Source organism: Bradyrhizobium sp. WSM4873 (assembly GCF_055811355.1).
Window position 1 is genome coordinate 57672 of the sequence record NZ_JBVVPS010000015.1, and the last position, 56062, is coordinate 113733.

A 56062-nucleotide genomic window follows, 5' to 3' on the forward strand; every position below is an offset into this window, starting at 1 on the left:
TCAGACGATCTTGATCGACATGTCCGGCAAGCCGTCGAGCTTGCACAAGAGCACGTCGCCCTTCACGACCGGGCCGACATTCTACGGCGTGCCGGAATAAATGATGTCGCCGGCCTTCAGCTCGAACGCTTCCGACAATTTTGCGATCTGCTCGGCCACGCTCCAGATCATCTTGCTGAGATCCGAGCTCTGCTTCACCGTCCCGTTGATCGCCAGCGAAATGGCGCCCTTGTCGAAATGACCGGTCTTGCTGGCCGGGTGGATCGGCCCGATTACCGCGGCGTGGTCAAAGCTCTTGCCGATCTCCCAGGGCTTCTTCTCCGCGGCCATCCCGTTCTGGAGATCGCGCCGGGTCATGTCGAGGCCAAGGGCGTAACCATAAACGTGGTCGAGCGCCTTCTCGGCCGGGATGTTGCTGCCGCCGGATTTCAGCGCGGCGACCAGCTCGACCTCGTGATGATAGTTCTTGGTCAGCGACGGATAGGGATGATCGGCGACTTCGCCCACAGCGACGTTCTGGATAGCGTCGGTCGGCTTCTGGAAGAAGAACGGCGGCTCGCGGTTCGGGTCCGAGCCGCGCTCGATCGCATGCGCCGCGTAATTGCGCCCGATGCAGTAGATGCGGCGGACCTGGAACACCTGGGTTTCACCGACGATCGGGATCGTGACCATCGGCACCGGAAAGATCGGCTTCGGCCCGGCTTGCGCCGCGGCCGGCGCAACTTGCGCGATCGAGGCAGCGCTTGCCGCCGCGGCAATTGCGAGCAGCTCTCGTCGGGTTGCTGATGTCTCTTTCACGTTTTGTGCTCCCTTTTATGTTCGTTGGGCGCATCATGCGCGCCGACCCGCCTGATAATCAATATTCAGTATGCCAGCAACGCTACATCGGCACGTCTACTAATCGATGAGAACATGCCGCCTGCAGAGCCTTCCAAGCCGGCTCCCTTTCGCCATTAGCATGGAACTTGCATAAATTCTGGGCGACATGGACGCCGCATGAACCTCATCAGCCTCGACATCCGCATGCTCCGGTCCCTGATCTCCGTGGTCGAGACCGGCAGCATCACCGAGACCGCGCGACGGCTGGGCCGCACCCAGCCCGCGATCACCCTGCAATTGCAGCGGCTGGAGGAGCTCACCGGCAAGCAATTGTTCGAGCATGCCGGCCGCCGGCTGACGCTGAGCGAGGACGGCACCACGGTTCTCACCTACGCCAAATCCATCCTGCGGTTGCATGACGAATTGATTTCGCAACTGGCGTCACAGGAGATCGAGGGTCAGGTCGTACTCGGCACGCCTGACCTCTATGCCGCCTTCATGCTGCCGCAGATCCTCAGCGTGTTCCGAAAATCCTTCCCGCGCGTCCAGGTCGAGCTCAATTGCGCGCTCTCGACGCCGTTGGTGGGCCTGGTCAAGCGCGGCGATGTCGACATCGCGCTCGTCACCCGCATGAACGATTTTACGGGCGGCCAGGTGGTGCGACGCGAGCAACTGGTCTGGATGACCGGCGAGCAGTCCGCCGCGCACCAGGAGCGGCCCATTCCGCTGGCGCTGCTGCCGCCGGGCAACATCTATCGCGACTACGCGATCGACACACTGGAACGTGCGAATTTGCGCTGGCGCATCGCCTGCGTCAGCGAAAGCGTCGGCGGCCTTCAGGCGGCGGCCTTCGCCGGCATGGCCGTGACCGTACTCGGCCGCAGCGCGCTGGTGCCGGCGATGCGCGAGATCGGCCCGAACGAGGGCTTGCCGCCGCTGCCGAAGATCGAGCTGCTGCTCTACAAGTCGAGCGGCGCGACCTCGAAGGCGGCGACCGCCTTGCACGACTATCTCGCGCACTATCTGCGCCTCGACGAAGAGCTCAGCGGCCGCGGCGAGCCGATCGAGCTGGGATAAAGCCATCCGGATGTTCGCGCAGCGGTCGTCCCAAACTGTATCCCCGGGGTCAACGATCGCAGACGATGAACGACCGGCTTGCTACGGTGATATCCTCTGTGATCGGCCTAGCGAACGAGGCGGTTGCTTCCTGCATTGGCGTTGCGCGGTTCGACCGCGGGAGCCACTCGGACGACGACCGTGAGCGGTGTGCCGTTGCGCAGCAGAGCGAGCTTCACCTCGTCGCCGACCCGGGCAAGACCGATCGTATTGCGCAGCTGGGCGGCGGTGCGGATCGGGCGGCCCTCAGCCGTGGTGACAACATCGCCCTTGCGCAGCCCAGCCTTCTCGGCCGGCGAATCCGCGGCAACTTCGGCGATGAGCGCGCCTTCGTTGCGCCCCTTGTTGACGGACGGGTGGAGATCCTTCAGCGAAATGCCGATGCGGCCGCGCTCGACCCTGCCGGTGGCGATGATCTGCTCCATCACCTTTCGCGCCATGTTGACGGGAATGGCAAAGCCGATACCGACATTACCGCCAGCGGGCGAAATGATGGCTGAATTGATGCCGACCAGTTCACCCTGCAGGCTGACCAGCGCGCCGCCGGAATTGCCGGGATTGATAGCGGCGTCGGTCTGGATGAAGTCTTCATAACCCTGCTTGCCGAGGCCGGTTCGGCCGAGGGCACTGACGAGGCCCGACGTCACCGTCTGGCCGAGGCCGAAGGGATTGCCGATCGCGAGCACGAAATCCCCGACTTCCAGTGCATCGCTGTCACCGAGGGGAAGCGCTTTGAGCCCGGTCGGATTCTGGATCTGAAGCACAGCGACGTCCGTCGGCGAATCCCGGCCGACGACCTTTGCGGAAAACTGCCGGCCGTCCTTGGTCGTGATCTGGACGACGGAGGAGCCTTCGACCACGTGGTTGTTGGTCAGCACGTAGCCGCTCCGGGCATCGACGATCACGCCGGAGCCGGTCGCGCTGACTTCCTTCTCGATCTGCCTCGGAACGTCGAAGAATTCGCGGAACAGCGGGTCGCGGTAGAGCGGATTGTCTTCGCGCACGCGGCCGTGCACCGAGATATTGACCACCGCCGGCGTCACCTGCCGAACCAGAGGCGCCAGGGTCGGCACCGAGCCGCCCAGCTTCAGATCGGGGATCTGGCCTGCGGCCGGCTGTGACGCCGTGAGCGTCAGTACCAGCAACGCCAGCGAGAGCAAACGCACAGCATACATGTTCGTCACCTGCCGCTTCGTCCGGATTCGAGATTCAAGAGCGTCTTAAGGCGCTGTCGCCCGGCACGTCGATCCCGCCTTGCATGATTAAAAATGGAATGGTCCAGGCCGCGGAGACCTGGCCGACCAGCACCAGAGCAAGAACGGCCTGCGTGAGCATCACGCGCCTCACCGTTCTGCGGCGGCCCACGGCCGCCGCAAGCGCATTGGAACGCCGCCGCCGCGCGGCGGGTCGTCGTCGTCATTGTCGCCGTCGAGCCGGCGCAGGGCCGCGAGAATATCGGCGAGGCGGACCGTATGGCTCATGCCGGGAATTTCACGCAAAGCGGGACAGGATTCGACGGCGTACATATCGGACGCCCATGACGACAGAATGATCCGCTTCTCCGGCGTGGAGAGCTCCTTTGCATTCAGGACATCCGCAGGCGAACCGTAGTGAACCGCGGGATAAAACAGCGGGTTGAGATTTCCGAAATTCGTATTCACGTTTGTCATCGGTTGGGCTCCCCTGACGCTCGTTTCGAAGGGATAGATGTGTTGATGATCGAATAGCCGTTCTCTCTTTCATGCATGTGGGAGCGCGGCGCGCATGTCTGAGCGCCGCGTTCCACATTCCCCTCGATCGAGCGCTTAGGCTGCTTTCTTCTGCTCGATCTGAGTTGCAGGAGAGGCCGCGCCCGCGATCTGGATCCGGCGCGGCTTCATCGCCTCCGGAACCTCACGGACGAGGTCGATGATCAAGAGGCCGTCCTGGAAGGACGCCTGCTTCACCTGGACATAGTCGGCCAGATTGAACACGCGCCGGAACGGCCGTGCGGCGATACCTTGGTACAGATATTCGCCCGTCGCGCCTTCGGGCTTCTTGCCCTCGACGGTGAGCGCATTCTGTTCGGCCGTCACCGTGATATCGTTGACGCCAAAGCCCGCCACGGCGAGGCTGATCCGGTAGTGGTCTTCGCCGGAGCGTTCGATGTTATAGGGGGGATAGTTGTCATCGCTCGCCTGGCGCAGCGCGCTGTCGACGAGACCGGCCAGATGATCGAAGCCGACGGTGGAGCGCCACAGGGGCGCGAAGTCAAACGTGGTCCTCATAACCAAGTCCTCCAAAGAGCAAGATGGATACGAAGGAGCGCAGGACGGGGCTTTAGACGGGGTCCAAAGACACCGGCCCGGCGCCCGTTCCGGGCCCCTCGCGGGCACCCGGCACACCGCTCTCGCGGCGAACATGACTTAGAAGAACGCAAGTCGACTTCAAGAGGACTAGTCGAAAATTTCTTCAGGCGCAGAGGCCGACCGCCAAGACAGCGGCCGGCCGGCTCCAGACCGAATTTGGGCTCACGCCTTCGCGCGGGCACTGTCCGCTTCGCGCAACGCCAGCTGCGGCCAGAACGCCGCCCACGGCTGGGCCGCTTCGAACGCAGCGGCGATGCGGAAGATCGTGGGCTCGTCGAGCCAGGGAGCGACGATCTGCAAGCCGATCGGCATTCCCTCGCGATCGAAGCCGCAGGGCAGCGTCGCCGCAGGAAGGCCGGCGAGATTCATCGGCCAGGTGAAGGGCGACCAGCCGAGATGCGGATCGACCTTGCCGCCGTCAATCGTTTCGACGCCGAGGCGGCCGGCCTCGAACGCGGTCACCGCGACGGTCGGCGTCACCAGCGCATCGACACGCTCGAAAAGCTTCAGGAAGCCGCCGCGAGCCTGGCCGCGGCGATACCCTGCTTCGATATAGTCCGTGCCGCTGTAGCGCCGGCCGGCACTGATGACGTCAAGATAATCTGCTTCGGAGCTGGCGAGATCGGCCGTGGTCTTGCTCGCGACCGCGGCCGCCTGTTCGGTAAAGGCGATCGGTTTCAGCGTATGCTCGAGGATGCCGGGATCGAGGCCAGGACCGTCCATGGTGACCTGCGCGCCGCAGGCATCGAGAATGGCGAGCGCCTTGCTGAACGCCGCGCGCACGTCGGGGCTGACGGCGGCGTAGCCGAGATCGACGCTCGCGCCGATACGAATACCGTTCAACGGCTCGGCTTTCGTATCGAACCGCCGCGCCGCCACCGGCAGGCTCGCGGGATCGCGCAAATCGTAGCCGGCGATGATCTCCAGCGTCAGCACGGCATCCGCGACCGTGCGCGTGATTGGTCCGGTATGCGCGAGCGAGCCCCAGGATGGTGGCGAGAAGCCGGGCGAGCGCGGCACCAGGCCAAAGGTCGGCTTCAGGCCGAACACACCGCAGAAGGACGAGGGCACGCGGATCGAGCCGACGCCATCGGTCCCGATCGCGATCGGACCGCAGCCGGCGGCAACGCCGGCTGCCGCGCCGCCGCTCGACCCACCACTGGTGCGACCGCGGTTCCAGGGATTGCGCGTGGTGCCGGTGACCGGGCTATCCGCCGTCAACTTGTATCCGGACTCGCAGGTCGTGGTCTTGCAGGTGACGATTGCACCTGCCGCCTTCAGCGCCGAGACAACAGCCGCATCGACATCGGGCACGAATGCCTTGTTCATCGGCGAGCCACCATAGGCCGGCACGCCTGCGACAAAGACCAGGTCCTTGATCGTGACGGGTACACCGGCGAGCGGCCCCTTGGCCTCGCCGGCGCGCATCTCCCTGGTGAGACGATCGGCCTCCGCCCTCGCCTGCTCGTACATCGGCGTCACCACCGCGTTGCAGGCCTCGTTCGTCGCCTCCAGCGCGGCAATGGTGTCGTCGACGACATCGCGCGGAGTGAACGCCTTGCGCCGGTAGCCGGCCAGGATCTCGGTTGCGGAAAGCGAGCCAAGGCCAGTCGGCGCCGGCGGGAAGGCCGTTCGGCCGGAACCATCAGTCATCATGAACCCTGAAGAGCTAGCTGAGCGCCGCGTCGACGGCGCGCTTGGCCATGACCGTGACGAGATGCGCACGGTAGTCGGCTTCGGCATGGATGTCGGAAGTGAGGCCCTCGGTGTCGATTCTGATCGCAGCGATCGCGGACGGATCGAAATTTCGCGCCAGCGCTTCCTCCATCGGGGGAACGCGGAACACGCCGGAGCCTGCTCCGGTCACGGCCACGCGAACGCCATCGGCGAATTTCGCCACGAACACGCCGACCAGCGCATAGCGCGACGCCGGCGCCTTGAACTTGGCGTAGCCCGCCTTGAGCGGCACCGGAAAGCGGATCACCGTGATGATCTCACCAGGTTCGAGCGCGGTCTCGAACAGGCCGCGGAAGAACCCGTCGGCCGCGATCTCGCGCGTGCTGGTGACGACGGTCGCGCCCAATCCGAGCACACCTGCGGGATAATCGGCCGCCGGATCGTTATTCGCGACGGAGCCACCGATGGTGCCGCGGCTGCGGACGGCGGGATCGCCGATCATCGAGGCCAGCGCGGCGAGACCGGGGATCTTCGCCTGCACCAGCTTCGAGGCTGCCACCATCGCATGTGGCGTCATCGCACCGATGGTGATGGTGGCGCCATCGTCGGTGATGCCCTTCAGATGTCCGAGCTTCGACAGGTCGACCAGGGCAGGCGGACTGGCGAGCCGCTGCTTCAGCGTCGGGATCAGCGTCATGCCGCCGGCGACGAGCTTGCTTTCCTCGATCGAGGTCAGCAGTTTGGCAGCGTCGGGAATCCGGTCCGGTTGGTGATAGGCAAACGGCTTCATTGTCATCCTCCCTATTCCGCGGCGACCGGCAGCGATGCATTTTGCAGCAGGCGCCAGATCCGGTTCGGCGTCGCCGGCATGTCGACATGGGTGACGCCGAGATGCGACAGCGCATCGACCACCGCGTTGATGACCGCGGCCGGCGAACCGATGGTGCCGACCTCGCCGCAGCCCTTCACGCCCATCGGCGTGTGCGTACACAGCGTCGAATGGGTCGCGATGTTCATCATCGGCATGTGATCGGCGCGCGGCATGCAGTAGTCCATCAGCGAGCCCGACAGCAGCTGGCCCGAGCCCTCGTCGTAGACCGCGTTCTCGTACAGCGCCTGGCCGACGCCCTGCACGATTCCGCCGTGCAACTGGCCCTCCACGATCATCGGGTTGATGACCGTGCCGACGTCGTCCACCGCGGTGTAGTTGACCAGCGTCACCGTGCCGGTTTCCGGGTCGATCTCGACCTCGGCAATGTGGCAGCCGCCGGGATAGGTGAAGTTGACGGGATCGTAATAAGCCTGCTCCTCGAGCCCCGGCTCCAGCACCTCGAGCGGATAGTCGTGCGGCACGTAGGCGGCGCCCGCGATCTCCTCGAACGTCTTCATGCGGTCGGTGCCTGCGACCGAGAATTTTCCGGCCTCGAACTGGATATCCACTTCGGCCGCTTCGAGCAGATGCGCCGCGATCTTCTTGCCCTTCGCGACCACCTTGTCCGTCGCCTTCGACAGCGCCGCGCCGCCGACCACCAGCGAACGCGAGCCATAGGTGCCCATGCCGAACTGCACGCGATCGGTATCGCCGAACACGATGTCGACATTGTCAAACGCGACGCCGAGCTTTTCCGAGACGATCTGGGCGAACGTCGTCTCGTGGCCCTGGCCGTGATTATGCGTGCCGATCATGACCGTGACCTGGCCGGTCGGATGCACCCGCACCGTGGCGCTCTCATAGAGCCCGCCGCGCGCTCCCAATCGTCCCGCGAAGCGCGACGGTGCGAGGCCGCAGGCCTCGACATAGGTCGAGTAGCCGAGCCCGCGGAATTTGCCTCTACGCGCCGACTCCGCCTTGCGGATACCGAAGTTCTTGACGTCGGCCGCGACAAGAGCGCCGTCGAGACACCCCATCGGATCGCCGGAATCGTACTGCACCAGCACCGGCGTCTGATACGGATAGGCCTCCTTCGGGATCATGTTGCGGCGGCGGATCTCGACGCGGTCGATGCCCATCTCGCTGGCTGCAACGTCGACGATGCGCTCCAGCACGAAGGTCGCTTCTGGACGGCCAGCGCCGCGATAGGCGTCAACAGGAACGGTGTTGGTGAACACCACCTTCACGTTGCAGTAGATTGCCGGCGTGGTGTAGACGCCGCCGAGCAGCGGTCCGTAGAGATTGGTCGGGATGTTGGGCCCGAAGGTCGAGAGATAGCCGCCCATATTGGCAAGCGTGTTGACACGGAAGGCCAGAAACTTACCGGTCTCGTCCAGTGCGAGTTCGGCCTCGGTGACGTGATCGCGGCCATGGCGATCGGAGACATAACCCTCCGACCGGCTCGCCACCCATTTGATCGGCCGCATCACGCGCTTGGCGGCCCAGGTGATCACGGCCTCCTCGCCGTAGTGAAACTGCTTGACGCCAAAGCCGCCGCCGACATCGGGCGCGACCACGCGCAGCTTGTGCTGCGGGATGTTCAGCACCAGCGCGCCCATCAGGAAGCGCACGACGTGCGGGAACTGGCTGGTGGTCCACAGCGTGAAGCGATCGGTACCGGGCTCATATTCGGCGATCGCCGCGCGCGGCTCCATCGGGTTGCCGATCAGCCGGTTGTTGACGAGGCTGAGCTTTGCGACATGCGCCGCTTTCCGGAACGCGGTCTCGACCGCGGCCTTGTCGCCGAGCTCCCAATCGCAACAGATGTTGTTCGGCACGTCGTCGAACAGTTGCGGCGCGCCGGGTCGCACGGCTTCGAGCACGCCGACCACCGAGGGCAGCACCTCGTAATCGACCGTCAGCAGCTCGGCTGCAGCGCTGGCCTGCGCCGGCGTCTCCGCAACGACGAAGGCCACCATGTCGCCGACGAAGCGCACCTTGCCCTGTGCCAGCATCGGGAACGGCGGCTCCTTCATCGGCACGCCCTTGGCGTCCGTGATACCCCAGCCGCAGGGCAGCGATCCCAGCTTGTCCGCGGCGGCATCGTCGCCGGTCAGGACCGCGATGACGCCGGGCGATGCGAGCGCCGCACTCTTGTCGATGCCGCGCAGGATCGCGTGTCCGTGCGGCGAGCGCACGAACACACCCGCCGTCATGCCGGGACGCTTGATGTCGGAGACGTAATTGCCGCGGCCGGTGAGGAAGCGCTGGTCCTCTTTCCGTTTGGGTGAAGCGCCGATCCCGATCACGTTGCCCATGGTCACTCTCCCTTGGCGGCGTTCATGGCGGCAGCGCCAGCCATGACCGAGACGACGATGTTCTGATAGCCGGTGCAACGGCAGATGTTGCCTTCAAGGCCGTGGCGGACGTCGGCTTCCGTCAGCTCCGGCTTCTCGGTCGCGAGCGCCACCGCTGTCATCAGCATGCCGGGTGTGCAAAAGCCGCATTGCAGACCGTGATGCTCGCGAAACGCTTCCTGCATCGGATGCATTTGGTTCGAACCGGGGGCTCCGTGAAGCCCCTCGATGGTGAGCAGCGTCGCACCGTCGAGCGCAGGCGCCAGCAGCGTGCAGCTCTTCACCGGCAGGCCGTCGAGATGCACCACGCAGGCGCCGCACTGGCTGGTGTCGCAGCCGATATGGGTGCCGGTGAGGTTGAGCTGCTCGCGCAGCAGCTCTGCGGCCAGCGTCGCCGGCTCGACATCGACAGTGGTTGGCCGTCCGTTGAGTGTGAAGGATATCTGCACGATCATACTCCTGTGCGCGACGGGTCTTTAGGCGAGTGGAAGCGCGCTGCCGGTGGCCCATGTGGCCATCACGACGTCGCCGACGGTGAACGGATCCGCGAAGAAGGTCTTTTCCGGCACGTAGGCGACGAACGCGTCGTCCGGCACGGTGTCCAGCATGACCTTGACGAAATAGCCCTGGTATTCGATCGCGAGCACGCGACTCGGCAGCGACGTCGAGCAGCCCGGCGGCAGCTCCCTGCCCGGTCGGACTAGCGCGACATCGTCGCGGCGCACGGCGATATCGATCTTGTCACCGACGCTGACCGTGGACCGCGCCTGAAGCGAGACCTCGATGCCATCAGGCGCGGCCTGCGCGAGCGTAAAGGTCGAACCGTTGACCTTCTCTACCCGCCCCGACAACACGTTCTGCCCGCCCATGAACTCGGCGACGTAACGATCGTGCGGATGGGCATAGACGTCGCGCGCCGCGCCCGCCTGCTTGATCTTGCCCTGCTCCATCACCACGACCAGATCGGCGAGCGCGATCGCCTCGAGCTGGGTGTGGGTGACGTGGATGAAGGTGATGCCGAGCTCCTGCTGCATCCGCCTGAGTTCCTGGCGCATCTGCACGCGGAGCTGCTCATCGAGAGCAGAGAGCGGCTCATCGAGCAAAAGTACCCTCGGCTCGGTGATCGCCGCGCGCGCCAGCGCCACGCGCTGCTGCTGGCCGCCGGAGAGCTGCGCCGGCAGGCGGTCGGCGAATTGCGTCAAACGCACCTTCTCGATCATGGCGTCGGCTGCGCGCAGACGATCAGCCTTCGATATGCCGCGTACGCGCAAGGCGAAGGCGATGTTCTCGCGCACGGTGAGATGCGGGAACAACGCGTAGGACTGAAACATCATCGCGGTGCGCCGCTGCACCGGCGCAAGACCGACGACGTTCTGCCCGCCGATCACGATCTCGCCGGCGGTCGGATCCTCGTGGCCGGCGATCATGCGCAAAATCGTGGTCTTGCCGCAGCCGGACGGGCCAATGAAGCAGCAATAGGCGCCGTCGGCAATCTTGAGGTTGACGCCGTCGACCACATTGCTGACGCCGTCAAAGCTCTTGCAGAGGCCCGCCAGTTCGATATCGCCGCGATCGCTCTTCATTTCCGAGCTCAACCCTTTGTGCTGCTGCCGCGACCCTTCTGGATCAGCACGATGCTGCCCAGGCTCGCGCCGATGACGATGAAGGAGACGATGGTGGTCACGGTGCCGAGCGCATAGAGCGAGGGCGAAGTGACGTTCAGGGTCATGCTCCAGATCTCCAGCGGCAGCGTGTTGAGCGAGCCCGCGGTCTGGAGGCTGCGGGCGAACTCGTCGTAGGAGAGCGTGAAGCCGAACAGCGCGACCGCGACGAGGCCGGGCGCCAGCACCGGGATCATCACCAGCCGGATCGATTGCCAGCGGCTAGCGCCGAGGTCGTAGGCCGCCTCCTCCCAGACATGGTTGAAGCGCGACATCACCGCGAACATCACGAGCACGCCGAACGGCAGCGTCCAGGACAGTTGCGCGCCGAGCGCCGACGTGTACCAGCTCGCATTGAGCCCAAGGGCCTGGAACAACAGGCCGGTGCCGAGGCCGAGCACAAGACCCGGCGCGACCAGGCTGCCGATCATCATGTAGAACACGACGGTGTCGCCGCGAAAGCGCTTGCGAAAACCGAGCCCGGCGAGGAACGACACCACCACCGTGATGACCGTGACGACGACGGCGAGCTTGATCGAACGGTCGAACGAGCCTTTGACGTCGCCGGTCCGCACCTGGGTGAAGAGATCGACGAACCAGTGTAGCGACTGTCCCTTCATCGGGAAGACGAGGCCGCCGCGGATGTCCTGGAACGACAGGACGTAGATGCAGAACATCGGGCCGTACAGCGCGATCACATAGAACCCGAATAGCGTCGCCAGAAGATAGAACGTCCACGGCCGGCCGCCCTTGCTCGGTGCGATCGCCTTGGTTGTCGCCGGCGCGACCGCCTTTGACATGTCAGTCTTGGACATTTCGGTTTTGGACATGTCGGCGAGAACCGCGCTCATCGCGTGATCTCCTGCCTGATGTCGACGGTGCGCAGGATCAGCGAGACGATCGCGACCAGCACCAGCGTCAGCAATACTGCGCTCGCTGCCGCGGTCGGATATTGCAGCACGCCGACGTCCTCGTAGAAGGCGCTCACCACCGAGGCCGAGCCGCCGCCGGACATCACCTTGACCACGAAGAAATCGCCCATCACGATTGAGACGACGAAGATGGTGCCGAGGGCGATGCCGCTCTTGGACATCGGCACCACGATCAGGTGCATGATGTCGAAACGGCTGGCGCCGGCATCGATCGCGGCCTCGATCAGCTTCTTGTCGATCCGTGCCATGGAATTGAAGATCGGCACGATCATGAAAATGGTGAGCTGATGGACATAGGCGATGACGACCGCCAGGTCCGAGAACAGCAGCACTTCCAGCGGCTGGCGGATCACGCCGAGCCCCAGCAGCGCCTGGTTGATCAGGCCTTCCTTGCCGAGCAGCGGAATCCAGGAAATCATCCGAATGATGTTCGAGGTCCAGAACGGCACCGTGCAGAGCAGGAACAGACCGATCGCCAGCAGTTGGTTGCGGACGTGGAAAACCAGGAAGTAGGCGACGAAGAAGCCGATGATCAGCGTGAAGATCCAGGTCAGCACCGTGAACTTGATCGTGGCCAGATACAGCTTCAGCGTCAGTGCCGAATGCAGCACCTCGACATAGCTTGCGAGCGTGAATCCCGGGGTCAGCCCGCCAAAGCCGTCGGTAGCGAAGAAGCTCGCGGCCAGCACGACCAGGATCGGCGCCACGAAGAACGGCACGAGCACCAGCACGAGCGGCGACACGTAGAGCCAGCCGGCGAGATTTGCGCGTCGTGGGGTTTGAGCTGGACTAAGAGCTGGACTAAGGTTTGGCTGCATGTCGGCAAACGCCTCGAACTCGATCATTTGGCACCGGCGCATTGCCGCGCCGGCGCTTCGTTCACGTCAGGGAAAGCAGGTTTCAGGCCACCTTGAAGTCGTTCCAGCGCTTGTTCATGTACGCGGCTTCGTCCATCAGCGTGTTCCAGCACGAGATGTTCTTGACGCGGTCGAGGAACGAGCCGCCATCACGCTTGGTGCCGGTCTTCTCCATCGGCACGCCATAGGGGTCGTTGACCACCTCGGGCGCGGGCTGGCCCTCGTACCAGAACGCCCATTCGGCCGGCGTGAGGAATTTCTTGGCGGTCGAAGGGACCGGGCTGTAATAGCCGTAGCGCGCGACGAAGCCGCCCTGCCATCCCGAGAGATACCAGTTGAGATATTCATAGGCTGCGTCCAGCTTCTTGCCGGAGAGATGCTTCATCAGGCCCATGCCGTTGCACCAGCCGCGATAGCCTTCCTTGCCGTTCTTGATGTTGACCGGCGCGTAGACGCAGGGGATTTCTTTCACGCGCACCGCGGCAACCGCCGGCGACCACATCGACTGGATCACCACTTCGCCCGCCGCCATCAGCTGCACCGACTGATCGAAGGTGGTCCAGGTCGCGCGGAACTGGCCCTGCTTCTTGAGCTCGATCAGCTTGTTGCAGGTGAAGTCGATCTCCTCCTTGGTCATGTTGCCCTTGTTGCCGTACTTGATCAGCCCGGCGCTTTCGAAGCAGAGCGCGGCGTCCATGATGCCGATCGCGGGCACGTCGAGGATCGCGGCCTTGCCTTTGAATTTCGGATCGATCAGATCCTTCCATTCCGTGACTTCATGGCCGACGAGGTCGGGGCGGTAGCCGATGGAGTCGGCGTTGTAGACCTGCGGCAGGAAGGTCGCCCATTCGGTCACGCCGTCGTTCAGATCGGTCGAATCGGGCTTGGCGATATACATGGCCTCGTAGGGCGAGATGCCCTGGCGCGGGATCTTGTGACCGTCGATCTCGCCCTTGGTGAAGATCGGCAGGATGTTGTCGAACTCCTTGACCTTCTTGACCTCGATGCCCTGGATGACGCCGCGCTTGGCAGCGAGCTTGGCCTGCCAGCCCTCGAGATCGGCGATGTCGACCGTATTAGGCTGGCTTATGAAGCGGTTGATGGCGGCAGAGGTGTCGAGGTTCTGCATCGTCACCTTGAAGCCGAGATCCTTGGCCGCCTGGTCGCCGATCGCCTTCACCACCGAATAGGACACGCCGACATGGCGCAGCTCGATGTCCTTGATCTCCTGCGCCCAGATGGTCGGGAATCCGCGGATCGCGTCCGATCCTGCGGCCGCGCCGGCCACCGCCGCAGCGCCCTTCAACAGCGTGCGCCTGCTCAGCTTTTTCGCAGACTTGTCGCTCGTCCCCGCCGGATTGGCAGTGGATGTCCCCTTGTCCCTGTCAAGCATGGCAACCCTCGTTGGCTACGATGAACGCTGCGCACCGGTCGCCATTGACCGGCTACGGATGTGATCAATTGCGAGGGAGGCTATGGGCGGTATGTTGTGAAGTAAAATTGGAAGTAAAAATTCGCCGCATAAACGCGGCTAATGGTTCGCCCCGCTGCATCGGCTTTTGGCAGCGCGCATAAGAAGGCGTCAGGACGTGCATACAAAAACGATAGCTTCGAACGTGCGAGCCCGTTCGCGCGGCAGACGTGATGAAGGCGGTCCTCAGGACCTGAGCTGGTCCCGCGCCGTCTCTGGCGCCATGAGTGTCGCGATGATGGTGACGATCGACAGGGCGATGATGTAGACCGAGACGGCCCAATAAGAGCCGGCCCATGCCAGCAATGCCGTCGCGATCAGCGGCGAGAATCCGCCGCTCAGCGCGGCGGCGACGTTGGCTCCCAGCGATGCGCCGCTGTAGCGCACCTGGGTGCGGAACAGCTCCGGCATGAAGGCCGCCTTCGGCCCGAACAGCAGCGCATGCGTCAGTGTCATCGTCACGACGAGCGCGAGCGTGATCAGCGCCGGCTCCCTGGTGTCGAGGAACCAGAACAACGGAAACGCCAGCGCCACCGAGAACACGCCGCCGGCGAGATACAGCGCCTTACGGCCGAAGATGTCGGACAGCCAGCCGGCGAGAGGCAGCGTCGCGAGCTCGACGAGCGCGGCATAGACCACCGCATTGAGGATCACCTGCCGCGGCAAGCCGAGCTGCGTCGTGGCATAGACCACGGTGAAAACCGTGAGGAGATAAGCGAGCCCGACTTCGGACACCGTGATGCCGATCGCCAGCAGGAAGCTGCGCCAGTCGCGGCGCAGGACTTCCCATACCGGCTGCGCCAGCACCTCCTTGCGCTCGAGCACCTCCTTGAAGTGCGGCGTCTCCGCAAGTTTCAGCCTTACGATGAAGCCGACGCCGACGAGCAGGATGCTGATCAGAAACGGCACGCGCCAGCCCCAGCTCAGGAAGTCCGCTTCGGGCAGCTGCGTCATCAGACCGAAAATGCCGGTGGACGCGGCGACGCCGACGGGGAAACCGATCTGCACCAGGCTGCCGTAGAAGCCGCGGCGGTTGCCGGCGTGCTCGGCCACCATGACCACCGCCCCGCTCCACTCGCCACCGAGCCCGATGCCCTGGACGAAGCGCAAAATGACGAGGAAGATCGGCGCCCAGACGCCGATCTGACTGTAGGTCGGCAAGCAGCCGATCAGGAACGTGCCCAGTCCCATCGCGATCATGGTAGCGACCAGCATCTTCTTGCGGCCGAGCCGGTCGCCATAATGCCCGATGATCGCGCCGCCGATCGGCCGCGCGACAAAGCCGACCGCATAGGTCGAGAACGCCGCCAGTGTGCCGACGAAGGGATCGAAGCTCGGGAAGAACAGCTTGTTCAGCACCAGCGCCGCCGCCGTGCCGTAGATCAGGAAATCGTACCACTCGATCGCGGTGCCGAGCGCGCTCGCCCACACCACATGCGCCGTCGTCGATTTCTCCGCCGCAGTGGAGACCCCCGATGCTGCCGTCATTGCCATTCGCCCCAAAATTCCAGAGGGCATCTTGGCCAATCGCGATGCCGGTTGCAACCTACGGGCGTGGGCTTCCCAGGATTCGGACGCGTGATTTACGCGTCGCTGCTTCAACACCCGTGATTGCGAGGAGCACTTGCGACGAAGCAATCCAGAGTGCCCCCGCGGAAGGATTCTGGATTGCTTCGCTCCGCTCGCAATGACGGATGTACGAGCCGTTGTGCGCTGGCGGCAGCGCCGTCCGCGGGGAAGCGGAACCGAGCCACGCCCGTTATTCGCCATTGACAAACTCATTAACCATTATCTAATTACAGCCAGAACAACCAGCCGCGCCAAGCGGCCCAGAAAGAGAGGGAACGAGATGAGAGGGCTTTTGGCCTGCGCGATGCTCGCGGCCATGACTTCGGCTGCCATGACCACCGTTGCGAACGCGCAAATCTCCGACGACGCCGTGCGGATCGGCGTGCTGACGGATCTGTCGAGCTGGGGCCGCGACAATAGCGGGCCGGGCTCCGTGGAGGCCGCGAAAATGGCGGTGGAGGAATTCGGGCCCACCGTGCTCGGCAAGCCGATCGAGATCATCAGCGCCGATCACCAGATGAAGACCGACGTCGGCGTGCAGATCGTGCGCGGCTGGTTCGACAACGGCAAGGTCGATGCCGTCGTTGACATCCCCAATTCCGGCATCGCGATCGCCGTCCACAACATGGTGCGCGAACGCAACAAGATCGCGCTGCTCTCCGGCCCCGGCGCGAGTTCGCTGACCGACGAGCTTTGCAGTCCCAACACCGTGCACTTCACCTACGATACCTACGCGCTGTCGAAGGTGACGGCCTCCGCCGTGATCAAGGAAGGCGGAAAATCCTGGTACTTCATCACCGCCGACTACGCCTTCGGCCAGCAGCTCGAGAAGGACGCCACGCGCTTCATCAACGAGATGGGCGGCAAGGTTTTGGGTGGCGTGAAGCATCCGACCAACACCGCGGATTTCTCCTCCTTCGCGCTCCAGGCGCAAAGCTCGAAATCGGACGTCGTCGCCTTCGCCAATGCCGGCCAGGACACCGACAATGCGATCAAGCAGTCGGGCGAGTTCGGCCTGGTCCAGGGCGGCCAGAAGCTGGTCGGCCTCCTGATGTTCGACACCGACGTGCATGCGATCGGCCTCAAATCCGCGCAGGGCACCTACATGACCACGGCCTCGTACTGGAACATGGACGAGGCGACCCGCGCATGGTCGCGGAAGTTCTACGAGCGCACCAAGGTGATGCCGACCATGATCCAGACCGGCGTCTACGGCTCGGTGCTGCATTACCTCAAGGCCATCAAGGCCGCCGGCACCGATGATCCCGCCAAGGCGATGGCCAAGATGCGCGAGCTGCCAATCGAGGATACATTCGTCCATGGCGGCAAGTTGCGCGAGGACGGCCGCGTCATTCGCGACATGTATCTCGCCAAGGTCAAAACACCCGAGCAGTCCAAGGAACCCTGGGATTACCTGGAGATCATCAAGACGGTGAAGGGCGAGGACGCCTTCCGCCCGATCTCCGAGTCCAAATGTCCGCTGCTCAAGAAGTGAGGCCAGCATGACCGGCAACGAGCGCAACGCAATTGAGACTTACGAGTGCGATGTGCTCGTGGCCGGATCGGGCTGCTCCGGCATGTCGGCCGCGATCACCGCGCGGTATCGCGGCCTCGACGTCCTGATCGTCGAGAAGGAGCCGCGCTTCGGCGGCACCACCGCGCGGTCCGGCGGCTGGTTGTGGATTCCCGGCACCTCGCTGGCAAAGGCCTACGGCATCGAGGAGACACAGGAACAGGCGCGGACTTACCTGCGGCACGAAGCCGGCAACAACTTTGACGCCGCACGCGTCGATGCATTCCTGAGCGCCGGGCCCGAGGCGGTCGATTTTTTCACCAACAAGACGGCGCTCCGTTTCGACATGCCGCTGGTATTCCCGGATTATCACGCCGAGGCCCCCGGCGGCGCGCAGGGTGGCCGTTCGATGGTGGCGCGCCCGTTCGACGGCCGCGAGCTCGGCGACCAGATCAAGACCCTTGGCACGCCCCTGCCCGAGCTCACCGTATTCGGCATGATGCTCGGATCCGGCAAGGACATCGTCCATTTCATGCGCGCGACGAAGTCGCTGACCTCGGCGGTCTATGTCGCAAAGCGCCTGTCGCGGCATCTGATGGACGTGCTGCGCTATGGCCGCGGCATGACGCTGACCAATGGCAATGCATTGGCCGGGCGCCTCGCGAAATCCGCACAGGATTTGCAGATTGCGATGTGGCTGTCCGCGCCGGTACGCGAGCTGACGGTCGAGAACGGCACTGTCACCGGCGCCATTGTCGCCCGCGAGGGACGCGACGTCCGCATTCGTGCCAGACAAGGCGTCGTGCTCGCCTGCGGCGGCTTTCCGCACGACGTCGAACGGCGCAAAAAGCTGTTCCCGCACGCGCCGACTGGGAACGAGCATTTTTCGCCGGGACCGACCGGCAACACCGGCGACGGCCTGCGGCTTGCGGAAAGCGCTGGCGGGCATGTCGAGGACCGGCTGCCGAACGCGGCAGCCTGGGTCCCGGTTTCGGTCACCAAGCGCAAGGACGGCTCACAAGGTGTGATGCCGCATTTCATCGACCGCGCCAAACCCGGCGTGATCGCGGTGATGCGTGACGGCAAGCGCTTTGCCAACGAGGGCAATTCCTATCACGACTTCGTCCAGGCCATGGTGAAGGCTGCGAAGCCCGGCGAGGAGATCGCGGCCTACCTGGTTTGCGACCACCCGACCCTGCGCAAATACGGCCTCGGCTGCGTGCCGCCATTCCCGATGCCGCTGGGGCATCATCTCGAGACCGGCTATCTTATGCGCGGCGAGACGCTGGAGGCGCTTGCGACAAAGGCGGGCATCGACAGCATGGCGTTCGTCGAGACCGTCAAGCAGTTCAATGCGACCGCACCACAGGGACACGACGCCGCCTTCGGCAAGGGCTCAAAGGCCTATAACCGCTACCAGGGCGATGCGCTGCACGGCCCGAACCCCTGCGTCGCTCCGATCGAGAACGGCCCGTTCTACGCGATCAAGATGGTGGTCGGCGATCTCGGCACCTATGCCGGAATCGTCACCGACGAGAACGCGCGGGCGCTCGATGCGGAAGGACGGGTGATTCCCGGCCTTTACGCCGCCGGCAACGACATGGCGAGCATCATGGGCGGCAATTATCCCGGCGCCGGCATCACGCTTGGGCCGGCGCTGACCTTCGGCTACATTGCCGGCCGTCATCTCGCCGACAGCGCCGCCAAGCGCAACGCGGCGTAAGCCACGCCAGGAGGCGCATGAAGAGAGAAAGCCGCGGCATTCAGTCGATCGAGGTCGGCGGCGAATTGCTCCGCGCCCTCGCCCGCAGCGGCGAGCCGATGATGCTGCGCGATCTCGCGCGCGAGGCCGGCATGACGCCGGCCAAGGCGCATCCCTATCTCGCCAGCTTCTCCCGCATCGGCCTGATCGAGCAGGACGAGACCACCGGCCGCTACGAGATCGGCGCACTCGCGCTGGAGCTCGGCCTGATCAGCCTGCGCCGCCTCTCCGGCGTGCGTATCGCCGGACCGAAGATCGCCGCGCTTGCGAGCCAGATCGGACACGCGGTCTCGCTCGCGGTCTGGGGCACGCACGGCCCGACCGTGGTGCAGCTCGAAGAACCCGGCCAGCCGGTGCACATCGTGATGCGGGCCGGTTCGGTGATGGCGCTGCTGGAGACGGCCACGGGCCGCGCCTTTGCGGCCTTCCTGCCGGAGAAGACGATCAACGCCGCACTCGAAAGCGGCCTCGATCGTCACGGCGTCGGCTACAATCCGAAGCGCACCATGAAAGGCGCGAAGCTCGCCGACATGCTCACCGAGGTCCGCAAGCACGGCCTCGCCCGCGCGCTGGGCGACCCCCTGCCCGGCGTCAACGCATTCTCCGCACCGGTGTTCGACCATTCCGGCCATGTCGCGCTGGTGATCACCGCGATGGGGCCGGAAGGCACGTTCGATGCCCGCTGGGACAGCGCCATCGCCCACGCGCTACGCGACTGCGCCGGCGGCATTTCGAAACGGCTGGGCCACGGGATGACGGCTGCGGCGGAGTGATCTACTTCACCGGCACCGTGTAATTCAGGATCAACCGCCCACCATCCGGGTAGATCGTCTGCCCCGTGATGTAGGAGGCATCGTCACTCGCAAGAAACGCGACGACAGAGGCAACTTCGCTCGGCTCGCCGCCACGGCCGGCCGGCGTGCGTGACATCACGGTCTTGCGGGCGTCCTCCGAGGTGTAGATGGACGACGCCACCATATCGGTCAGGATCGTGCCCGGTCCGACGGCCACCACGCGAATGTTGTGCGGAGCGAGCGCGACGGCGGCCACTGATGTGAGCTGCTTCATGCCGCCCTTGGACATGGCGTAGGTCGCAAGCGCCGGGATCGCCAGCAGCGCGTTCACCGACGACATGTTGATGATGACCCCGCCGCCGCTACCTTGCGCGATCATCTGCTTCGCCGCCGCCTGCACGCCGAAGAACGCGCCCTTCAGATTGATGCCGATGATCTCGTCGAACTCTTCTTCCGAAATCTCCAGGAGGTCCCGGTTGCGAGCGACCCCGGCATTGTTGACCATGATGTCGAGTCGGCCGAAGTCCTTCACGGCGGTTGCGACGAGCTGGTCGACATCGGCGCACTTGGCGACATTGCCGACGACAGTGCGCAAGGCCTCCGGCCGTCCTAGCTCGGCAGCCGTCGCGGCCAAGCCCTCGGCATCGACGTCGGAGATGACGACTTTGACGCCGTCGTCCAGGAATCGTTTCGCGCAAGCCTTGCCGATACCGCGCGCCGCGCCGGTGATGGCGGCGACCTTGCCGGATAGTTTCATGGTCTCACTCCAGAGTAGCTGCTTCGACAGCAGACTGTCGCCGGGTGAGAAACCCGGCTCAGGCCGCCGCGAAGCCGAGATGAGCACGGAACCGGTTCTTGATAAAGACAGCATCGCGCGAGGGCAGCGAGCGCGGCGGATTTTCGGCCAGAACCTTGATCACGAAGAGTCGCGGGCCATCGGCCGGCCCGGCGATTTCAGTTGCGAGGCGCTGCACCTCCTCGATCGTCCGCACGGTTCCGCTCGCGGCAAAGCCGCAAGCCACGGCGATTGCGGTGAGATCGACGCCGCGCCCGGTGTGGCTCGCCTGCATTCCGGTCTCGCCAAAATGCTGATTGTCGATCACGACGATGTCGAGATTGCGCGGGCGTGCGACGCCGATGGTGGCGATGCCGCCGAGGCCCATCAACTGCTCGCCATCCCCGGTCAAGGCGAGGACGCGCTTTCCCGGCTGGGCCTGCGCGAGGCCAAGCCCGATCAGCGCGGCGCCGCCCATGGCGCCCCAGAGATAGAAATTGCCGTCGTGGTCGCCGACCGAATGAAGGTCATAGGTCGGCGAGCCGAGGCCGGACACGACCAGCGTGTCCTTGCGATTTTTCAAGAGCGCGGCAACGGCGGCGCGGCGATCGAGTTGAGCTTGCATTGGCATCACCACTTCTTCTTGCCGATCAGACGTTGCCCGATCAGCACCGCGATCTGCTGATCGGAATCGTAGGCGAGCGCTGCGGCCGATTCCACCGTCTCGACCAGATCCTCCGCCGTTTCCGCCCGCATCACCTTCAGGCCGATCGCCTCCAGCGAGGGCTGCGTCGCCCGGCTCATCGGCACCTGCCAGGGATTGAACTCGGCCCATTCGCCACGCATCGTCACCAGCATCAGCAGTGGAAATCGTCCGATCGCCGACAGCGACAGCATGTTGATGCAATTGCCGACCCCGCTCGACTGCATCAAGAGCACGCTACGTTGGCCGCCGAGCCAGGCGCCCGCGGCGATGGCAATGCCCTCCTCTTCCGTCGTCAGCACGTTGGTGGTGACGTCGCGGTCGGCCGAGAACAGGCGGATGAGCTGGCTGTGGCCGGCATCGGGGACGTAGGACATCTGCCGCACGTCCGCGACTTTCAGGATGCGGTAGAGCTCGGACGGCCAATCGTCTGCGCGCGTGTCGGGATTGGATTGAAGGCTGTGCACCGCTTGTCTCCGTGGATTCGAGCGGCATTCTAGCGATGTTCAGGCCCGAAAGCTCTGACCGTCCGGCGCAATCAGGTATCGAGGGATTGTATAGCTGCTCTTCCGCTGCCGGTGGCACAGCGCACGATGCGCATGGCTGCGCCCTCTCCCCTTGCGGGAGAGGGCATCACCGCTGATAGATACAAACTCATTTGGGTGAGGGGTATCTCTCCGTGCACTCATCCGCATCTGTATGCGCGGAGAGATACCCCTCATCCGGCGCTGCGCGCCACCTTCTCCCACAAGGGGAGAAGGAAGAGGAGCCCATAGACAACTTCTCGACCTCTAGCCAAACTGACGCGGGCGCAGTCCGGCATGAAACCACGTAATCATGGAATAGATGTCATAGACGGGCAATCCGACCTCGGCCTGAAGCGCCGCTGCATAAGGCGGCATGTTGGTGCATTCGAGCACGATCGCGCCGACATCCGGGTTCCTGGCGACCAGCTCCTTGCCGGCCTCGACCACGTCACGTTCCGCCTGCGCGATATCCATGTCGTCCTTCTCGGCTTTGATCAGGACGCGGAAGAACTCCTTGCCGTTCTCGGTGCCGACCAGCGGCGCGTCGAGCGGCACGCCGGCGCCTTCGAGATGGGCCGGCGTCAAGGTCGAGCCCGACACGGTGACAAGGCCGACGCGCTTGCCGGGCGGCAAGGTCGCCTGCACCCACGGCACCTGCATCAGTGACGAGGTTGCGACGGGAACGCCGACCGCGGCTGCGATCTCCTTCTGGAACAGTGAGAGGAAGCCGCAATTGGTGGTGATGGCTTCGGCCCCGAGCCGCACCAGATCCTTTGCCGCATCGATGAAGTCAGGCAGCAGACCGGCCGCACCCTTCAGCACCACCTTCTCCGGCGAAGCCCCACCCACCACGCGATAGAGCACGGGGAAAGGCCAGGTGGTGCCGTTGCCCATGTCGCCGGGAATGCGGGGAAAGCGCGCCTCCAGCATCAAGATGCCGAGCGGCGCCCCATAAATGGCTTTGCCGCCGCGGGCGATTCGGGGGGACGAGCTGGCTGGAGCGGTCATGATGCGATCTCAGAGAAAACGATCGGGCGAAAACGGTGCGAGCGGAATTTCCGGCGGCTTGCCGCTCAGAAGCTGGGCGACGAGACGGCCGGTGCGGGCCGAACCGACGAGGCCGATATGGCCGTGGCCGAAGGCATAGACGATGTCGCGCGATGCCCGCGCGTAGCCGATGCAGGGACGTCCGTCCGGCATGCTGGGCCGATGGCCAAACCAGGTCTTGATACGCGAAGCCGGAATGTCCGTCGGCAGTTTCGGGAACATGCTGAAGAGGTAGTTGCGCAAAATCTCGGCGCGCTTCCAGTTCGGTTCGGCCGCGAGGCCTGCGATCTCGACCGTGCCGGCGGCGCGCAAACCCTTGTCGGTCCAGTTCACCACCATCTTCGCATCCGAGGCCATCATCGAGCTGCGTGGCCCCGATTCCGGATTCTCGATCATGACGTGATAGCCGCGCTCGGTCTCCAGCGGCAGCGGATCGCCGATGGACGCCGTGAGCCGCTTCGAATGCGCGCCGGCGGCAATCACCGCGGCTTCGCAGGCAATCTCGCCGGTCTCGGTCCGAACAGCCACGAGCTTGTTGCCGGAAAGCTTCAGCCCAATTGCCTTGGCCCGCACGAGCTCGGCGCCGCTTGCCAGCGCATGTTGCGCGAGGGCCGCGACATAGGCACCGGGGTCGCGGCAGCGCCCGGCTTCCTCCACCACCACGCCAAAAGTGTAGCGCGGATGCAGATCGGGCTCGCGCTGACGCATCTCGTCGGGCGAAAGCTCCAGCCATTCGACACCGACGCGCTTGCGCACGCGCCAGCCGAGATCATTGTCGAAATTGCCGCGTGACGGGAAGACATGCATCACGCCATTACGCTCGATCAATTCAGGGACGCCCGCCTCCTCCGCGAGCTTCCTGTGCAACAGCGGCGCGTCCTTCAGGAGGTCGCGCAGCGCAAAGGCCGTCGTCTCGACCCGCGCCTCGGTCCAGCCCGAGAGCAGATATTTGATCAACCAGGGCAGCGCCTTCGGCAGATAAGACCAGCGGATCGCGAGCGGTCCGAGCGGATCCATCAGATAGCCAGGCACCTTCTTCCAAACGCCGGGCTCGGCCGGCGGGATCACCGAATGCGAGGAGAGCCACCCGGCATTGCCGTAGCTCGCCGCCTGTTCGCCACCGGGCTCGCCCGGATCGATCAGCGTGACGCGATGGCCCTCGCGCAGCGCCTCGATCGCGCTGATCACGCCGACCGCGCCGGCACCGATGATGGCGACGTGGCGGCTTTGCGACATCGCCTAAGCCTTCACCGCAGGGGCAAAGTCCTTGCCGACCGACATCGCCCGCGGATCGATGATGCAGTGGAGGATCGACGGCTTGCCCGAGGCGAGCGCACGCTCGAACGCCGGCGCGAACTCTTCGGTGCGCTCGACACGCTCGCCATGGCCGCCGAACGCTTTTGCGTACATCGCGAAATCCGGGTTCTTGAGCTGGGTGCCGACCACGCGTCCGGGATAGTCGCGCTCCTGGTGCATGCGAATGGTACCGTATTGCGCATTGTCGACGACGATGACGACGAGGGCTGCGTCATACTGCACGGCGGTCGCGAATTCCTGCCCGTTCATCAGGAAGCAGCCGTCGCCGGCGAAGGCTATTACGGTACGGTCCGGATATTGTCGCTTGGCGAGCACCGCGGCCGGCACGCCATAGCCCATCGAGCCCGACGTCGGCGCAAGCTGTGAAGCAAAGCTGTGGAAGCGGTGATGGCGATGGATCCAGCCGGCATAGTTGCCGGCGCCGTTGCAGACGATCGCGTCCTTGGGCAGGCGATCGCGCAGCCAGGTCATCACCTGGCCATACTGGAACGTGCCCGGCAACTCGCGTGCCTTGTCGGTCCATGCGAGGTAATCGGCATGTGCCTTGGCGGCTTCGCCCTTCCAGGCAACGGCGCCTGCCGGCTTCAGCGTCTCGACCGCGGCCGCGAACGCGGCGGGCGTGGCCTGGATCGCGAGCTCAGGCTGATAGATGCGGCCTAGCTCTTCCGAGCCGGGATGAACGTGGATCAGCTTCTGCCGCGGGGTCGGAATGTCGAGCAGCGTGTAGGATGAGGACGGCATCTCCGACATGCGGCCGCCGATGAGGAGAGCGACGTCGGCGTTGTCGATGCGCGCCTTCAGGCCCGGGCTCGGCCCGATGCCGAGATCGCCGGCATAATGCGAATGATCGGCGTCGATCAGCGACGCGCGGCGGAACGAGGTCGCGACCGGCAGGTCGAAGCGCTCGGCAAAGCGCGCGATGCTCCTGGTCGCCTCATCGGTCCACCGCGAGCCGCCGAGGATGACAAGCGGCGCCTTGGCGCTTGCAAGCATGGCGCCAACGCGCTCGATATCGGCAGGCGCGGGCCAGCTCACCGCCGGCTCGATTCGCGTCGCGTCGGCGACGGCCGCGGTCTCGGTCAGCATGTTCTCCGGCAGCGAGATCACGACGGGACCGGGCCGGCCCTGCATGGCGACGCGGAAGGCGCGCGCGACCAGCTCGGGAATGCGGTCGGGACGATCGATCTCGACCGCCCATTTCGCCATGGTGCCGAACACCGCCTTGTAGTCGAGCTCCTGGAACGCCTCGCGCTCGCGTATGCCGGTGTCGACCTGACCCACGAACAGGATCATCGGCGTGGAATCCTGCATCGCGATGTGGACGCCGTGGCTCGCATTGGTGGCGCCGGGGCCGCGGGTGACGAAGCAGATTCCGGGGCGGCCCGTGAGCTTGCCATAGGCCTCCGCCATCATCGCCGCACCGCCCTCGGCACGGCAGATCATGACGTCGATCGGGCTGTCGTGCAGCGCATCGAGCGCCGCAAGGTAGCTCTCGCCCGGTACGCAGGTGACGCGCTCGACGCCTTGCGCGACCAGCTGATCGATCAGGATCTGGCCCCCGGTGCGGGTGTTGCGAATGGTCATGACGGCTCCTCAAGGCTTTGGCGATGCATTTCGCAGCTTCGCGAAAATTTTGCTCGGAGCTGGCGTAGGACAGGCCGACAGGGCGCGCAAGATCGAAAGGCTTCTCGCACCCTGCGCAGGCGTCATGCCCGCCCCTGCTGGTTGCACTGCAGCCCATTCGCGACGACGCGGAGCGCCGCGCCGCGATCGACCGGCTCTATCCGAAGCTCGGCGCGATGGCGGCGAGCTACCGATGCTCGATCGCGCGGATCGCGCCACGGAGCTCGGCGAGGCCGCGGAGGCGGCCGATGGCGGTGTAGCCCGGATTGGTGCGCTTGGTCGCCGCGAGATCGTCGAGCATGCGGTGGCCGTGATCCGGCCGGAACACGATCTGCCGGTCGGGCGAACGCCGCGTGTTCTCCTTCAGCAGCGCCTTCAGCACCGCGACCATGTCGACGTCACCGTCGAGATGATCGGACTCGTAGAACGACAGGCCGTCGACCTCGCGCTTGGTCGCGCGCAGATGCGCAAAGGCAATGCGCGGACCGAAGCGTTCGGCCATCGCGGGCAGGTTGTTCTCGGCGCGCACGCCCAGCGACCCCGTGCACAGGCAGATACCATTCGCCTTTGACGGCACGGCATCGAACAACGCCTGATAGTCATCGGCGCTGGAGGCGACGCGCGGCAGGCCGAACAGCGGGCGCGGCGGGTCGTCCGGATGCAGTGTCAATGAGACCCCGAGCTGCTCGGCGACGGGTGTGACGCGGCCCAAAAACTCGGCGAGATGCTGCCGCAGGATTTTTGGTGTGACGTCGCGATATGTTTCGAGCCGGGCGCGGAATTGCGGGATGGTCATTGGCTCGGTAGTCGAGCCCGGCAGCGCGCTGGCGATGACCATGACGAGATAGTCGATATCGGCCTGGCTCATCTGGTCGAACAGCTTTTTCGCGCGAGCCTGCTGCTCCGGCGAATACTCCTGGACGGCGGCGGGGCGCTTCAGAATGTGCAGCTCGAAGGCGGCAAAACGGTCCTGGTCGAAGCGCATGGCACGGGCGCCGTTCGGCAGCTCCCATTCGAGATCGGTGCGGCACCAGTCCACGACGGGCATGAAGTTGTAGCAGATGATCTTGATGCCGGAAGCGGCAACCGCCTCCAGGCTCGCGATCCACGTCTCGATCGAGCGCGTCGCCTTGGCCCCGAGACGCTTGACGTCGTCGGGGATCGGAATCGATTCCACCACCGACCATGTCAGCTGCGAACGGCCGGGTTGGCCGTTCTCGATGAAGTTCTTGCGCTCCTCGACCGCCTTGCGTGTCCAGGCTTCGCCGATCGGCACCTGATGCAGTGCCGAGACGATATCGGTCGCGCCGGCCTGCCTCACATCATCCAGCGACACGGGATCATCCGGCCCGTACCAGCGCCATCCCTCGAGCATCATAGGAATTCTCTCCGATCAGTTCGCGGTCAGCACGACCTTGACGCTCCGCGAGCGGTCGAGCGCCAGCCGCAGCGCGTCCGGCGCGGTGGACAGCGGCCGCTCGGCGGTGACCAGCGACAGCACGTCCACGCTGCCGTCCGCAATCAGCTCCACCGCCGTCATGAACTCGAGCCCGAAACGGAACGAGCCGCGCAGGTCGATCTCCTTGGCCATCACCGCATTGGCCGGCACCGGAATCTGGCCGCCCGGCAGATTGCCGATCTGCACCAGAATGCCGCCGCGCCTGATTATACCGATCGCACTGGCAAGGCCTGCAGCCGTGCCCGAGACTTCGAACGCGACATCGTAGGGGCGCGAGGCGGCCTGCGCCTTCAGGCCTTCCTCGCCGGCTGCGACATTCTCGACGTGTGAGGCGCCGAGCCGGGTCGCAAAGGCCAGCGGCGCCGGCGCGATGTCGGCCACCGTGATGTCGGTCATGCCGGCGCGGTGCGCAGCGAGCATGGTCAGAAGCCCGATCGGACCGGCACCAAAAACGATGCCGCGCTTGCCTTCGATGTTGCCGGCACGCGCGACGGCGTGCAGGCAGACTGCGAGCGGCTCGGCGAGCGCCGCGGCCTGATAGGACACATGATCGGGGATCTTCACGCACTGCGCCGGGATCGCGTCGAAATAATTGGCAAAGCCGCCCTGCATGTGCGGCGTCTTCGAGGCCGAGCCCATGAAGTAGATATTTTCGCAGAGGTTTTGCCGGCCTTGGCGGCAAGCGACGCAACGGCCGCACCAGCGCGATGGGTTGACGGCAACGCGGTCGCCGACCTTCAGGTTCGCCGCGGATCCCGCGATCTCCACGACCTCGCCCGAAATTTCGTGGCCGAGCACCAGCGGCGATTTCACCACGAAATCGCCGGTGCGGGCATGACGGAAATAATGCATGTCCGAGCCGCAGATGCCGCCGGCGCCGAAACGGAGGCGGACCATGCCTTCCGCGAGCTTGTCGAGCGGATGCTCGACCATGCGCAGATCTTCGGGGCCAAACAGGGTTGCGGCGAGAGCTGTGGATGTCATTTGGAAAGTCCCATGTATTTCGGCAGCCAGAGGGTCAATTCGGGGATGTAGGTGATCGCGATCAGTGCGAGCATCAATGGCACCAGCCAGGGCAGGATCGCCACCGTCGTGCGCTCGACCGACAGCTTTGCGACGCGCGCGAGCACGAACAAGACCATGCCGAGCGGCGGATGCAACAGGCCGATCATCAAGTTCAGCGTCATGATCAGACCGAAATGGATCGGGTCGATGCCGAGCTTGAGCACGATCGGCAACAGGATCGGCACCAGGATGGTGATCGCCGCCGTGGTGTCGATGAAGCAGCCGACGAACAGGATCAGGACGTTGGCGAGCGCCAGGAACACCCATTTGTTGTGGGTGATGCTGAGCATCCAGTCCGACAGCAGTTGGGCTGCCTGCGACACCGTCAGCAGCCAGGCGAAGATCGAGGCTGCCGTGACGATGAACAGCACCGAAGCCGTGGTCTCGATGGTGTCGAAAGTCGCCTTCGCGACCGTTTTCATCGTCATGGTGCGGTAGCGCACCAGGCCGAGGAACAGCGACCAGATCACGGCGGCGACGGCGGCTTCCGTCGGGGTGAACCAGCCGAGCGTCATGCCTCCGATCAGGATCACCGGCGCCATCAGCGCCATCACCGCAGAGAAGTCGAAGTACCAGTCCATCGCGAGCAGCACGACCAGGCCAAGCCCAACTGCCCAATTGGTTGAGAGACCGGCGACCGTCAGAAGCCAGACAGCCATCGGGAAGCTCAGTACGACGAGGATCTCGAGCCCCGCCGATCCCAATTGCGGCCAGGAGAACGGCGTATCGCTGCCCCATTTGTTCTTGTGCGCGAAGTAGGTGACGGTGGCCATCATCAGTAGCGTCAGGACGACGCCTGGAATGACGCCCCCCAGAAACAGCGCGCCGATCGAGACGTTGGCCATCATGCCGTAGATCACGAAAGGCAGCGAGGGCGGGATGATCGGCCCGAGCGTGGCGGACGCCGCGGTGACGCCCACGGAGAATTCCGTGGAGTAGCCGTGGTCCTTCATCGCCTTGATCTCGATGGTGCCGAGACCGGCGGCATCCGCGATCGCGGTGCCCGACATGCCGGAGAAGATCACCGAGCCGATGATGTTGACGTGGCCGAGGCCGCCGCGCATCCAGCCGACCAGCGCGACGGCGAATTTGTAGATGCGCCCGGTGACGCCCGCGATGTTCATGAGATTGCCGGCCAGGATGAAGAACGGCACGGCGAGCAGCGGAAAGCTCTCCACCCCGGCGATCATGCGCTGCGCCAGCGTGACGTCGGGAGTTACCCCGCTGACCAGGATGTAGAGCAGCGACGACGCGGCCATCGCGATGGCCACGGGAACACCGAGCAGCATCAGGACGAGAAAGCCTCCAAGCAACAGCAGCATGAAATTACCCTTCAAAACCGTCGTAGGCGCCGGGACGTTCGAGGATCGAATAACCCTGTCGCAAATGTTGCACCGCCACCTGCAGAGAGCGCACGAACATCAGCACGAAGCCGAGCAGCACCGAATAGTAGACGTAGTCCTTGGGAAGATTGATCGTGGTCATGGATTCGTCGCCGATGATCTGGATGTAGACCCAGACCAGCTTGATGGCGTAGCCGAAGAAGACGATCCGGATCAGGTCGATCACCGTCGACAACGCGCGGGCCACGAGGTGCGGCAGATAGCGATAGAGCAGGTCGACCTGGATGTGCCGGGACAGCCGCACGCACATCGAGGAGCCGATGAAGACCACGCCGATCAGGCAGTAGGTCGCGATCTCCTCGGTCCAGGCGTAGCTGTCGTTGAGCACGTAGCGGGTGAAGAACTGGAGGAAGACGGCGAGCGCCATCACCCAGAAGATCGCCAGCGCGACCCAGTCCTCGAAAGCGTAGATTCCGAGATCGACCTTGGGTGCCGCCTCTTCCTCGAAGGTGTGGGCGATCTCGTCCGCGGTGATCTGCCGGTGCGTTTCGGCGGTGGACATGGGTTACTCCTAGGAAGTAGCGGGCGTCATTCCGGGGCAACGCTTGAGCGTAGAACCCGGAATGACAAGTTAGTTTGACTGCGTCGAACTTGCTCCGCTCCTCATCCTGAGGAGCTTGCGAAGCAAGCGTCTCGAAGGATGGCCCCCGGCGACACCGGGGCCTTCGTGGTTCGAGACGCGCTTCGCGCTCCTCACCATGAGGATTGATAGCGCAGCAAGCGTCCGTTACTTCACCGCCTGAATCCGTTCCCAGTCAGCCTTGCGATAGCCAAACGTCTCGAACGCGACGTTCTTCAGCACTGTGTCGCGGAACTCGTTCTTGTCGACCTCGGTGACGGTCAGGCCCTTCTCCTTGAAGAAGGCGACCAGCTTGGCCTCGTTCTGCTTGATCTCCGCGGTCGCCTTGGCGGCGGCTTCCTGCGCGACGTCGGTGAATATCTTCTTGTCCTCGTCGCTGAGCTTCTTCCAGAGCGCGCCCGCTACCACCGTGTTGAGATGGTCGACGATGTGGCCGGTCAGCACGATGTGCTTCTGCACCTCGTAGAACTTCTTGGCTTCGATCGTGGTGAGCGGGTTCTCCTGGGCCTCGACGGTGCCGTTCTGGAGCGCGAGATAGACCTCGGCGAACGCGATCGGCGCGGTGTTGGCGCCGCAGGCGCGCGGCATCGCCAGATAGGCGGGAACGTCGGGCACGCGCATCTTCAGACCCTTGAGGTCGGCGCAGGTCTTGATCGGCTTGTTCGACGAGGTCTGGCGCACCCCGTAATAGGTCACGGCGACGATGTGGTGTCCGCTCTTGTCCTCATAACCCTTGGTGAGCTCCTTGAAGATGTCGCTCTTGGTGTAGGCGAGCAGATGATCGGCATCACGGAAGGTGTAGGGATAGTAGGTCACGCCGATCGGCGGAAAGCTCTTGGCCGCGAAGCTCGAGCCGGAGATGATGATGTCGACCGAGCCGAGCGAGAGGCCCTGGTTGATGTCGGCTTCCTTGCCGAGCTGCGAGGCCGGATAGACGTCGATCGCATAGCGCCCGTTGGTGCGCTTGCCGATCTCCTGCGCGGCCCACACTGAGGCGGTGTGGAAGGGCTCCGAGGTCTCGTAGACATGGGCCCATTTCAGCTTGGTCTGCGCCATGCCGGCATTGGTCGTAGCAAACATCGCCGCGGCCGAGACCGCCAGCACCATTGTCATCTTTTTCAACACTGACTTTTCCTCCATTTTTTCAAGTCTGCTTCTTGTTCGCCCGCCTGAAGTGGACGCGGGCCGCCCAATCTCATCGCCGCCGCGCGCTGCCGCTTTTGGACCGCTTCTTCAGCGCTCGCTCCGGTTTTGCCGGCGTTACCGGCGAGCCTGCCGATCGGCCGCGTGCCGAAGACGATCCTGCCGCGGTCTCGGGGCCAAAATTCTGCGCAAAGCGCTCCTGGGATCGTGCGAGATGATCGCGCATGGCTTCGCGCGCCGCCCGGGGATCATGCGCGGCGATCGCGTCGCGCACCGCGCGATGCTCGTCGAGCGCGGTGCGCCACGTGCCCGGGCTCTCGAAATAATGCGCAAGCTGCGCGAAATAGGGGTTGAGGCGCTGGTCGAACAACTCGCCGACCACACGCACCAGAACGGCATTGCCGAGGCTTCCGGCGATCGCGACGTGGAAGGCGCGGTCGTGGACCATCGAGGCTTCGCCAGGGTGTTCGACGCTCTCCATCGCGACAAGGGACGCATCGATGCGGGCAACGTCATCCTTCGTCGCCACGCGCGCGGCTTCTTCGGCGATGGCACTTTCCAGGAACTCGCGGGCACGCAACAGCTCGAACGGGCCCTCGATGACGGAAGCAGGCGCGGTCGCCGCAACCGCCGCGGGCTCGATCACATAGATGCCGGAACCGACGCGGATGCGGAGGCGGCCTTCGACTTCGAGCGCGATCAGGGCTTCGCGCACCGTCGGCCTGGATATCTTGAGCTGCTCGGCGAGTTCGCGCTCGGTCGGCAAGCGGCTGCCGACCGCGTACTCGCCGCTGTCGATCAAGCTTCGCAATTGATCGGCGACCTGGCGATAAAGCCGTCTCGCCTCCACAGCTTCCAGCGGCACGCTGGTCCTCCCGAAAGGGTCATGCCGGCAGCTCTCGCTGCCCGTGGCCCGCCAATTTTGGAAAATTGGTCTTACCAATTGACCGCAGCATTGACCGAGGACGGGCGCCATGTCAAGCAGCGGCCAAACAAGGGGAGAGACGACCATGCGCCTTGATCCAACGCGCCTTGGCCGCGCCAATCTCGACCGGCTGCCACCAGGCATCCGCCGCCCGGCCTACGACCGTTCGCGCGTCACGCCCGGCATCGTGCATCTCGGCCTTGGCGCGTTTCATCGCGCCCACCAGGCCGTCGTCATCGACGATTGCCTTGCCGCCGGCGCGACGTCGTGGGGCATCGTCGGCGCCAGCCTGCGCAGCCCTGACACACGCGACGCCCTCGCCCCGCAGGATCATCTCTACACGGTTGCCGTCCGTGCAGCCGAAGGCACCAAACACCGCATCATCGGTGCGCTACTGGACAGCGTGGTGGCGCGCGAGAGCCCGGCACGATTGGTCGAGCGAATGGCCGATCCCGCCATTCGCATCGTCTCCCTCACCGTCACCGAGAAGGGCTATTGCCACACGCCGCAGACCGGCGATCTCGACGAACGGCATCCTGATGTCGTGCACGACCTCAACAATTTCGACGCGCCGCGCTCGGCTCCCGGCGTCATCGTCGCAGCGCTGGCGCGCCGACGGGCCCTGGGCGTCCCGCCCTTCACCGTGCTGAGCTGCGACAACCTCGCCGCCAACGGCCACACCGTGCAGCGGATCGTGACGCAATTCGCCGCGCTGCGCTCGAAGGATCTCGGCAAGTGGATCGCGGATACGGCGGCCTTCCCCTCGACCATGGTCGACCGCATCGTGCCGGAGACGACGGATGGTGACCGCGATGCGGTTTCATCGGCGCTCGGTTTGCGTGACGCATGGCCCGTCATGACCGAGCCGTTCACGCAATGGGTGGTCGAGGACCGTTTTTCAGCGGGCCGGCCCGATCTTGCCGCGGCGGGTGTCGAGCTGGTGAACGACGTCAAGCCGTTCGAGCTGATGAAGCTGCGTCTGCTCAACGCCAGCCATTCGGCGCTGGCCTATCTCGGCTATCTCGCCGGCTACGAGACTATCGCCGACACCATGCAGGATCCGCAATTCGCGCGCCTCGCCGCGCAAGTGATGGAAGAGGCCGCGGTGACGCTTACGATGCCCGCGGGCACCGATCTCGCCGCCTATCGCGCCTCGCTGCTCAAGCGCTTCGCCAATCCGGCACTGCATCACCGCACCTGGCAGATCGCGATGGACGGCTCGCAAAAGCTGCCGCAGCGGCTGCTTGGCGCGATGCAGGATCGTCTCGCCAGCAACCTTCCGATCGCGACGCATGCCCTCGCGGTGGCCGGCTGGATGCGCTATGTCACCGGCCTCGACGAGAAAGGCCGCACCATCGACGTGCGCGATCCGCTCGCCGCCGAGTTCGCTGGCTTGGCGCGCGAGGCAGGTCCCCTCGCCGAACGATTGGCGCCCGCGCTGCTCGGCGTCGGAAAAGTGTTCGGGCCGCTGGGCGCGGAACCGCGCCTGCGCGAGGCCGTGACCGCGGCGCTCGGCCGACTCTACAAGGATGGCGCGCGGCGTGCGGTGGAGACGCTGATCGCGGCGTGACCACAAAACGGGCAGCAATGCTGCGTTGCGGTCCAGATCGAACGGAAAGTCGACGGAAGTCTTGCTTGATTTTTGCCTGTCATTGCCCCACCCGAGAGGCATGGCAAAGGACAGCAAGGTGATCGCCGCGAACGCAGCGTTCTACGCCGCCTTTTCGAGCGGCGATTTCGACGAAATGGAGCGGATGTGGGCGGACGATGACGCCATTTCCTGCATTCATCCCGGCTGGCCGGCCATCATCGGCCGGGCCACGGTCATCGGAAGCTGGCGCGACATCCTGCAGAATCCGGAACGGCCGCAGATCGTCTGCGCGGAACCGCAGGCCATCGTCGATGGCGACAGCGCGCGCGTGCTCTGCATCGAGATCGTCGACGGCACGGCATTGGCCGCGGCCAACCATTTTCGGCGCGTCGGCGACGACTGGCGCCTGGTGCACCACCAGTCGAGCCCGATCGCGCAGATTGTCGAGCAAGCTGAGGACGATAGAGCGAGCCACCGCGTCCATTGAGAGCGGCCGGCCCGCAGGCACATTCTACTGTGCATGGGGTTGTTTTTCAGTTTTTGTTTTGCGCCTCACCCTAACCCGGACAGATCATCCAGCACGACCCGCGCCTGGCTAAAATCGTCGTCCCGGAAGAACATGCTCCTGGTGATGAGCACGGGAATATTCGCCCTTGAGGCCGCGATCAGGCCGTTGGCGGAATCCTCGATCGCGACGCAGTCGGACGCGTTGAGCTTCAGCCGCGCCAGGATCTCGACATAGACATCCGGCGCAGGCTTTTTATGCCGCACGTCATCCCCGGCGACGATCGCATCAAAATCCGCGGCCCAGCCCTTTCCCAGCGCCCGCGACAGCAGCGCATCGATGTTGGCGTGCGACGTGGTCGTCGCGATCGCGAGCCGCTGGCCGCGCGCCTTGGCAGCAGCGAGCAGATCCATCACTCCGGGCCGCAAGGGGCAGCAGCCGGTCTCGACCAGTTCGGCATAATGCGCAGTCTTGATGCGGTGGAGTTCCGCGATGTCCACATCGGACAATGGCGCGGCGATCCTCAGCCTGTCATGGTGAGCCCGGATCCGTTCCTTGCCGCCGGTGACCCGCAGCAGGTCCTTGTAGACGGCCCGGTCCCACTGCCAGTCGAGACCCTGGCGGGCGAAGGCATGGTTGAAGGCCCGCCGATGCAGTTCCTCGGTCTCGGCCAAGGTGCCGTCGACGTCGAAGATCAGCGCGGCGGCGCGGCAGACCAGCTCAGCGGCGTCAGATAGCATTATGGCTGGCGCTTCTGCCTGCATGATCGATGCGTCCCTCCTGACGGGCGACCATCGCCTGCACCGCCGGGCGGGACAAATCGCAATATCTTTTGCTGGACCCAAAAATCTCTTATGAGCGGAGAACGCGCTGCCGCGCGAACGGGAACTCCGACCTGCAAGGAAGACGTATGCGGCTCTTTATCCTTGGTCTCGGCTACAGTGCCCGGCACTTCGTCCGCCTGTTCGGTGGCCGCTTCTCGCATATCGCCGGCACGGTGCGCGATCCCGCGCAGCGGGGCGACCTCGCCGGCATCGAGGTGCACGCCTTCTCCGACAGCAGTCCGGCACGCGAGACAGTCGAACGCATGAGAGATGCGGATGTCCTTCTCATATCGATCCCGCCCGGCGGCAGCGGCGATCCCGCAATCACGGCCTTCTCCGGCCTGCTGGCGGCGGGCGGAAACCGCAAGATCGTCTATTTGTCCACGATCGGCGTGTACGGTGACCACGCCGGTGGATGGGTCGACGAGAGCACGCCGCCGAAGGCGGACCTCGACCGGACGCGCATGCGGGTCGCGGCGGAACAGGCCTGGACCGACACGACCGGTGGCAACGCCGCGATCCTGCGGCTTGCGGGTATCTATGGCCCCAGCCGTAACGCGCTGGTGACGCTCCGCGCTGGAACGGCCCGGCGCATCATCAAGCCGGGACAGGTGTTCAATCGCATCCACGTCGACGACATCGCGAGCGCGATCATGGCCGCGGTTCATTACCCGAGCGGCGGTACGTGGAATGTCTGCGACGACGAGCCGGCGCCGCCGCAGGACGTGATCGCTTACGCGGCGAAGCTGATGAATGTTACGCCGCCGCCGGAAGAGCCGTTCGAGACCGCCGAGATGTCGGCGATGGCCCGCAGCTTCTATGCCAGCAGCGCCCGTGTTTCCAACGCGAAATTGGAGCGCGAGCTCGGCGTCACACTTGCGTATCCGACCTACCGTCAGGCCCTGGATGCGTTGTGGCAAGCGGGGGAAGGAGGATCATGATCAAGCGTCAGCTCAACACGCCATACTTCTTGAACCAGGCCTGGGCCTGCTTCCAGGCATCTTCTGCGGCGTCCTTGCGGTAGCTGCCGCGGTAGTCGGCATGAAAGCCGTGCGGCGCTTCCGGATAGATCTTGAACTCGGCCGTCTTCTTGTGCTGCTCGAGCGCGGCTTTCATCTGCTCGACCTGAGTGACGGGAATGCCGGTATCGGCGCCGCCATAGAGGCCGAGCACCGGTGCCTTCATCTCGGGCGCGAGCTGCATCGGGCTCTTCGGCCACAGCGGATTGGCGGGATCGACCACGGTGCCGTAGAACGCAACACCAGCCTTGAGGCTGCCGCTGTGGGCGGCATATTCCCAGACGGTGCGCCCGCCGCGGCAGAAGCCGATGATGCCGAGCTTGCCGGTGTCGCCGCCTTGCGATCCCGCCCACGCCACCGTCGCATCGAGATCGGACAGCAGCTCCGCGTCCGGCTTGGCATTGACGATTGGCAGCAGGTCCTTGATTTCGGTGACCTTGGTCAAATCGACGCCCTTCCGAAAATAATAGTCCGGCGCGATCGCGAACGCGCCGCGCTTGGCGAGGCGCCGTGTCACGTCCTTGATGTATTCGTGCAGCCCGAAAATCTCCATCGCCACGATGATCACCGGCGCCTTGGTGTTGCCGGCGGGGCGGGCGAAATACGCAGGCATCTCCTCGGAGCCGACCTTGATCTTGACGTCCCCGGTCTGGAGGCCGCTGGTGTCGGTCGTGATCGCCTCGGCGCGCACGGGCCCGGCCGCAAGCGTGTAGCCGGCCGCGACCGCCGCGGTCGCGCTCATGAATCCGCGGCGCGAGACCGGGGCAACCTTGGTCAGCCCGACGACGTCGGATGTCATGGTGGTCTCGATCTTCATCGGTTCGTCCTTCCTGATGCGTGCCCCTGATCCTTCAGGCGACGCATTCGCCATAGTTGCCGGCGAAAGGCAAATCACCAGCCTGCGAGTGCGCCGCCTTCAGCCTTGTTTTCAGATCTTGTTCTGACGTTGTTTCACCGGCGCAGTCTCGGGCATGAGGCTCATCGCGATAAGTCCAACGATCGCTGCAAGCAGGAGGTACCAGGCCGGCGCCAGCGGATTGCCGGTGACGTGGAGGAGCCAGGTGACCACGAGCTGCGCCGTGCCGCCGAAGCTGGCGATCGCGACCGCATAGACGGTCGCGAATACACCGCCGCGGATGTTCTGGGGCAGTGCCTCGGTGAAGGTCGCGTAGAACGCAGTGAACGGCAGCGAGCCGATGACGGACAGGACACCGAAACCGACCAGGAGCGACAACGCGCCGGGCGCATGGACAATCCACAGGAAGGTCGGGTAGGTCAGCAGCAGCGTGGCGAGCTGCGGCCAGATCATCACCGGCTTGCGACCGAGACGATCTGCCAGCCAGCCCCCGACCAGCGCACCGACAAACTGGATGCCGTTGCTGACCAGCGACACGGTGAAAGCCAGTGTCGACGACACATGCAGCGTGTTCTGCGCATAGGTCGTCATGTATTGGGTGACGTAGGTCGAGATCGTACCGCTCGCCAGGATCATCAGCGCGAGTCCAATGATGCCAAGGTGCCGTTTCGCCTGCGAGAGATGACCTGTGTGCTCGACAGTGCGGGCACCGGCTTCGGCCTGCGGGATCGTCTCGGGCAGCGTCCGGCGCATCCAGAACCCGAACGGCAGGCACACCGCTCCGATCAGAAACGCCACCCGCCAGCCATAGGCGTCGAGCATCTCCGGCGCCATCGTCCTGCTCAGGATGACGCCGACAAGCGCGCCCGCGGTCGCGGCGATCTCCTGGCTCGCCGGTTGCCAGGCCACCACCAGCGCGCGATGCTGAGGCGGGGCGATCTCGATCAGATAGGCGGTGGTCGGTCCAACCTCCCCGCCCAGAGCAAAGCCTTGCGCCATACGCGCTGCGATCACGATGACGGGCGCTGCAAGGCCGATCGATTGATAGGCCGGCGTGAGCGCGATGGTCAGGATCGATAGCCCCATGAGTGCGAAGCTCAGCAGCATGGCAGGCCGCCGGCCGATCCGGTCGGAATAGATCCCGAGCACGATTCCGCCGATCGGCCGCGTCACGAAGCCGGCGCCGAAGGTCGCCAGCGACAGCATCAGGCTGCCGTACTCGCTTCCCGTCGGGAAGAAGGTATGGCCGATCTGGATCGCGAAGAAGCTGTAGGTGATGAAGTCGTAGAATTCGAGCATGTTGCCGACTGTGGCGGCCAATGCTGCGCGCTTGACGCTGAACGGCTTCACTTGCTCGATGACGGACGACACTCTGGCATTCCCGGGCTCTATCCTATTTCGATTTAACCGCCTGGCCGCATTGCGACGCAACATTCATTAACCGAAAACGGTGGTTCCCCCGTCCTCTTTTCCGCTCCCCGAGTTGCGGCCGATCCGCCTGCTCGCGCAATTCGAAGCGCCCCGCGCAACAAATGGGCTTTGCGGTGGTCTCAACGACACATCATGTTGCACGCACATCCCGCGCCATCGGAATTGGCGCGTACACCGCGGTCATTTGACGGAAATTTTCAGAAGAGTTGAACCGCGCGATTTACTCGAACTTTCTTCGTTACGCTCTAGTTCCACGACCGGAAGGTTCCACCTCTTTCGGGATCCTCATTATCAGCTGCCCGGATTGCGCTACCAAAGCTCAATTGAATTAAGATTTACCGACCTGGAATTGAAATGAACTTGGCTCGCGAATCGATTGAACTGCTGGAACAGGTCGCCCGGATCCTGTGGTTCGAAGGCGCCAAGCACGGCTTGCGCGACCGCGAGTGGATGGCGCTGCGGTTCCTTTCCCGCGCCAACCGGTTTTCCCGGACGCCGTCGGCGCTCGCGAGTTACGTCGGCACTACCCGCGGCACCGCCTCGTTCATCATCGGCGAGCTGGAGCGGCTCGGCTATCTCGAGCGAAAGCGCTCGGCCCAGGACAAGCGTTCGGTGATGCTGAGCGTGACACAACAGGGCAAGAAGTTCCTGGTGCGCGACCCCGTCAACGTCCTCGTCGAGGCCATCACCGTGCTGGAGGACGAGGCGAAAGTCAGCTTCCGCGACGCGCTCCGCCACGTGCTGGATCAGTCGGACGCAGCCGAACAGCGGCACCATACCGACGTCTGCAAGCGATGCATCTTCCTCCGCGAAGATCGCACCACCACGGACAGCAGGACGACGGCCGAGTTCAGCTGCCGCCTGTTTCGGGCGCCGATCGCGGAGGCGGAGGTCGATCTGCTATGCACCAGCTTCGAGCATCACCGCAAATAGAAGGCGGCCCTCGATCAGGGCGTCGCCTTGCGTGACGAATAGATGACGCCCCCGCTGGACTCGACCACCAGGCGTCCGTTCTCGTTTTTGATCTCCTCGATGCGGCCAAGGCCGGGCACCTGCTGTCCCAGCACCGCCTCGACGACGCCGTTCGGGCCTTGCAGGATCGCAATCCCTTCATAGGCCTGGCGGACCGACCAGCCCTTGACCGTCTTGCGCGGAGCCGAAATGCGCTCGGACGGTGCTACCGATCCCGTGATCTCGGGCGTCGCGGCCGAGGCCATCATTGGCATTGGCTGTGAGGCTACGGGCGCCGGAGCCTGGGCCTGCACTTGAGCCTGCACCTGGGCAAGCTTGTCGAGCTTCACCGTAGAGGACGAGCTCACCCGTTCGATGCGATCCAGATTCTCGCCAAAACGGCCAAAACGGTCATTGGTCGCCTTGCTCGATTGATCGACCGCGGTGCGCAGGCCGTCGAGATTGTCGGACACGCCCGACACCTGCCTGCGCAGTTGCGCCACCGTCTCGCGCAGATTCCTGATCTCAGTATTGGCTGCGACGTTGCTCTGGGCGGGCTGCGTGGTGAAATAGGCGATCACGCCGGTGCAGGCGCAGACGACCAGGATCGCAGCGACTGCCAATGTCGCGAGCGGCACGACCCATGTCGGACGCGGCGGCGGCGGCTTGGCCACGATCACGGCCGGCTTGATCACGGTGGGCGTAGGCTTGGGGATTGCCATCTTGTCGAGGCGCGCCTTGGCGCGAATACGCTTCAGGCCCTCGAGCGCCTCTTTCGCCAGAGTCTCATCGCTCGCTGCTGCCGACGCAGGCTTGGTGTTCGCAGCAGGCTTGGTGTTTGCAAAAGGCTTGGCATTTGCAGAGGGCATCACCGTCGGTGCCGCATTGTCTCTGGCATCGCGCGTCTCCGCAGCAGGTTTCGCCGCTGCGGAAACATCGGCGGTCGCGTTGGGACGAGCTGGTCCATCGGACAACATGCGAGAATGCTCCGTTCGGTTCGATCTTTCGAACGTTACATTATTTGCCGAAGCTTGCCTGAAACGTGCGCATCGAAAACTTTTCATCCCGCGCGATGCGACGTCACATGAGTCAAACGCGTCACGCACGTGGCGAGAGTGCGACTCGAAAGACACACCCTCGCCAAGATTTCGCCAAGCTGGAGTCGCCTCGCCATACATGAGTCGAATTGTCGCATGTGGAAAGGCGATAGCGAGAGTCAATCCCGGGTTGAAAACCCATCAATGTGCCTGAAGCGAAGCACCACGCGAAATGGCTGTAATCATACGGGGATGCGGAACTTTAGAACCGCCACGGTGCAAAACTAGTTCGAATTCTAAATCAACTGATACGATTGAATATACAAAGAAACAACTCGAAACGAATCAAGAGTATCAAGCACCTATAGCAAACGCTTAGTTGCGCACGCTTGATCGGAAATCGGCAATTGTTACGGTCCTACTCAAGTGATTCTCGCCAGTTGGCGAGGAGATCGACACAGTACAGTGGCGTTCGGACGCAATGAGCAACTTGGCGCAACTGTTCTAGGTCGCTTTCTCAATCCGCTCCGCGAGGTGATCCGCAAGACACCCGCCGAGCCTCACGCAGTAAGCGTTCAGTATCGAGTCGAAGTAGCAGGCCTGCGAGACGCAGGCACTGAATGCGTAGGGCTGCCCGCGAATATCGAAACCATAATAACGGTTCGCGGGATGGAATATCGTCAAACAGCACAGTTGCCGAGCCGGGCATCACAACAAACAACCGGCCGAAACAAGTGCGAAACAGGGGCGAAAAACTGATGTATATTATCGTTGATGATCGCGAGAGCGTCACGAACAGCTATGTCGGAGGGCTCGTTCGCGAAGGTGTATCGTCGATCGGCTTCTCCTCCGGAGAATTCTGGGACTGGCTGCAATCTGCGAGTGAATCGGATCTGGCCGCGGTGGACGCCTTCCTCCTCGGGGATTGCGACACCCGCGGAAGCCTGCCGCGGGCAATGCGCAAGCGCTCCTCGGCACCGATTATCGCCATGAGCGGCCAGAAGATGCTCAAGAACACGCTGGAGCTCTTCGAATCGGGCGTCGATGACGTCGTCCACGTGCCGATTCACCTCCGCGAGATCCTCGCCCGAACGGCCGCGATTGCGCGTCGCCGGGTCGGGGAACTGCCGAGGCCCTGCGAGACCAGGATCCAGGTCTTCTTCAACGGACGTGACCCCGAGATCGCTGGCCACGCCCTCACCCTGCCCCGCCGCGAACTGCGCATTCTCGAATATATGGTCAGCAACCACGGCAAGTGGGTTACCAAGACGCAGATCTTCAACGCGGTCTACGGTATCTTCGAAGCGACATTCGACGAGAGCGTGATCGAGAGTCACGTCAGCAAACTGCGCAAGAAGCTCCGCGACCGCCTCGGCTTCGATGCAATCGTGGCCCGGCGTTACGTCGGATACCGCCTCGACATCCCGGACGGCGAGACCATCGACGTGCCGATGCAGGAGCTCGACGAAGTCGGCATCCTGCTGAACAGGGCGCATACCGCCCCAGTGGCGTATCCGGCCGGAAACTGATCGGCAGAGCGCTGCCACTAAACCGACAACGGCCTCTGCGAACCACCTTCGCAGAGGCCGTTGTATTTTCAGCGACGTCGACCGCGAACAGAGGCGCGGCAGTACCGGCGCTGCGGCTCGCGTCTAAGTGCGATTCTAGAGGCTCGCTTCTGATTCACTCAGAAACCGGTAATACCCTAGGGCTTCTGCTGGAATTCTTCCTTCGACACGTAATTGAAGTCCTCGACAAGGACGTCCTGGACGACTTCGGCCTGCATTCGTTCGTTGACACGCTGCTTGATGGCCGTCGTGAGGATGGAGAGGTCGTAACGGGCGAGTTTTCTGAAATCGAGGCGGTCGTCGGCATAGATCCTGCGGAAGGCTTCATCGACGACGAACGGCTCGGGCGGAACGCTGAGCTGGTGCATGGTCCGCGCCTCCACCGTATAGACGAAGCGCGCGACGATGTAGCCCTGCACGTTGCCACTCTCGACCATCGGCACGCTCAGCGCCCGCGTCTTCTGGTACTGCAGCCCGTCAAGGTATTCGTCCTTTGCCGGCAGCAGGCTGCCATTTTCCTTCCAATAGGCCACGGCATAGCTCGTTCCCGCGGTGAGGATGCATACCCAGAGCCCGGCCAGCACGAGTCTGATCATGTTCCATCCTGTGCGGCGCGACCGGTATAGGTGCCATCCGACTCGGCATCCTTGATGGCCTTGACGATGATGGTCGCGACCTCGCGCACCGCATCGTAATGCATTTCCAGGATGGAACGGTTGCGCTCGAGCTTCTCGCGCAGCCGCTGAATCTCCTCGGTGATTTCGACCTCGCCGCCGAGGTGCATTCGCGCCCGCATCAGGCGGACGAATTCCAGCATGCTCCGGCTCTTCCGGGCGCTGAACTCGTCGAAGTCGACCTTCTTGCCCGTCGCGAGCGCGGCCGTCTCCTCTTCCACGATGCTTTCGAGCCGGCGGATCGCAGCCAGGAGGCCGCGTACCTCGTCCGATCTCGCCGCGTCCCCGCCGTCGTTCGCCACCTCGCCGCCGACATTCGGCAACAGCACGGGCAACAGGGCATCCCCCGACGCGGCGGCCGTCGTCATCGCCCCGGTGTCCACGGCCGGCTGTTCCATCACCATGGCCGCCGCGCCTTCTTGTGCCTGCATATGAAATTCACCCTTCAACTTCTGTGATCCATTCCCGGAACGTCATCCGGCCTTGCCCATAGTGTCCGGCCCCGCCGGATGCGCGGCAGCGAGCTGCTTGGCAATGCCGATGCCCTTGCCCTTTGCCAGCTGAGCACCAAGTTGCTCCGCCAGCATCGACTTCCAGACGCCGCCGGCCGTGCCTTTTCCAAAGACCTCCTCCGATTCCTTGGGCAGCATCGTCTCGACGAAGGTCTGGAGGATGAAAGCTTCGAACTTGCGGTACACCTCGCCGGATGCCGGCGCCTTGATCACCTGCACCGGCGCGCCGTTCACCGCACCCGACTGCGGTTCCGAAGCCTTCGCCGCGGATTGTTCGGCGGCGGCCGCAGCCTTGGCCTTGCCGACCTCCGCGTCCATCGTGGCGGCGAAATCCGTATCCGATGATTTCAACGCGTCGAGCTTCGCGGTGGCCGCGCGCTGCGTCGCGGGATCGGCGGCGTCGAGGACGTCGAGAACGAGGTCGGGTGTCGCTGTCACGATCATGTCTTGGTCCGGTTGGCTGGCCGTGGCGTCCACTCGCGCACGGTGAGGCTTGTTCCCGTCATCTCCTCGAGCGATCGCTTCTCGGCGTCGCGAAGCTTGTCCGCAAGCGCCGCCTTCGCGACCTGCTCGAACTGCTTCACACGGCGGCTCTCCGCGCGAACCTGGTCGAGCTGCTGCGAGGCCTGGGCCTGAATGGTGCGCGCGCCGACGCTGGTTCTGGTCAGACGCCGCGCGATCGATTCGCTCGATGATCCCGCCGGCGGCTTCCCCTCGTTGAGAGTCCCGACCAACCATTCCTGCTCGTCCTGCAAGCTGCGCTCCTGCTGCCGCAGCTGCGCGAGCTGCCACTCGGACAGCCGAAGCTGGAGCTTCACGAGCGAGACCATGCGGCCGAGCTTGTCCGCGCGCGACGTCATGACCGATCACTCCGCCAGCCACGAGGAGACGCCGAGCATGAATTGCGTCAGGAGCTCGTCGCTGGTGAGGTAGAGCAGCAGGAAGCCGCCGAACAGCACGAAGGGCACGGAGATGAAATAGACCGGAATCGCCGGCGTCAGCTTGTTGATCAGGCCGACCGCCAGGTTGACGACGACCGAATAGACGATGAAAGGGCTCGCGATCCGCAGAGTCAGCACGAATGCCTCCGACAGCCGGCCGACGAGCTGGTCGAGCGGCATGCTGCCGCCGAGCCGGTCGCCCGGATGCCAGACGTCGTAGGAGTTCATCAGCCCGCGCAGGACCTGCCAGTGCTGGTCGGTCATGAAGAACAGCGTGGTGACGGACGTCATGATCAACGGCACCAGGGCCGGCGCCGGATCGGTGTCGCCGACCGGCGTCCCCGGGATGTTGCTCAGCCCGATCGCACTCGCCATTACAGTGGCCATGGTCTGGAGTGCGAGAAAGAACACGCGACCGCCGAGGCCGATGACGCTGCCGACCACGAGCTCGGAACAGATCAGCAGCACGAGGGTCAGCGGCGCCGCGTTCTCCGTGAGAGGTTTCAGGACAGCAATCAGGATCGGCGTCAGCGCGAATGTCGTGACGAGCGCGACGAACAAGCGGACCTGGGCCGGAACGTTGACGCTGGAATAGCCAGGCACCAGCATCAGGCAGGCACCGATGCGGCAGAACACGATGAACGTCACCAGCACGCTGTCGGTGAGGCCGCTGATCACGATATGGCTCCGAGGGCCCTGATCTCGGTGCTGCGCGCGACTTCGACATGCGACAGGATCGGCAGTGTCGGGAAGACCCGCTCCAGGATCATCCGGACGTAGGGACGCGCTTCCGGGGTCACCGCCAGCACCACGCTGGTGCCGTTCTCGGTGAACTTGCGGATCGCGGCGCTGGCTTCGGTCGCAAACTGCTCAATCAGGCGCGGATCGGCGTCGAATTCGACGACGTCGCCCTTAGCGTCGCGCTTCAGGCTCTGGTGGAACGCCAAGTCCCAACGGTTGCCGAGACGGACGACGTTGAGCACGCCGTTGTCGGAGAGATCGCCGCAAATCTGCTGGGCAAGACGTGTACGCACATGTTCTGCCACCTGCTCGGAGCGGCGAACATGGGGCGCGATCTCGGCGATGGCTTCGAGGATCAGATGCAGGTTGCGGATCGACACGCGCTCGGCCAGCAGGATCTTCAGGATCGCCAGCAGCCCCGAATACGATATCTGCGACGGGCAGAGATCCTCGACCAGGCGCTTGTATTCGGGATCGAGCCTGTCGAGCAGGCCGCGCATGTCCTTGTAGGACAGGAGCTGGGCGAGGTTGGCCCTGATCACTTCGCTCAGATGCGTGAGCAGCACCGACAGATTGTCGACCGGCTTGCAGCCCTGACGCTTGACCTCGTCGGTGAACGCGTCCGTCACCCACAGCGCCTTCATGCCGAAAGCCGGCTCGATCACCTCTTCGCCGGGCACGTCGGGCTTGCCGTCCTTGTCGACCAGCACCAGCACTTCGCCGAGCCGGAGCTCGCCCTGGGCGACACGGGTGTCGTGGATCCGGATCTGGTATCCCTTGGGATCGATCGACAGATTGTCGGTGAGCTTGATCTCGGGAACCACGAAGCCGTACTGCTTGGCGAACTTCTTGCGGATCTTGGCCACGCGGTGCGCCAGTTCGTTGCGCGAGCCCAGCAGATGGACCGAGAGGTGCCCGCCGAGCGCTAGCTCGATCTCCGCGGTCTTGAGCGATTCCTTGACGGATTCCTTGGCATCGACCTGGGCACGTTCGTCGGCCTTGCGCGCATCTTCCTTCTGCTTCAGGGCTGCCTGCCGCCTCGGCAGCGAATACCCGACGAAGGCCATGACGCCGCCGAGCAGCAGGAAGGGCGCCGTCGGCAGCCCCGGCATCAGGGCGAGCACGAACATCATCAGCGCGGCGGCCGACACCGCGCGCGGATAGCCGCCGAGCTGCCGCAACACCGCCTGCTCAGCCGACCCCCGGGTGCCGCCCTTCGAGACGAGCAAGCCCGCCGACAGCGACACGATCAGCGCCGGCATCTGCGTTACCAGACCGTCGCCCACGGAGAGCTTGGTGTAGACGTCGGCGGCGCGTGCCAGCGTCAATCCGTGATGCGTCACGCCGATGATGATACCGCCGAAAATGTTGATCGCGGTGATGATCAGGCCGGCGACAGCGTCGCCACGAACGAATTTCGAGGCGCCGTCCATGGCGCCGAAGAACGCGCTCTCCTCTTCCAGCTCGCGCCGCCGGCGCTGGGCTTCCTTGTCGTCGATCAGGCCCGCGGACAGATCCGCGTCGATCGCCATCTGCTTGCCGGGGATGGCATCCAGAGTGAAACGGGCGCCGACTTCGGCGATACGCGTTGCGCCCTTGGTGATCACGACGAAATTCACCGTGACCAGAATCGCGAAGATGATCAGGCCGATGACGAAGTCACCGCCCATGACGAACTTCGAGAAGCCGGCGACGACATGGCCCGCGGCGTTTTCCCCCTCCCCGCCGCGCGACAGGATCAGGCGGGTCGTTGCGACGTTGAGCGCAAGCCGCAGGATCGTCGCGATCAGGAGCACGGTCGGAAAGGCCGAGAAATCGAGCGGGCGCTGGATCCAGAGCGCGACCATCAGGATCAACGCCGAGAGCGCGATCGAGAATGCGAGGCCGAGATCGATCAGGATCGGCGGTATGGGCAGGAACAGGATCGTGAGCATGGCCACGATGCCGCCGGCGAAAAAGGCGTCGGCGCCCAATCGTCGCGGGGTCGGCAGGCTAGCAGCTAACGTATCGGACATGGGTCACCGGCAGAGGATCCGGCCCGTAATCTGCCGTGCAAAGCTTACGCGGGGGTGGTGGCAGGGGGGCAGAGGCGGCCGGGACCGCCCGGATCAGAAGCCGCGCTCGATGTGCGAATAGACCATCTCGGTGAAGGTGGAGAGATGGGCTCCGATGAAGGAGCCAGAGACGGCGACGACCACGAGAATGACGATGATCTTCGGAACGAAGGTCAGCGTCACCTCCTGGATCTGGGTCAGCGCCTGGATCAGCGCGATGATGGTGCCGACCAGCATCGCGGCACCGACGGCAGGCCCGGAGGCGACGATGATGGTCCAGATCGCCGCCTGGACGATGTCGAGAGCATCCCGTTCGTTCATGACTGGCTGATCGTGAGACCGGGGCCGATCGCGACCTTCGTGCCGTTCTCGAGTGTTGCGATGGAGCCGTCGCTGTTGATGGAAACCGAAGCGACCTTGCCGCTGAAGCTCGCTCCGGTCGAGTCCGTGAAGCTGACGGTCTTTCCAATCAGCCCATTGGCCTGCGACAGCGATTGCGAAGACAGCAGAGCGTCGAGCTTGTTATTGGTCTGCATTGCCTGCTCGACCGACGAGAGCTGCGCAAACTGGCTCATATATTGCGAGGTATCCATCGGATTGGTCGGATCCTGATTCTTCATCTCCGCGATGAGGAGCTGAAGAAATGTGTTGTAATCGACGCCCGTGCTCGACGTCGTCGTCGTCGTGCTGGTCGACTTGCTGGTGCTATCGGTCGCGCTGGTGACGTTCATGTCGCTCTCCGCTGTCAGGCAGCCTCGAATGGGGAATCGATCTTGGCGCCGGCCAGGATGGCCTGCTCCACCGGAAACAATGCCCGGATCCGCTTGAGCGCCTCGAAATAACGGGTCGCCCCGACCAGGTCGTCGACCGCGCCAAGCCCAACCAGCATCTCCTGGCTCTCGCACACCGCGAGCAGAGCTGCGTGATGCTGCCCGTAGAGAGCCGAAGCATCCCGGACATCGGTCGGATTCATCAGCATGAGCTGGACGATGAAATAGAGCTGCCGCAGCGCCGTGGTGGCGTCCGAGGCCTGCATGATCTGCCCTTCGAGCAGGAACATCACGTCATTGACGAGCTCGACGGAGACCTTGCGGTCCACGCGCAGCACCGCGCCGTTGATGTAGACCCGTTCGCCCGCACGCAAGGATATCTTCATCAAAGTGCGTCTCGGATCAGGCGATTGATTTCGATGAGCTGGATCACGTCATTCGACTTTTCTTCGCGAAGGCGGTCGGCTTCCTTGACCACCCACAGCCCGATCGAGATGATGTCGGCGCGCAGCTTCTCCGGAAGCCCGTTTTCCGGGTGCGCGAGATCCTCGATGAAGATCGTCCACAGCCGCCGCACATAGAGCAGGCTCTCGACCAGATCCTCGAGGCTGAAGCGGTCCTCCTGGATCCGCTCGAGCCGGTCGATGCCGAGGCTGAGCGCCTGCCGCTCGCGGCCCCGCGCTTCATAGCCGCTCTCGTCGACGACCGCTTCATAGGCTTCAAACGTCATCAGGACAACTCTGCGCAGGAGACCGAACAACAAGACAAGGGTTACGCGCCTTACGAAGGAGCTGGACTTAGAGATAGTTGATGAGGCTGATCTTCTGGAGCTGCGAGGTGAGCGCAAGTGCCGTCTGGATCTGCGTCTGCAAGGTGTTGACCCTGACCGATGCTTCCGTCGGATCGACCTTCTCTATACCGACGATCTGATTGTTCAGAATATCCTGCTGCGTCTTGAGCTTGTCGGTTGCGGAGGTGATCCGCTGCTGGACCGTGCCGATGTCGCCGCCGAGGGTAGCAAGGTCAGTGATGGCGTTTCCGACAAGGCCGATGGCCTTGTCCACGACAACCTGGAACGTCGCTTGGTCCAGGTTCGCGTTCCCGAGATCTGCCATCATGGTGTAGGCCTCGGCGAGCTTGCGGAAGCCTGTCTGATTGGCGCTGACGGAGGTATCGGCGATCTCGGTCGTGGAGATCCGGCTTTGCATGACCTGGTCGGTAGCCGATGACCAATTGGTGTTCCAGGCCGGGCTCGCGAACTCCGCATCGAAGGTGGTGTCGAGGAAGGTCTGCATCTGGGCCGGGGTGATGGTGTTCACGCTGGGCGATGATTGCGAGAAGCCGAAGGTCGCAAGAAAGTCGGCGTCGACCTGGTTCTTGCTGGCCGAGCCCGCGGTGTAGGCCGTGATCGGCGTGTTCTGCGTGTTGATGCCCGAGAAGAGAGACGAGCCGTTATAGGAGACGTTCAGCGCGCCAATCAGATCCTGGAGGTTTGAGGACGCAGGCGGCAGGATGATCCGCCCACCGCCGTCGGTGCTGCGCGCCGCGATCAGGTCCTTGAGGAAGTCCGTTGCGGTCGAACCAAGCTGGGTGATGCGGCTCTGCGTGATGTCCAGGCGTCCCGAGACCAGCCCGTTGGTATCGACGAGCTGATCGGCGAAGCTCAAATCCGCCCGCAGGGTGACGTCGCCTCCCGTCGTGGCACCAAGCTCGAGGCCGACATCGGCGAAACGGCCAGTGGTGGCTTCCTTCGAGGCCTTGGCCAGTGCGGCCTGATTGTTGGTAATCGAGGACCTCAAGGACGAAGACAGCATCAAGGTCGAGATGTAGTTTGCGCTCATCATGACTTAATTTCCCACGGCGGCCAGCAGGCTCTGCAACATTTCGTCGACGGTCGAGATGATCTTCGACGAGGCCGAATAGGTGCGTTCGACCTGAAGCATCAACGACATCTCGTCGTCCATGTTGACGCCGCTGACGTTCGACAGCGCCGCCGTGCTGCGGTCGAGCAGCGTTTTTTGATAGGTGACGTTGGAGTCGGCGGTCTTGCGCTGGTTTTCGATCCAGCTCGTCGACGACGACGCGAAGTCGATCAAGCTGCCGTTCGGCTTGCCTTGCGTGGTCGCATCGAACGGTTGCGACGCATCCATGGCGCCGATGAGCTGCTGCAGCCGGGCCGAATAACCGCCGTTGCCGGCGGTATTGTATTGGTATGCGGCGTTGCCGCTGATCGCGCCATCGCGCAGCAGATTAGGATTGCCGCCTTGGGCGGGATCGACCGATGCGGCGACGGAAATCGTACCAGCGAGGCCCACCAGGACGGTGGCGCTCGCCGGCATCGCCGGTGCGCCGGGATAGGTGAAGAGACCGGGGACGTCGGGCAGTGTCGGAACAGGCGACTGGTCACTTTCCTTGAAGGCATCGACCAGGCCGCGCGCGATTTCGTCGAGCTGGCTCTGGTAAGTAACCGTATCATTGTCGCGCAGCTGCGCCAGGCCAGCAAGCTTGCCGGACTTGAGCGACATCGCTGAATTGGCGCCGGTCACCGGAACGCCGTCGATATAGACGGCATTGCCGGTGGTGCCGGCCGTATAGGCGTTCGTCGGCGCAAAGCTCACCGTTCGCGCCGTCTTGTCGAACAGCACGACGCCGCTGTCCGTATAGAGCGCCGCGTCTCCGTTGGGACGGGTCGACATCGTCACGCCGAGCTCCTGCGACAGCTGCGAGACGATGCTGTCGCGCTGGTCGAGGTAGTCGGTGATGTCGTCGCCGGAGATCGTCCCCTTCACGATCGCGGTGTTCACGGTCTGGAACTGGGAGAGCAGCCGATTGATGTTTTGAACCGACGTATTCATGTCAGCATCTGCGCCCTCCCGGACCGACTGCACGGTCTGGGTCGCCTGGTTGAGCGCGGTCGCCATGTCCTTGGCAGACGTGACCGCCGCCTGCGCCAGCGTGGTGTTGTCCGGCGCGTTGGCATATTGCTGGAGCGCCTTCTTCAGCGCATTGAGCTGCGCCGTCGGCGACTGGTCGAGTTCCGGATCGTCCACCGTGGCAGATGCGATCTTCTGGAGACCGTCAAGGATCGCGCTCTGCTTGGCCGACGTCGAGGTTGCGGTCAGCACGTTGGTGTAAAGACCCGAGCTGGCGGCGCGCTGGATCGCCGCCACGTAGACGCCGGTTCCCGGGAGATTGTCCAGGACGGCAATCTTGCGCGAATAGCCGGTGGAGCTGGCACCGGCGATGTTGCGCGAGATGACCGACGACTGGATGCCCGACGCCATCAACGAGGAGCGGGCGGATTCGAGAGCGGCGGTAAGGTTCATGATCTGCTCTTGCCGGGGACGGGCGCTGAAGAAATCAGCGCTTCAGGTTAACGACCACGTCCAGCAGATCGGCGCCGGTCTGGAACGATTTCGAGTTCGCGGTGAAGCCGCGCTGCGCCTCAATCATCGAGGTCAACTCGTCCGCGAGATCGACGTTGGAATCTTCCAGAGCACCCGACTGGATGGTGCCGAGCCCGCTCTTGCCAGACACATCGACCTGCACGTTTCCAGAATCCAGGTTCGGCGAGTAGACGTTGCCGACTTCGGGCGTCAGACGGTCGGGACTCGGAACGGTGGCGAGCGCGATCTGGAAGCTCGGCAGCGTGGTGCCGTTCTTCAGGACGGCGGTGACCACACCCTTGTCGTCGATGTTGACCTTCTCGACAGCGGAGGGCGCGTTGCCGTCGACGGTCGCCTTGAAGTCGAAACTGGAGGCGACCTGGGTCATGGCCGAAAGGTCGATGTTGAAGGCAGCCGAACCACCGGGGATCGCCACCGTAAGCGATGTCGCGCTCGGCGGCGGGCCGACCAGATCGAGCTTGCCTTTTCCGGTCGAGCTTACGTCGAACTTGAACGTCGTGGCAGCGCCGTGCACTGTAAGCACGTTGCCCGCGGGATCGTAGACCTCGACGTCCCACGTATTCGCGCCGGTCTTGGCCGCATAGACGTCGAGCGTCACGGCGTTGCCGATGTTGTCGTAGGTCACCATCGACGTCTTCGACGTGTAGTTACCCGGGCCCGCCGCAGCGGCCGGTGCAGCAACGATTGCCGCACTCGGATCCAGGTTGGCGGCCACGGTGGCCTTGGTCGAGGGTGACGCCTGCAGCGCCATCTGATTGACGTTGATGACCTGCAGGTTGCCGAAACCGTTGGCGGAAGTGTTGGGCACGGCGCCGTTCTGGATGTTGTAGCCCATCAGCTGGAAGCCGGCGGCGTTGACGAGGTTGCCCGTGTTGTCTGGCACGAACGCACCGGCGCGCGTCAGGAAGTTGTTGCCGTTCGGATCCTGCACGACGAAGAAGCCGTTGCCCTGGACCGCGAGATCCGTCGCCGAGGTCGTAAATTGGTAATTGCCGGCATCGCTGATCGCGTAGCGCACCGTGGTCTCGACCGCGCCGGAATCGTAATTGCCCGAGCCGCTCTTCAGGATCAGCGAGGAAAACTCGGTCGAAGCCCGCTTGTAGCCGGTGGTGTTGACGTTCGCGATGTTGTCCGAAACCGTCGACAGCTTGTTGGACTGCGCGCTCATCCCGGAAACGCCGGTGCGCATAACACCATACAGGCTCATGAATTGGGCTCCTTTGGTAGGTTGCGGTTACAATGGAGGCTGTTGCTTGCGCGGGGCTGATGATTGGGAGCGATACACAATTTGATGTCGGCTCCTTAGGTCGTCTTGGGCTGACAGAACGAGCGCGCCTTGTCGGTCCACGCGCCGAAGCCGCTGGAGACGAGATGCGCAACGATGTGGCAGACGTAGCGCTTCTGTGCCGGCTGGTTGTTGGGGCCTGCATTGTAGCGGGCGACTGCCATGGTCCAACTGCCCTCGCGCTGCTTCAGCTCCTTCAGGAAGCGCGCGGCGTAGTCGACATTCCCTGCGGGATCGAACATCGCCCGGACCGAGGCGAACTTGTCGCCGTGATAGTAATGATTGATCTGCATGCAGCCGAGGTCGATCAGCTTGATCCCCTTGGCTCGCATGGCCTCGAAGTTGGCGATCGCGTCGTTCATGTCCTTGGCGAACACGGTCTGTCCTTCGGCGCCGAGCGCGTAAGGATGAAGTGCGCCGCGCCGCCCCGTCTCGGTCAGGCCGACCGCGTAGAGAATGCCGAGCGGAATTCCGTGCTGCCGGGACGCACGCGCCATCTCGCGCTCGCACGGGCGCGAATTGTCGGTCGCAGCGGTCGCGACGCCGGCGTTACAGATAAACAGGGCCGCGACGAAGCTGCGGCGCCACGTCCTGGTCATGACGCGTCTCCTCGTTGGACCGGCGCTCCTGTCGGGCCTGCTTCGCGCCGCCGTCCGCTTGTCCCGACGAATTGCTCGTACCGTCGAACGTGCCTTGCGACTGCGGCGATGGCTGTTGCTGGCTCGAGAGCTGCGGCTGCGACTGACCGGAGCCGCTCTGGAATCCATCCAGCGAGCCGTGCTGGACGGGCGCGACGTCGGCGACGTAGCCCGCCGACTGCATCAGATCGCGGATCGAATCGCGCTGCTGATCCAGCATCTGGCTCGTGTCCTTGCGCTCGGCGGCGAGGTGGACGGACACCTCGTTGCCGACGAGACGAAGGCGCACGGTGACATTGCCGAGCGCGGGCGGCTCGAGATTGATGGTCAGGATCTTGAGCGGCTGATCCGGCGCATTGACTTGGGACGCTGCAAGATCCGGGGCCGCGGACGCCGCCGGTGCCGCAGATTCCTTCAGCTCGACGACGACGGCGTTGGCAACTTGTTGCGGCGCATTGAATTGCGCCGGCGGCAGATGGGTTTCTTGCTGGACCACGGTGACCTTAGTCGTCTCGGGCAATGGGTCCCGCGCCGAAGCCTTGGCGGCACGCTCGACATTGGCCGCGACGGTCTCAAAGCCGGGTGCCGTTGCTTTCGGCGATGGCTCACTGCCGTCCGTCGATGTCGCCCGGGCGCTGGTCGCCGCGTGCGAATCCGCGGCCTGCGAATGCGCGCCGGTCGGAGCCACGAGAGATGGGGGCTCGGCTGTCGTCGCCTTCGCCGTACCAATGGCCTGAACGTCGCGCTTCGTCGTGGAAGACCGCTCGTCGCGCCCGGACGCATCCTTCTTGTCGCCGGCCGGGGCTTGCATCTGCGGCTGCACGACCGGCGGCCCGGCGACGATCTCCTGCCCGATGATCCCGGCGATGCTCGATCGGCTCTGGACGTCGGCCTGCTCGGTATGATCGAGGGGTCCATGTTTCCCGGACGACTTGTCGGTCTTTTTGTCGGAAGGTTTTTCGGTGGTCTCTTCGCTGGATCTGGGCTCTTCGACCGCCGCGATACGTTGGTGCACCGTCTCGTCGCTCGCGTTGTCCTTCCCGCTCTGATGCGCCGGGCGCGTCCGCAGCGTTCCGGCTTTCACGGCCGTGTCGCTGCCCTCGTCGTTGAGCGCGCGCTTCGCAAGATTCGAGACGGTATGCAGCAGATCGTTGAAGGACGAGTCCGCCTGCGCTTTCGTCCCGGCGCTCTTGCCGGAGCGCGATGTGCCCCGCATGTTGAGGCTTTCGGCGAGACTCGAAAAGACCTGTCCGGAGGTTCCACTGAGCTTCGTCATGGGCGGCGATCCCTGGTGAGAAGTTCGAGCTCGCCGAGCTGCCTCTGCGCGCGCGCAAGCGTTGCAGTCGACGACGCCAGATCGACACGCGCCGGCGTGACCGGAGGCTTGTCGGCTGCGGCGGCGGATCCGCCGGCGAACGGCTTGCGAACGTCGAGTGCGAGCTGCACCGTTGCATTCAGAAAGGGAATGTCGCGCTCGGGCAGCTTCGACCGGTCGAGCGCCTTCAACTCGGCGAGACCGCCGTCATATTCGTCGGCGAGCGCCCGCGCCACGCCGCGGAACAAATGCGCCCGCTCGCGCTCCGCCGAGGCGTCGGCGCTGAGAGTCAGGGCACGCTCGCCGGCAAGCCGGGTCACGGCCAGCCCTCCCCGCACCATCGCGGTCCGCGCAATCACGAGATAGAGCTTGAGGCGGCTCGCGCGGTCGATCTGCTCCAGCAGGGTGGTGATCCGCGCAAACCGGCGCTCGTCGAGCGCGAGGGTCGACTGCGTCAGGCCCGTGGAAAAACGCTGCCAGAAGTCCCCGGCATAGACCGAGTTGTGGTAGTGCCTGATATAAGCCAGCGCCAGGAACTCGAACTTGTCGAAATCCTCGGCTTGCCCGACCAACAGGATCTCGCGCCGCAGCGCTGCCTCCTCCACCAATGTGCCCGGCAAGAGCAGGCGCGCGTCATCCAGGCGCTCGATTGCAAGCGATGCCTCGGCGCGTGCGAACAGCGCGCCCTGGACCAGCGCGACCTGCCCGCCCAGGCCCGACGGAATCGTCCGCGGCTTGACGTCCTTGAGCAGCTCGCGCGCTTCGTCCTGACGACCCTCGACATAGGCAAGCGCGCCATCGAACAGCCGTCCATCGACGTTCAGCTTGTCGCGCGGCAGCTTGCGGATGATTTGCGGCGCGCCGCCGCTGAGCAGGTAGATGACAGCGGCCTGGCCGTTCTGCGGGTTGCTCCACACGCCCGGATCGGCGGCAAGAAATTTTTCGCCGATCTGCCGGATCAATGCGCCGTGGCTACCGTGTGCTGCGGTATCGCCATTGGCGATGCCGTCTTGCACGGCCTGCAACGCCCGAACGAGCTCATATGGCTCGACCGACGCCGGTGCCGGTTCGGCGAATGCACCTGCCGCCGTGAACGGCAGCAGCATCAGCAGCGCGGCGCGGAGAAGAGGCCTGGTCAAGGACGCTTCTCCCGGACCATGATCTCGATCCGACGATTCTGCGCGGCCGCGGGATCGTCTTGAAGTTTCGGCCGCCGGTCGGCGTAACCCTCGACATGCTCGATCCGCTGCGCATCGACGCCGGAGCGGACCAGCATGTAATAGGCCATCTGCGCACGGGCCGTCGACAGCCGCCAGTTGTCGTAGGTCTCCGAACGGTACGGCCGGTTGTCGGTGTGGCCGCGGACGATGATCAGGCCGGGACGCTTTGTCAGCAGCGGGCCGATCTTGTCGATCACACGGATGAGCTCGGGCCGCGGCTCGGCCGAGCCGACCGCGAACATGCCGAAATTCGCATCGTCGGTCAGGCTGATCAGCAGGCCTTCCTCGACCTGACGCACCTCGGCCACCGGTCCCGCGCCGGCCTTGACGTCCGACAGCGCATCCGCGATCGCCAATTGAAGCTGCTTGAGCGCTAGTTGCTGGGCCTGAGCCGCGTCGCGCGGCTCGG

General features: G+C 64.1%; 55 protein-coding genes and 1 pseudogene (1 of these 56 running past the window's edge). 9 read left to right on the forward strand and 47 right to left on the reverse strand.

The features are described from left to right. Positions 1-798, reverse strand: a pseudogene (locus AC0L21_RS20340) (fumarylacetoacetate hydrolase family protein). Positions 799-996: 198 nt separating this feature from the next. On the opposite strand from AC0L21_RS20340, the gene AC0L21_RS20345 reads away from it, so the two are divergent. Further along, positions 997-1896, forward strand: a complete 900-nt coding sequence (locus AC0L21_RS20345; protein WP_473263606.1) for a LysR substrate-binding domain-containing protein — start codon at positions 997-999, stop codon at positions 1894-1896. A 107-nt stretch (positions 1897-2003) separates the two neighbouring features. Here AC0L21_RS20345 and AC0L21_RS20350 read toward each other — a convergent pair whose 3' ends face one another. The 13 genes from AC0L21_RS20350 to AC0L21_RS20410 form a co-directional block, all read right to left on the reverse strand. Further along, a complete protein-coding gene (locus AC0L21_RS20350; RefSeq protein ID WP_473263607.1) occupies positions 2004-3110 on the reverse strand; it encodes a trypsin-like peptidase domain-containing protein in 1107 nt (368 codons plus the stop codon). 34 nt (positions 3111-3144) lie between these two features. Beyond that, positions 3145-3270: a hypothetical protein gene (locus tag AC0L21_RS20355; protein ID WP_473263609.1), complete on the reverse strand. Its 126-nt coding sequence runs from the start codon at positions 3268-3270 to the stop codon at positions 3145-3147. Positions 3271-3278: 8 nt separating this feature from the next. Next, positions 3279-3605 (reverse strand): hypothetical protein, encoded by a 327-nt coding sequence (locus AC0L21_RS20360; protein ID WP_473263610.1) that lies wholly within the window; start codon positions 3603-3605, stop codon positions 3279-3281. Between the two features lie 135 nt (positions 3606-3740). Further along, positions 3741-4202 (reverse strand): Hsp20 family protein, encoded by a 462-nt coding sequence (locus AC0L21_RS20365; RefSeq protein ID WP_473263611.1) that lies wholly within the window; start codon positions 4200-4202, stop codon positions 3741-3743. A 243-nt stretch (positions 4203-4445) separates the two neighbouring features. Then, positions 4446-5936 (reverse strand): amidase, encoded by a 1491-nt coding sequence (locus AC0L21_RS20370; RefSeq protein WP_473263612.1) that lies wholly within the window; start codon positions 5934-5936, stop codon positions 4446-4448. Between the two features lie 16 nt (positions 5937-5952). After that, positions 5953-6750 (reverse strand): FAD binding domain-containing protein, encoded by a 798-nt coding sequence (locus AC0L21_RS20375; RefSeq protein WP_473263613.1) that lies wholly within the window; start codon positions 6748-6750, stop codon positions 5953-5955. 11 nt (positions 6751-6761) lie between these two features. Beyond that, on the reverse strand, positions 6762-9149 hold the full coding sequence (locus AC0L21_RS20380) for a xanthine dehydrogenase family protein molybdopterin-binding subunit (RefSeq protein WP_473263615.1): 2388 nt from the start codon (positions 9147-9149) through the stop codon (positions 6762-6764). Between the two features lie 2 nt (positions 9150-9151). Then, positions 9152-9640, reverse strand: a complete 489-nt coding sequence (locus tag AC0L21_RS20385) for a (2Fe-2S)-binding protein (RefSeq protein ID WP_473263722.1) — start codon at positions 9638-9640, stop codon at positions 9152-9154. Between the two features lie 24 nt (positions 9641-9664). Beyond that, on the reverse strand, positions 9665-10771 hold the full coding sequence (locus AC0L21_RS20390) for an ABC transporter ATP-binding protein (protein ID WP_473263616.1): 1107 nt from the start codon (positions 10769-10771) through the stop codon (positions 9665-9667). Between the two features lie 8 nt (positions 10772-10779). Beyond that, positions 10780-11700, reverse strand: coding sequence for an ABC transporter permease (locus AC0L21_RS20395; protein ID WP_473263618.1), 921 nt, complete (start codon positions 11698-11700; stop codon positions 10780-10782). Beyond that, entirely contained in the window at positions 11697-12626 is a 930-nt protein-coding gene (locus AC0L21_RS20400) for an ABC transporter permease (protein ID WP_473263723.1), read from the reverse strand. Before AC0L21_RS20400 ends, AC0L21_RS20395 begins: the two co-directional genes overlap by 4 nt. Before the next feature lie 55 nt (positions 12627-12681). Continuing rightward, the gene (locus AC0L21_RS20405; protein ID WP_473263620.1) at positions 12682-14031 is read right to left on the reverse strand and encodes an ABC transporter substrate-binding protein; all 1350 of its coding nucleotides are present in this window, start codon (positions 14029-14031) and stop codon (positions 12682-12684) included. Positions 14032-14295: 264 nt separating this feature from the next. Beyond that, positions 14296-15597, reverse strand: a complete 1302-nt coding sequence (locus AC0L21_RS20410; protein WP_473263621.1) for an MFS transporter — start codon at positions 15595-15597, stop codon at positions 14296-14298. 361 nt (positions 15598-15958) lie between these two features. On the opposite strand from AC0L21_RS20410, the gene AC0L21_RS20415 reads away from it, so the two are divergent. From AC0L21_RS20415 to AC0L21_RS20425, 3 genes are read left to right on the forward strand one after another with little or no spacing between them, the layout of a single operon-like run. Further along, positions 15959-17173: an ABC transporter substrate-binding protein gene (locus AC0L21_RS20415; RefSeq protein ID WP_473263622.1), complete on the forward strand. Its 1215-nt coding sequence runs from the start codon at positions 15959-15961 to the stop codon at positions 17171-17173. A 7-nt stretch (positions 17174-17180) separates the two neighbouring features. Next, the gene (locus tag AC0L21_RS20420; protein WP_473263625.1) at positions 17181-18914 is read left to right on the forward strand and encodes an FAD-dependent oxidoreductase; all 1734 of its coding nucleotides are present in this window, start codon (positions 17181-17183) and stop codon (positions 18912-18914) included. A 17-nt stretch (positions 18915-18931) separates the two neighbouring features. Continuing rightward, a complete protein-coding gene (locus AC0L21_RS20425) occupies positions 18932-19726 on the forward strand; it encodes an IclR family transcriptional regulator (protein ID WP_473263627.1) in 795 nt (264 codons plus the stop codon). A 1-nt stretch (position 19727) separates the two neighbouring features. Here the strand turns inward: AC0L21_RS20425 and AC0L21_RS20430 are convergent, their stop codons facing one another. From AC0L21_RS20430 to AC0L21_RS20485, 12 genes are all read right to left on the reverse strand, one after another. Beyond that, positions 19728-20504, reverse strand: coding sequence for an SDR family NAD(P)-dependent oxidoreductase (locus tag AC0L21_RS20430; protein ID WP_473263629.1), 777 nt, complete (start codon positions 20502-20504; stop codon positions 19728-19730). 58 nt (positions 20505-20562) lie between these two features. Beyond that, a complete protein-coding gene (locus AC0L21_RS20435) occupies positions 20563-21153 on the reverse strand; it encodes a thiamine pyrophosphate-dependent enzyme (RefSeq protein ID WP_473263630.1) in 591 nt (196 codons plus the stop codon). After that, positions 21153-21692: a phosphonopyruvate decarboxylase gene (locus AC0L21_RS20440; RefSeq protein WP_473263632.1), complete on the reverse strand. Its 540-nt coding sequence runs from the start codon at positions 21690-21692 to the stop codon at positions 21153-21155. The genes AC0L21_RS20435 and AC0L21_RS20440 overlap by 1 nt, the downstream gene beginning before the upstream one ends. Before the next feature lie 324 nt (positions 21693-22016). After that, a complete protein-coding gene (locus AC0L21_RS20445) occupies positions 22017-22760 on the reverse strand; it encodes an aspartate/glutamate racemase family protein (RefSeq protein WP_473263634.1) in 744 nt (247 codons plus the stop codon). 9 nt (positions 22761-22769) lie between these two features. Beyond that, positions 22770-24035, reverse strand: a complete 1266-nt coding sequence (locus AC0L21_RS20450) for an NAD(P)/FAD-dependent oxidoreductase (protein WP_473263636.1) — start codon at positions 24033-24035, stop codon at positions 22770-22772. A gap of 3 nt (positions 24036-24038) precedes the next feature. Next, on the reverse strand, positions 24039-25700 hold the full coding sequence (locus AC0L21_RS20455) for a thiamine pyrophosphate-binding protein (protein WP_473263637.1): 1662 nt from the start codon (positions 25698-25700) through the stop codon (positions 24039-24041). Positions 25701-25926: 226 nt separating this feature from the next. Beyond that, complete coding sequence (gene uxuA / locus AC0L21_RS20460; RefSeq protein WP_473263638.1) at positions 25927-27117, reverse strand: mannonate dehydratase; 1191 nt, start codon at positions 27115-27117, stop codon at positions 25927-25929. 15 nt (positions 27118-27132) lie between these two features. After that, the gene (locus AC0L21_RS20465; RefSeq protein ID WP_473263639.1) at positions 27133-28182 is read right to left on the reverse strand and encodes an L-idonate 5-dehydrogenase; all 1050 of its coding nucleotides are present in this window, start codon (positions 28180-28182) and stop codon (positions 27133-27135) included. Then, the gene (locus AC0L21_RS20470; protein WP_007613897.1) at positions 28179-29585 is read right to left on the reverse strand and encodes a TRAP transporter large permease; all 1407 of its coding nucleotides are present in this window, start codon (positions 29583-29585) and stop codon (positions 28179-28181) included. Before AC0L21_RS20470 ends, AC0L21_RS20465 begins: the two co-directional genes overlap by 4 nt. Before the next feature lie 4 nt (positions 29586-29589). After that, entirely contained in the window at positions 29590-30168 is a 579-nt protein-coding gene (locus AC0L21_RS20475; RefSeq protein ID WP_473263640.1) for a TRAP transporter small permease, read from the reverse strand. A gap of 225 nt (positions 30169-30393) precedes the next feature. Next, positions 30394-31353: a sialic acid TRAP transporter substrate-binding protein SiaP gene (locus AC0L21_RS20480; protein WP_473263725.1), complete on the reverse strand. Its 960-nt coding sequence runs from the start codon at positions 31351-31353 to the stop codon at positions 30394-30396. A gap of 88 nt (positions 31354-31441) precedes the next feature. Further along, positions 31442-32254 (reverse strand): FadR/GntR family transcriptional regulator, encoded by an 813-nt coding sequence (locus AC0L21_RS20485; protein ID WP_473263642.1) that lies wholly within the window; start codon positions 32252-32254, stop codon positions 31442-31444. A 145-nt stretch (positions 32255-32399) separates the two neighbouring features. Between AC0L21_RS20485 and AC0L21_RS20490 the strand changes: the two genes are divergently transcribed. Both AC0L21_RS20490 and AC0L21_RS20495 read left to right on the forward strand, forming a co-directional pair. Then, positions 32400-33884 carry a mannitol dehydrogenase family protein gene (locus AC0L21_RS20490; protein WP_473263643.1) on the forward strand — a complete coding sequence of 495 codons (1485 nt, stop codon included), beginning with the start codon at positions 32400-32402 and terminating at the stop codon, positions 33882-33884. A 100-nt stretch (positions 33885-33984) separates the two neighbouring features. After that, entirely contained in the window at positions 33985-34392 is a 408-nt protein-coding gene (locus AC0L21_RS20495) for a nuclear transport factor 2 family protein (RefSeq protein WP_473263644.1), read from the forward strand. Between the two features lie 65 nt (positions 34393-34457). Here AC0L21_RS20495 and AC0L21_RS20500 read toward each other — a convergent pair whose 3' ends face one another. Next, on the reverse strand, positions 34458-35174 hold the full coding sequence (locus AC0L21_RS20500) for an HAD family hydrolase (RefSeq protein ID WP_473263645.1): 717 nt from the start codon (positions 35172-35174) through the stop codon (positions 34458-34460). 146 nt (positions 35175-35320) lie between these two features. Here AC0L21_RS20500 and AC0L21_RS20505 point away from each other — a divergent pair, with 146 nt between their 5' ends. After that, positions 35321-36175, forward strand: coding sequence for an SDR family oxidoreductase (locus AC0L21_RS20505; RefSeq protein ID WP_473263647.1), 855 nt, complete (start codon positions 35321-35323; stop codon positions 36173-36175). Positions 36176-36182: 7 nt separating this feature from the next. Here AC0L21_RS20505 and AC0L21_RS20510 read toward each other — a convergent pair whose 3' ends face one another. Next, positions 36183-37070 carry a dienelactone hydrolase family protein gene (locus tag AC0L21_RS20510; protein WP_473263648.1) on the reverse strand — a complete coding sequence of 296 codons (888 nt, stop codon included), beginning with the start codon at positions 37068-37070 and terminating at the stop codon, positions 36183-36185. A gap of 111 nt (positions 37071-37181) precedes the next feature. Continuing rightward, the gene (locus AC0L21_RS20515) at positions 37182-38408 is read right to left on the reverse strand and encodes an MFS transporter (RefSeq protein ID WP_473263727.1); all 1227 of its coding nucleotides are present in this window, start codon (positions 38406-38408) and stop codon (positions 37182-37184) included. 486 nt (positions 38409-38894) lie between these two features. Between AC0L21_RS20515 and AC0L21_RS20520 the strand changes: the two genes are divergently transcribed. Beyond that, positions 38895-39473 (forward strand): MarR family winged helix-turn-helix transcriptional regulator, encoded by a 579-nt coding sequence (locus AC0L21_RS20520; RefSeq protein WP_473263649.1) that lies wholly within the window; start codon positions 38895-38897, stop codon positions 39471-39473. Positions 39474-39487: 14 nt separating this feature from the next. Here AC0L21_RS20520 and AC0L21_RS20525 read toward each other — a convergent pair whose 3' ends face one another. Continuing rightward, entirely contained in the window at positions 39488-40468 is a 981-nt protein-coding gene (locus AC0L21_RS20525) for a hypothetical protein (protein WP_473263650.1), read from the reverse strand. 818 nt (positions 40469-41286) lie between these two features. Here AC0L21_RS20525 and AC0L21_RS20530 point away from each other — a divergent pair. Then, entirely contained in the window at positions 41287-42057 is a 771-nt protein-coding gene (locus AC0L21_RS20530) for a response regulator transcription factor (RefSeq protein ID WP_473263728.1), read from the forward strand. Between the two features lie 176 nt (positions 42058-42233). Here the strand turns inward: AC0L21_RS20530 and AC0L21_RS20535 are convergent, their stop codons facing one another. The 17 genes from AC0L21_RS20535 to AC0L21_RS20615 form a co-directional block, all read right to left on the reverse strand. Continuing rightward, entirely contained in the window at positions 42234-42692 is a 459-nt protein-coding gene (locus AC0L21_RS20535) for a hypothetical protein (protein ID WP_473263651.1), read from the reverse strand. Further along, a complete protein-coding gene (locus AC0L21_RS20540; RefSeq protein WP_473263729.1) occupies positions 42689-43201 on the reverse strand; it encodes a flagellar biosynthesis protein FlgN in 513 nt (170 codons plus the stop codon). Before AC0L21_RS20540 ends, AC0L21_RS20535 begins: the two co-directional genes overlap by 4 nt. Positions 43202-43243: 42 nt before the next feature. Continuing rightward, a complete protein-coding gene (locus AC0L21_RS20545) occupies positions 43244-43726 on the reverse strand; it encodes a rod-binding protein (RefSeq protein WP_473263652.1) in 483 nt (160 codons plus the stop codon). Continuing rightward, positions 43723-44142 (reverse strand): hypothetical protein, encoded by a 420-nt coding sequence (locus tag AC0L21_RS20550; protein ID WP_473263653.1) that lies wholly within the window; start codon positions 44140-44142, stop codon positions 43723-43725. Before AC0L21_RS20550 ends, AC0L21_RS20545 begins: the two co-directional genes overlap by 4 nt. 6 nt (positions 44143-44148) lie before the next feature. Beyond that, positions 44149-44901, reverse strand: a complete 753-nt coding sequence (gene fliR / locus AC0L21_RS20555) for a flagellar biosynthesis protein FliR (protein ID WP_456768230.1) — start codon at positions 44899-44901, stop codon at positions 44149-44151. Continuing rightward, complete coding sequence (gene flhA / locus AC0L21_RS20560; RefSeq protein ID WP_007595850.1) at positions 44898-46979, reverse strand: flagellar biosynthesis protein FlhA; 2082 nt, start codon at positions 46977-46979, stop codon at positions 44898-44900. Before flhA ends, fliR begins: the two co-directional genes overlap by 4 nt. 93 nt (positions 46980-47072) lie before the next feature. Then, entirely contained in the window at positions 47073-47339 is a 267-nt protein-coding gene (gene fliQ / locus AC0L21_RS20565; protein WP_018453982.1) for a flagellar biosynthesis protein FliQ, read from the reverse strand. Continuing rightward, positions 47336-47749 carry a flagellar hook assembly protein FlgD gene (gene flgD / locus AC0L21_RS20570; RefSeq protein ID WP_063995069.1) on the reverse strand — a complete coding sequence of 138 codons (414 nt, stop codon included), beginning with the start codon at positions 47747-47749 and terminating at the stop codon, positions 47336-47338. The genes fliQ and flgD overlap by 4 nt, the downstream gene beginning before the upstream one ends. A gap of 14 nt (positions 47750-47763) precedes the next feature. Then, positions 47764-48174, reverse strand: a complete 411-nt coding sequence (gene flbT, locus AC0L21_RS20575; protein ID WP_007613934.1) for a flagellar biosynthesis repressor FlbT — start codon at positions 48172-48174, stop codon at positions 47764-47766. Further along, positions 48174-48518 carry a flagellar biosynthesis regulator FlaF gene (flaF, locus tag AC0L21_RS20580; protein WP_473263654.1) on the reverse strand — a complete coding sequence of 115 codons (345 nt, stop codon included), beginning with the start codon at positions 48516-48518 and terminating at the stop codon, positions 48174-48176. The genes flbT and flaF overlap by 1 nt, the downstream gene beginning before the upstream one ends. 67 nt (positions 48519-48585) lie before the next feature. Further along, positions 48586-49632 (reverse strand): flagellar hook-associated family protein, encoded by a 1047-nt coding sequence (locus AC0L21_RS20585; protein ID WP_473263655.1) that lies wholly within the window; start codon positions 49630-49632, stop codon positions 48586-48588. 3 nt (positions 49633-49635) lie between these two features. After that, the gene (gene flgK, locus AC0L21_RS20590; protein ID WP_473263656.1) at positions 49636-51114 is read right to left on the reverse strand and encodes a flagellar hook-associated protein FlgK; all 1479 of its coding nucleotides are present in this window, start codon (positions 51112-51114) and stop codon (positions 49636-49638) included. A 34-nt stretch (positions 51115-51148) separates the two neighbouring features. Further along, positions 51149-52402 carry a flagellar hook protein FlgE gene (locus tag AC0L21_RS20595; RefSeq protein ID WP_473263657.1) on the reverse strand — a complete coding sequence of 418 codons (1254 nt, stop codon included), beginning with the start codon at positions 52400-52402 and terminating at the stop codon, positions 51149-51151. Positions 52403-52497: 95 nt separating this feature from the next. Next, the gene (locus tag AC0L21_RS20600) at positions 52498-53079 is read right to left on the reverse strand and encodes a transglycosylase SLT domain-containing protein (protein WP_473263658.1); all 582 of its coding nucleotides are present in this window, start codon (positions 53077-53079) and stop codon (positions 52498-52500) included. Continuing rightward, a complete protein-coding gene (gene fliK, locus AC0L21_RS20605) occupies positions 53030-54394 on the reverse strand; it encodes a flagellar hook-length control protein FliK (protein ID WP_473263659.1) in 1365 nt (454 codons plus the stop codon). The genes AC0L21_RS20600 and fliK overlap by 50 nt, the downstream gene beginning before the upstream one ends. After that, on the reverse strand, positions 54391-55572 hold the full coding sequence (locus AC0L21_RS20610) for a chemotaxis protein (RefSeq protein WP_473263661.1): 1182 nt from the start codon (positions 55570-55572) through the stop codon (positions 54391-54393). Before AC0L21_RS20610 ends, fliK begins: the two co-directional genes overlap by 4 nt. Next, on the reverse strand, positions 55569-56062 hold the 3' end of the coding sequence (locus AC0L21_RS20615) for a MotB family protein (RefSeq protein ID WP_473263662.1). Its footprint extends 856 nt past the window's final position; only the last 494 of its 1350 coding nucleotides appear in the window; the start codon falls outside the window, past its right edge; it ends in the stop codon at positions 55569-55571. The genes AC0L21_RS20610 and AC0L21_RS20615 overlap by 4 nt, the downstream gene beginning before the upstream one ends.

Bases quoted from the DNA above. Each gene is read 5' to 3' on its own strand.
- AC0L21_RS20345 (WP_473263606.1), top strand. From the start codon at position 997: ATGAACCTCATCAGCCTCGACATCCGCATGCTCCGGTCCCTGATCTCC.
- AC0L21_RS20350 (WP_473263607.1), bottom strand. From the start codon at position 3,110: ATGTATGCTGTGCGTTTGCTCTCGCTGGCGTTGCTGGTACTGACGCTC.
- AC0L21_RS20355 (WP_473263609.1), bottom strand. From the start codon at position 3,270: ATGCTCACGCAGGCCGTTCTTGCTCTGGTGCTGGTCGGCCAGGTCTCC.
- AC0L21_RS20360 (WP_473263610.1), bottom strand. From the start codon at position 3,605: ATGACAAACGTGAATACGAATTTCGGAAATCTCAACCCGCTGTTTTAT.
- AC0L21_RS20365 (WP_473263611.1), bottom strand. From the start codon at position 4,202: ATGAGGACCACGTTTGACTTCGCGCCCCTGTGGCGCTCCACCGTCGGC.
- AC0L21_RS20370 (WP_473263612.1), bottom strand. From the start codon at position 5,936: ATGACTGATGGTTCCGGCCGAACGGCCTTCCCGCCGGCGCCGACTGGC.
- AC0L21_RS20375 (WP_473263613.1), bottom strand. From the start codon at position 6,750: ATGAAGCCGTTTGCCTATCACCAACCGGACCGGATTCCCGACGCTGCC.
- AC0L21_RS20380 (WP_473263615.1), bottom strand. From the start codon at position 9,149: ATGGGCAACGTGATCGGGATCGGCGCTTCACCCAAACGGAAAGAGGAC.
- AC0L21_RS20390 (WP_473263616.1), bottom strand. From the start codon at position 10,771: ATGAAGAGCGATCGCGGCGATATCGAACTGGCGGGCCTCTGCAAGAGC.
- AC0L21_RS20395 (WP_473263618.1), bottom strand. From the start codon at position 11,700: ATGAGCGCGGTTCTCGCCGACATGTCCAAAACCGAAATGTCCAAGACT.
- AC0L21_RS20400 (WP_473263723.1), bottom strand. From the start codon at position 12,626: ATGATCGAGTTCGAGGCGTTTGCCGACATGCAGCCAAACCTTAGTCCA.
- AC0L21_RS20405 (WP_473263620.1), bottom strand. From the start codon at position 14,031: ATGCTTGACAGGGACAAGGGGACATCCACTGCCAATCCGGCGGGGACG.
- AC0L21_RS20410 (WP_473263621.1), bottom strand. From the start codon at position 15,597: ATGACGGCAGCATCGGGGGTCTCCACTGCGGCGGAGAAATCGACGACG.
- AC0L21_RS20415 (WP_473263622.1), top strand. From the start codon at position 15,959: ATGAGAGGGCTTTTGGCCTGCGCGATGCTCGCGGCCATGACTTCGGCT.
- AC0L21_RS20420 (WP_473263625.1), top strand. From the start codon at position 17,181: ATGACCGGCAACGAGCGCAACGCAATTGAGACTTACGAGTGCGATGTG.
- AC0L21_RS20425 (WP_473263627.1), top strand. From the start codon at position 18,932: ATGAAGAGAGAAAGCCGCGGCATTCAGTCGATCGAGGTCGGCGGCGAA.
- AC0L21_RS20430 (WP_473263629.1), bottom strand. From the start codon at position 20,504: ATGAAACTATCCGGCAAGGTCGCCGCCATCACCGGCGCGGCGCGCGGT.
- AC0L21_RS20435 (WP_473263630.1), bottom strand. From the start codon at position 21,153: ATGCCAATGCAAGCTCAACTCGATCGCCGCGCCGCCGTTGCCGCGCTC.
- AC0L21_RS20445 (WP_473263634.1), bottom strand. From the start codon at position 22,760: ATGACCGCTCCAGCCAGCTCGTCCCCCCGAATCGCCCGCGGCGGCAAA.
- AC0L21_RS20450 (WP_473263636.1), bottom strand. From the start codon at position 24,035: ATGTCGCAAAGCCGCCACGTCGCCATCATCGGTGCCGGCGCGGTCGGC.
- AC0L21_RS20455 (WP_473263637.1), bottom strand. From the start codon at position 25,700: ATGACCATTCGCAACACCCGCACCGGGGGCCAGATCCTGATCGATCAG.
- uxuA (WP_473263638.1), bottom strand. From the start codon at position 27,117: ATGATGCTCGAGGGATGGCGCTGGTACGGGCCGGATGATCCCGTGTCG.
- AC0L21_RS20465 (WP_473263639.1), bottom strand. From the start codon at position 28,182: ATGACATCCACAGCTCTCGCCGCAACCCTGTTTGGCCCCGAAGATCTG.
- AC0L21_RS20470 (WP_007613897.1), bottom strand. From the start codon at position 29,585: ATGCTGCTGTTGCTTGGAGGCTTTCTCGTCCTGATGCTGCTCGGTGTT.
- AC0L21_RS20475 (WP_473263640.1), bottom strand. From the start codon at position 30,168: ATGTCCACCGCCGAAACGCACCGGCAGATCACCGCGGACGAGATCGCC.
- AC0L21_RS20480 (WP_473263725.1), bottom strand. From the start codon at position 31,353: ATGGTGCTGGCGGTCTCGGCCGCGGCGATGTTTGCTACGACCAATGCC.
- AC0L21_RS20490 (WP_473263643.1), top strand. From the start codon at position 32,400: ATGCGCCTTGATCCAACGCGCCTTGGCCGCGCCAATCTCGACCGGCTG.
- AC0L21_RS20495 (WP_473263644.1), top strand. From the start codon at position 33,985: ATGGCAAAGGACAGCAAGGTGATCGCCGCGAACGCAGCGTTCTACGCC.
- AC0L21_RS20500 (WP_473263645.1), bottom strand. From the start codon at position 35,174: ATGCAGGCAGAAGCGCCAGCCATAATGCTATCTGACGCCGCTGAGCTG.
- AC0L21_RS20505 (WP_473263647.1), top strand. From the start codon at position 35,321: ATGCGGCTCTTTATCCTTGGTCTCGGCTACAGTGCCCGGCACTTCGTC.
- AC0L21_RS20510 (WP_473263648.1), bottom strand. From the start codon at position 37,070: ATGAAGATCGAGACCACCATGACATCCGACGTCGTCGGGCTGACCAAG.
- AC0L21_RS20515 (WP_473263727.1), bottom strand. From the start codon at position 38,408: ATGCTCGAATTCTACGACTTCATCACCTACAGCTTCTTCGCGATCCAG.
- AC0L21_RS20520 (WP_473263649.1), top strand. From the start codon at position 38,895: ATGAACTTGGCTCGCGAATCGATTGAACTGCTGGAACAGGTCGCCCGG.
- AC0L21_RS20525 (WP_473263650.1), bottom strand. From the start codon at position 40,468: ATGTTGTCCGATGGACCAGCTCGTCCCAACGCGACCGCCGATGTTTCC.
- AC0L21_RS20530 (WP_473263728.1), top strand. From the start codon at position 41,287: ATGTATATTATCGTTGATGATCGCGAGAGCGTCACGAACAGCTATGTC.
- AC0L21_RS20535 (WP_473263651.1), bottom strand. From the start codon at position 42,692: ATGATCAGACTCGTGCTGGCCGGGCTCTGGGTATGCATCCTCACCGCG.
- AC0L21_RS20540 (WP_473263729.1), bottom strand. From the start codon at position 43,201: ATGCAGGCACAAGAAGGCGCGGCGGCCATGGTGATGGAACAGCCGGCC.
- AC0L21_RS20545 (WP_473263652.1), bottom strand. From the start codon at position 43,726: ATGATCGTGACAGCGACACCCGACCTCGTTCTCGACGTCCTCGACGCC.
- AC0L21_RS20550 (WP_473263653.1), bottom strand. From the start codon at position 44,142: ATGACGTCGCGCGCGGACAAGCTCGGCCGCATGGTCTCGCTCGTGAAG.
- flhA (WP_007595850.1), bottom strand. From the start codon at position 46,979: ATGTCCGATACGTTAGCTGCTAGCCTGCCGACCCCGCGACGATTGGGC.
- fliQ (WP_018453982.1), bottom strand. From the start codon at position 47,339: ATGAACGAACGGGATGCTCTCGACATCGTCCAGGCGGCGATCTGGACC.
- flgD (WP_063995069.1), bottom strand. From the start codon at position 47,749: ATGAACGTCACCAGCGCGACCGATAGCACCAGCAAGTCGACCAGCACG.
- flbT (WP_007613934.1), bottom strand. From the start codon at position 48,174: ATGAAGATATCCTTGCGTGCGGGCGAACGGGTCTACATCAACGGCGCG.
- flaF (WP_473263654.1), bottom strand. From the start codon at position 48,518: ATGACGTTTGAAGCCTATGAAGCGGTCGTCGACGAGAGCGGCTATGAA.
- AC0L21_RS20585 (WP_473263655.1), bottom strand. From the start codon at position 49,632: ATGATGAGCGCAAACTACATCTCGACCTTGATGCTGTCTTCGTCCTTG.
- flgK (WP_473263656.1), bottom strand. From the start codon at position 51,114: ATGAACCTTACCGCCGCTCTCGAATCCGCCCGCTCCTCGTTGATGGCG.
- AC0L21_RS20595 (WP_473263657.1), bottom strand. From the start codon at position 52,402: ATGAGCCTGTATGGTGTTATGCGCACCGGCGTTTCCGGGATGAGCGCG.
- AC0L21_RS20600 (WP_473263658.1), bottom strand. From the start codon at position 53,079: ATGACCAGGACGTGGCGCCGCAGCTTCGTCGCGGCCCTGTTTATCTGT.
- fliK (WP_473263659.1), bottom strand. From the start codon at position 54,394: ATGACGAAGCTCAGTGGAACCTCCGGACAGGTCTTTTCGAGTCTCGCC.